This window comes from Parafilimonas sp. (assembly GCF_047606085.1).
In the GTDB taxonomy this organism is placed as follows: domain Bacteria; phylum Bacteroidota; class Bacteroidia; order Chitinophagales; family Chitinophagaceae; genus Parafilimonas.
This window is the reverse complement of the sequence record NZ_JASGEX010000120.1, coordinates 57672-110956: the sequence shown is the minus strand read 5'-3', so window position 1 is coordinate 110956 and position 53285 is coordinate 57672. Positions and strand designations below refer to the sequence as shown.

At 42.3% G+C, this 53285-nt stretch carries 44 protein-coding genes (1 of these 44 only partly in view); 16 read left to right on the top strand and 28 right to left on the bottom strand.

Annotation, left to right across the window (positions count from 1 at the left end):
- Nucleotides 1-106: 106 nt before the first annotated feature.
- The 5 genes from QM629_RS10865 to QM629_RS10845 form a co-directional block, all read right to left on the bottom strand.
- Nucleotides 107-859 (bottom strand): helix-turn-helix domain-containing protein, encoded by a 753-nt coding sequence (locus QM629_RS10865; protein WP_415159892.1) that lies wholly within the window; start codon nucleotides 857-859, stop codon nucleotides 107-109.
- A gap of 221 nt (nucleotides 860-1080) precedes the next feature.
- Nucleotides 1081-2169: a hypothetical protein gene (locus QM629_RS10860; protein ID WP_415159891.1), complete on the bottom strand. Its 1089-nt coding sequence runs from the start codon at nucleotides 2167-2169 to the stop codon at nucleotides 1081-1083.
- A gap of 6 nt (nucleotides 2170-2175) precedes the next feature.
- Nucleotides 2176-3108: a tetratricopeptide repeat protein gene (locus QM629_RS10855; protein WP_415159890.1), complete on the bottom strand. Its 933-nt coding sequence runs from the start codon at nucleotides 3106-3108 to the stop codon at nucleotides 2176-2178.
- Nucleotides 3109-3354: 246 nt separating this feature from the next.
- On the bottom strand, nucleotides 3355-3567 hold the full coding sequence (locus QM629_RS10850; protein ID WP_415159889.1) for a hypothetical protein: 213 nt from the start codon (nucleotides 3565-3567) through the stop codon (nucleotides 3355-3357).
- A 4-nt stretch (nucleotides 3568-3571) separates the two neighbouring features.
- The gene (locus tag QM629_RS10845; protein ID WP_415159888.1) at nucleotides 3572-4633 is read right to left on the bottom strand and encodes an SDH family Clp fold serine proteinase; all 1062 of its coding nucleotides are present in this window, start codon (nucleotides 4631-4633) and stop codon (nucleotides 3572-3574) included.
- A gap of 115 nt (nucleotides 4634-4748) precedes the next feature.
- On the opposite strand from QM629_RS10845, the gene QM629_RS10840 reads away from it, so the two are divergent.
- The gene (locus QM629_RS10840; protein WP_415159887.1) at nucleotides 4749-5291 is read left to right on the top strand and encodes a hypothetical protein; all 543 of its coding nucleotides are present in this window, start codon (nucleotides 4749-4751) and stop codon (nucleotides 5289-5291) included.
- A 101-nt stretch (nucleotides 5292-5392) separates the two neighbouring features.
- On the opposite strand, the gene QM629_RS10835 is transcribed toward QM629_RS10840, so the two are convergent.
- From QM629_RS10835 to QM629_RS10805, 7 genes are all read right to left on the bottom strand, one after another.
- Nucleotides 5393-6133 (bottom strand): SDR family NAD(P)-dependent oxidoreductase, encoded by a 741-nt coding sequence (locus QM629_RS10835; protein ID WP_415159886.1) that lies wholly within the window; start codon nucleotides 6131-6133, stop codon nucleotides 5393-5395.
- Nucleotides 6130-6942: an SDR family oxidoreductase gene (locus tag QM629_RS10830; protein WP_415159885.1), complete on the bottom strand. Its 813-nt coding sequence runs from the start codon at nucleotides 6940-6942 to the stop codon at nucleotides 6130-6132. Before QM629_RS10830 ends, QM629_RS10835 begins: the two co-directional genes overlap by 4 nt.
- A 318-nt stretch (nucleotides 6943-7260) precedes the next feature.
- The gene (locus QM629_RS10825) at nucleotides 7261-8262 is read right to left on the bottom strand and encodes a zinc-dependent alcohol dehydrogenase family protein (RefSeq protein ID WP_415159884.1); all 1002 of its coding nucleotides are present in this window, start codon (nucleotides 8260-8262) and stop codon (nucleotides 7261-7263) included.
- 76 nt (nucleotides 8263-8338) lie between these two features.
- Complete coding sequence (locus QM629_RS10820; protein WP_415159883.1) at nucleotides 8339-9331, bottom strand: MBL fold metallo-hydrolase; 993 nt, start codon at nucleotides 9329-9331, stop codon at nucleotides 8339-8341.
- 44 nt (nucleotides 9332-9375) lie between these two features.
- Nucleotides 9376-10383 carry an aldo/keto reductase gene (locus tag QM629_RS10815; RefSeq protein WP_415159882.1) on the bottom strand — a complete coding sequence of 336 codons (1008 nt, stop codon included), beginning with the start codon at nucleotides 10381-10383 and terminating at the stop codon, nucleotides 9376-9378.
- A 144-nt stretch (nucleotides 10384-10527) separates the two neighbouring features.
- The gene (locus QM629_RS10810) at nucleotides 10528-11427 is read right to left on the bottom strand and encodes a helix-turn-helix domain-containing protein (protein ID WP_415159881.1); all 900 of its coding nucleotides are present in this window, start codon (nucleotides 11425-11427) and stop codon (nucleotides 10528-10530) included.
- Nucleotides 11428-11467: 40 nt separating this feature from the next.
- Nucleotides 11468-12709 carry a TCR/Tet family MFS transporter gene (locus tag QM629_RS10805; protein WP_415159880.1) on the bottom strand — a complete coding sequence of 414 codons (1242 nt, stop codon included), beginning with the start codon at nucleotides 12707-12709 and terminating at the stop codon, nucleotides 11468-11470.
- Between the two features lie 149 nt (nucleotides 12710-12858).
- Between QM629_RS10805 and QM629_RS10800 the strand changes: the two genes are divergently transcribed.
- Nucleotides 12859-13647, top strand: a complete 789-nt coding sequence (locus QM629_RS10800; RefSeq protein ID WP_415159879.1) for an SDR family oxidoreductase — start codon at nucleotides 12859-12861, stop codon at nucleotides 13645-13647.
- 304 nt (nucleotides 13648-13951) lie between these two features.
- Here QM629_RS10800 and QM629_RS10795 read toward each other — a convergent pair whose 3' ends face one another.
- Nucleotides 13952-14716, bottom strand: coding sequence for an SDR family oxidoreductase (locus tag QM629_RS10795; protein ID WP_415159878.1), 765 nt, complete (start codon nucleotides 14714-14716; stop codon nucleotides 13952-13954).
- 251 nt (nucleotides 14717-14967) lie between these two features.
- On the opposite strand from QM629_RS10795, the gene QM629_RS10790 reads away from it, so the two are divergent.
- Nucleotides 14968-16221 carry a hypothetical protein gene (locus QM629_RS10790; RefSeq protein WP_415159877.1) on the top strand — a complete coding sequence of 418 codons (1254 nt, stop codon included), beginning with the start codon at nucleotides 14968-14970 and terminating at the stop codon, nucleotides 16219-16221.
- Between the two features lie 30 nt (nucleotides 16222-16251).
- On the opposite strand, the gene QM629_RS10785 is transcribed toward QM629_RS10790, so the two are convergent.
- Nucleotides 16252-17262, bottom strand: a complete 1011-nt coding sequence (locus QM629_RS10785) for a zinc-binding alcohol dehydrogenase family protein (protein ID WP_415159876.1) — start codon at nucleotides 17260-17262, stop codon at nucleotides 16252-16254.
- Nucleotides 17263-17466: 204 nt separating this feature from the next.
- Between QM629_RS10785 and QM629_RS10780 the strand changes: the two genes are divergently transcribed.
- Nucleotides 17467-17817: an L-rhamnose mutarotase gene (locus QM629_RS10780; protein WP_415159875.1), complete on the top strand. Its 351-nt coding sequence runs from the start codon at nucleotides 17467-17469 to the stop codon at nucleotides 17815-17817.
- Between the two features lie 169 nt (nucleotides 17818-17986).
- Here QM629_RS10780 and QM629_RS10775 read toward each other — a convergent pair whose 3' ends face one another.
- On the bottom strand, nucleotides 17987-19435 hold the full coding sequence (locus QM629_RS10775) for an alpha-L-fucosidase (protein WP_415159874.1): 1449 nt from the start codon (nucleotides 19433-19435) through the stop codon (nucleotides 17987-17989).
- A 158-nt stretch (nucleotides 19436-19593) separates the two neighbouring features.
- Here QM629_RS10775 and QM629_RS10770 point away from each other — a divergent pair, with 158 nt between their 5' ends.
- The 7 genes from QM629_RS10770 to QM629_RS10740 all read left to right on the top strand — a co-directional run bounded on the left by QM629_RS10770 (nucleotide 19594) and on the right by QM629_RS10740 (nucleotide 25088).
- Nucleotides 19594-20844 carry a proline dehydrogenase family protein gene (locus QM629_RS10770; protein WP_415159873.1) on the top strand — a complete coding sequence of 417 codons (1251 nt, stop codon included), beginning with the start codon at nucleotides 19594-19596 and terminating at the stop codon, nucleotides 20842-20844.
- A 102-nt stretch (nucleotides 20845-20946) separates the two neighbouring features.
- Nucleotides 20947-21594 carry a hypothetical protein gene (locus QM629_RS10765; RefSeq protein WP_415159872.1) on the top strand — a complete coding sequence of 216 codons (648 nt, stop codon included), beginning with the start codon at nucleotides 20947-20949 and terminating at the stop codon, nucleotides 21592-21594.
- Nucleotides 21595-21605: 11 nt separating this feature from the next.
- Nucleotides 21606-21905, top strand: coding sequence for a winged helix-turn-helix domain-containing protein (locus QM629_RS10760; protein WP_415159871.1), 300 nt, complete (start codon nucleotides 21606-21608; stop codon nucleotides 21903-21905).
- Nucleotides 21906-21948: 43 nt separating this feature from the next.
- Complete coding sequence (creD, locus tag QM629_RS10755; RefSeq protein WP_415159870.1) at nucleotides 21949-23736, top strand: cell envelope integrity protein CreD; 1788 nt, start codon at nucleotides 21949-21951, stop codon at nucleotides 23734-23736.
- Between the two features lie 98 nt (nucleotides 23737-23834).
- Nucleotides 23835-23996 (top strand): hypothetical protein, encoded by a 162-nt coding sequence (locus QM629_RS10750; RefSeq protein WP_415159869.1) that lies wholly within the window; start codon nucleotides 23835-23837, stop codon nucleotides 23994-23996.
- Nucleotides 23997-24014: 18 nt separating this feature from the next.
- Nucleotides 24015-24401 (top strand): diacylglycerol kinase family protein, encoded by a 387-nt coding sequence (locus tag QM629_RS10745; protein ID WP_415159868.1) that lies wholly within the window; start codon nucleotides 24015-24017, stop codon nucleotides 24399-24401.
- A gap of 30 nt (nucleotides 24402-24431) precedes the next feature.
- Nucleotides 24432-25088: a DUF1361 domain-containing protein gene (locus tag QM629_RS10740; RefSeq protein ID WP_415159867.1), complete on the top strand. Its 657-nt coding sequence runs from the start codon at nucleotides 24432-24434 to the stop codon at nucleotides 25086-25088.
- Nucleotides 25089-25102: 14 nt separating this feature from the next.
- Here QM629_RS10740 and QM629_RS10735 read toward each other — a convergent pair whose 3' ends face one another.
- On the bottom strand, nucleotides 25103-28531 hold the full coding sequence (locus QM629_RS10735) for a hypothetical protein (RefSeq protein ID WP_415159866.1): 3429 nt from the start codon (nucleotides 28529-28531) through the stop codon (nucleotides 25103-25105).
- A gap of 57 nt (nucleotides 28532-28588) precedes the next feature.
- Here QM629_RS10735 and QM629_RS10730 point away from each other — a divergent pair, with 57 nt between their 5' ends.
- Entirely contained in the window at nucleotides 28589-29230 is a 642-nt protein-coding gene (locus tag QM629_RS10730) for an MBL fold metallo-hydrolase (RefSeq protein WP_415159865.1), read from the top strand.
- Here the strand turns inward: QM629_RS10730 and QM629_RS10725 are convergent.
- Entirely contained in the window at nucleotides 29208-30794 is a 1587-nt protein-coding gene (locus tag QM629_RS10725) for a hypothetical protein (RefSeq protein WP_415159864.1), read from the bottom strand. The two genes, QM629_RS10730 and QM629_RS10725, sit on opposite strands and share 23 nt — an antisense overlap.
- Nucleotides 30795-30988: 194 nt before the next feature.
- Nucleotides 30989-31279 (bottom strand): hypothetical protein, encoded by a 291-nt coding sequence (locus tag QM629_RS10720; RefSeq protein WP_415159863.1) that lies wholly within the window; start codon nucleotides 31277-31279, stop codon nucleotides 30989-30991.
- A gap of 690 nt (nucleotides 31280-31969) precedes the next feature.
- On the opposite strand from QM629_RS10720, the gene murA reads away from it, so the two are divergent.
- Nucleotides 31970-33277: a UDP-N-acetylglucosamine 1-carboxyvinyltransferase gene (murA, locus tag QM629_RS10715; protein ID WP_415159862.1), complete on the top strand. Its 1308-nt coding sequence runs from the start codon at nucleotides 31970-31972 to the stop codon at nucleotides 33275-33277.
- 220 nt (nucleotides 33278-33497) lie between these two features.
- Here the strand turns inward: murA and QM629_RS10710 are convergent, their stop codons facing one another.
- The 7 genes from QM629_RS10710 to QM629_RS10680 form a co-directional block, all read right to left on the bottom strand.
- Nucleotides 33498-35045 carry a RagB/SusD family nutrient uptake outer membrane protein gene (locus tag QM629_RS10710; protein WP_415159861.1) on the bottom strand — a complete coding sequence of 516 codons (1548 nt, stop codon included), beginning with the start codon at nucleotides 35043-35045 and terminating at the stop codon, nucleotides 33498-33500.
- A 128-nt stretch (nucleotides 35046-35173) separates the two neighbouring features.
- Complete coding sequence (locus QM629_RS10705) at nucleotides 35174-38392, bottom strand: TonB-dependent receptor (protein WP_415159860.1); 3219 nt, start codon at nucleotides 38390-38392, stop codon at nucleotides 35174-35176.
- A gap of 191 nt (nucleotides 38393-38583) precedes the next feature.
- On the bottom strand, nucleotides 38584-39759 hold the full coding sequence (locus QM629_RS10700; protein WP_415159859.1) for a FecR family protein: 1176 nt from the start codon (nucleotides 39757-39759) through the stop codon (nucleotides 38584-38586).
- 91 nt (nucleotides 39760-39850) lie between these two features.
- On the bottom strand, nucleotides 39851-40438 hold the full coding sequence (locus tag QM629_RS10695; protein WP_415159858.1) for an RNA polymerase sigma factor: 588 nt from the start codon (nucleotides 40436-40438) through the stop codon (nucleotides 39851-39853).
- 63 nt (nucleotides 40439-40501) lie between these two features.
- Nucleotides 40502-41728, bottom strand: a complete 1227-nt coding sequence (locus QM629_RS10690) for an MFS transporter (RefSeq protein ID WP_415159857.1) — start codon at nucleotides 41726-41728, stop codon at nucleotides 40502-40504.
- 10 nt (nucleotides 41729-41738) lie between these two features.
- Nucleotides 41739-42410 (bottom strand): DedA family protein, encoded by a 672-nt coding sequence (locus tag QM629_RS10685; RefSeq protein WP_415159856.1) that lies wholly within the window; start codon nucleotides 42408-42410, stop codon nucleotides 41739-41741.
- 20 nt (nucleotides 42411-42430) lie between these two features.
- Nucleotides 42431-43663, bottom strand: a complete 1233-nt coding sequence (locus tag QM629_RS10680; protein ID WP_415159855.1) for a dicarboxylate/amino acid:cation symporter — start codon at nucleotides 43661-43663, stop codon at nucleotides 42431-42433.
- 133 nt (nucleotides 43664-43796) lie between these two features.
- Here QM629_RS10680 and QM629_RS10675 point away from each other — a divergent pair, with 133 nt between their 5' ends.
- The 3 genes from QM629_RS10675 (at nucleotide 43797) to QM629_RS10665 (ending at nucleotide 47482) form a co-directional block, all read left to right on the top strand.
- Nucleotides 43797-45254, top strand: coding sequence for an amino acid permease (locus QM629_RS10675; protein ID WP_415159854.1), 1458 nt, complete (start codon nucleotides 43797-43799; stop codon nucleotides 45252-45254).
- 250 nt (nucleotides 45255-45504) lie between these two features.
- The gene (locus tag QM629_RS10670) at nucleotides 45505-46368 is read left to right on the top strand and encodes a hypothetical protein (protein ID WP_415159853.1); all 864 of its coding nucleotides are present in this window, start codon (nucleotides 45505-45507) and stop codon (nucleotides 46366-46368) included.
- Between the two features lie 100 nt (nucleotides 46369-46468).
- Nucleotides 46469-47482 (top strand): pseudouridine synthase, encoded by a 1014-nt coding sequence (locus QM629_RS10665; RefSeq protein ID WP_415159852.1) that lies wholly within the window; start codon nucleotides 46469-46471, stop codon nucleotides 47480-47482.
- 175 nt (nucleotides 47483-47657) lie between these two features.
- Here the strand turns inward: QM629_RS10665 and QM629_RS10660 are convergent, their stop codons facing one another.
- From QM629_RS10660 to QM629_RS10650, 3 genes are all read right to left on the bottom strand, one after another.
- The gene (locus QM629_RS10660) at nucleotides 47658-48902 is read right to left on the bottom strand and encodes an NAD(P)/FAD-dependent oxidoreductase (protein ID WP_415159851.1); all 1245 of its coding nucleotides are present in this window, start codon (nucleotides 48900-48902) and stop codon (nucleotides 47658-47660) included.
- 255 nt (nucleotides 48903-49157) lie between these two features.
- The gene (locus QM629_RS10655) at nucleotides 49158-51728 is read right to left on the bottom strand and encodes an alpha-L-arabinofuranosidase C-terminal domain-containing protein (protein ID WP_415159850.1); all 2571 of its coding nucleotides are present in this window, start codon (nucleotides 51726-51728) and stop codon (nucleotides 49158-49160) included.
- Nucleotides 51729-51858: 130 nt separating this feature from the next.
- A protein-coding gene (locus QM629_RS10650; RefSeq protein ID WP_415159849.1) for a prolyl oligopeptidase family serine peptidase crosses the window boundary here: on the bottom strand, nucleotides 51859-53285 show its 3' portion. Its footprint extends 922 nt past the window's final position; 1427 of the gene's 2349 nt are visible here — the last part of the coding sequence; the start codon falls outside the window, past its right edge; it ends in the stop codon at nucleotides 51859-51861.

Genomic DNA, 53285 nt, shown 5'->3' with positions numbered 1-53285 from the left:
TACCAGTATTTTGAGGAGTTTCAATCGGCAATTGAGCAGTTCTTCTCTAATCTCGAATATCAATTGGATGAGCTGATATCTTTACTACAATTTAATTTCGGAATTATTAAAGCAACTTAGTATATATCCTGTCATCATACCGTTCGGTATTGTTGACCTTTACCAGCGCATCAATTTTATAATGCGATATAATCTGTTGTATAACCGCATCTTTGCCCAGCAATAAACATGCAGCCAGCGTAAAACCTTCCTGCCCGCTTAAATAATCTTTTTTCCATAAGCCGGATATTTCCATCATCTGCCTGTCATTCAATGCCAGCCAGGGATGCGCCGGGTTATTACTCCGGATAAGATTGCGCACTTTTTGAAAAAGTTCGTGTTTAAAATCCTCCATTTGTAAAGCCGGGTAAATAATCCCTTCAGTATAATGATTGCGTTTCCGGTTAGCGATTTCAGCAATCAGGTGCGGCTGTTCCACTTTAAAATCACCATCATTACTGCGGTCGTAAATAATCTTCGCTGTTTTATGTACCTGGGAACTGGCAGGCACCTGTATATGTATCAGCTTATAGCCGTTAATAGTATATACCTGCGGAAAAAGAATAAACGGAGGGTCAAGCTTTTGCGGGTTGTTGGAGAGATTTACCAGGTCTGTTATCATTTTGGAAACAGCGCTGTCACTTACTCCTGTAACGTTTCCATTATCATCAACACCTAAAAGAACACTGCCGCCTTCCCTGTTAAGCATAGCACATATAGTTTCAAAAAGATTACCGGGCAATGCCATGGCTGCCTCTTTAAATTCAAGGTGTATATTCTCTTTTTCCCTTAACAGCCGTTTAATTCGTGCTATATCCATACATGCCTGTTTATTGCGCCAGCCTTTGCTTCAATTTATAAGCTGAAATGTTAACTTGACGGTATTCCCGGGAATTTTTTTACGCTATATCTCTTTAAAGATAATGTTGTTGCGTAAGTTAAAATAGAAATGAATAATTAATTCAAATCGAAGATTTGATAACACTGCGACGTAGTTGGAAGACTACGCCGGGCGGGGATACCCTTGTTAGCAACTGTTTTTCATTTTTCATTTAATAACCTCTCAAGTATAATACAGAAAACGTCCGCATTTTGTGCCATCTGCAAAGTTGGGCTTTTACCTGTTTCTTTACCAATTTCTACACCGTCTGAATATGGCGTGAAGTTTAAGATTCTATCAATGCGTATGTTTGAATTCTTTTTATTTCCTGTAAAAATTATTCGTTTGTTGGTCAGATATAAAGTTCCTGTGTCAATAAGTTTCATCGTGTCCACACTGTAACTATGCGGTTTAAAACTGCCTGAACGAAGATAAAAGCCTTTAGCTATTTTAAAGCTTGTTGAGTATCCGCTATAACTCACTCTTTGTCTTATGCTTCGTAACTCATACCAATTCACATTCGATATTTTAATATGGCAGACTTCTGATTTTTGAATTACAATATCCGGCTGAATGATGGGCAAATTTAAATTTTCCAATGCCCAGTATAATTTCAGCTTTCTTAATTGTTCTTTAGTTTGACTATTGAGTTGTATGTTTACGTTTAAACTTTTTGCTATTGTTTGCAACTCTTGTTCTTCATCTGGTGATAATCGTTGGTCTGCGATGATTTGTGCAACATAATTTTCAATAAAACCTGTGCGTGTTTCAGAAGAAATTTTATCGGCAAGTTCTTTTGGCAAACGCAATGTATTTTCAAGTTTGCTTAAAAAGTCTTTTTCTTCTTTTGTTAGTCGCCCGTCTGCAATTGCTTCCTCAAACGATTTCTTATAAATAATTTCACCAAGTTTAGCATGTAGTTTATCAATAGTCTTGTCATCTAAATTTAAAATAATTTTTAAATGGCTTAGTTCAGTTAATTCCTGTTCGCTTAAAATCTTATCGTCAAGGCAATAGTTAAGATAAACAGCGTAAAACTCTTCAAGATTAAGCTTAAACTCCCTTACCAAATTGAGCTTATACTTACTTTCTATGTTTTGAATTTCTTGGCTGGAAATATCTTTTATTTGCTTTGTTGCCAATAAATTGTTTAATTCAATTACAGCATTTTCCTGTGGAAACTGCTTGAACAGCTTTTGAAAAAAACTGCTGTTCACCAAAGGACGTGTCTGATATAAATTTCCATTCATTGTTTATTAGTATTTTCTATATTCCTCATAAACAGGGTCATTCCAATTGCATACACCACCGTGATGCGAACAAGCTCCTCGCCCGGTAGCACTTGAAGTACTTCCATCACAACAGCGTGTTACATAATAAGCAACTCGTTTGCGAATGGGATTTATTTTGTCATGTAATTTTTCTGCCTCTGAATTTCCTGCTTGAATTAATGGCTTTAAGTCATCTACTGCTTCCTGAATTTTACCAGTCTTACTATAACAAATTGCTCTGTTATATAAAAGCTCAGAATTTGATGGGTCAGAATTTAAAAGGCTATTAATTTCAGGTAATGCAGCTTTATATTTTCCAGCTTTTACCAAATTAAATGTTTTGACAGCAGCTATGTCAATTTTTCCTTTCTCAATTTGGTCTTTGTCTGCTTGAGTACTCGCAAATGATAATGCATGTTGAAGTTGTTTATTTGCTTCATCAATTTTATGTGCCTTCTCAAACTGATAACTTTGCTGTATGTAAAAGGCTAAACTATCTTTTCGCTGTTGTTCTTTTTGTTCGGCAATAGCTTTTTCTTTGGCTGCTTTTTCATCAAGCAATTTTTGTTGATAGGTTTCCTGTTTATCAATTTCAGCGTAATGACTAAATACAGGAATTGAACCAAGAAACAATCCACCAACAGCAATAGTTTTAATTTTAGGAGTCAGCCTGAAATGCAATTTTTTTTCCAAAAATTTGTGTCCGGGTGGAACAAGAATAAAACCAATTAATCCGAACAACAAAAGCATTAAAGGATGTTTTATAAAAGCTAATGCAGAAAGAAAAAAGACTGCACCTAAAAGCCACATAATGACATCTCTTGCTGCATTCTTTTTTGTTACTTCATAAACGTCACCCTTAAAATAGTCTGGCAATACTTTAGAGTTGTCGGGAATAAGGTTTGGAACATATCTCATATTTCAGTCAATCTTTTATGATGTCACCCGAAAATGGCTGCTAACGGCTCAGCATTGCTGAAAGTTTGATATTACGATTTTGCCCAACCAATAACTGAGGCTAAATTGAAATACAAAGTTGAAGGTAAAAGTAAAGTTCCATAGCATACGTCAGCCAGACATTGGTTTAGTAAAATTAGTACAGATGCCTTCCGTCAAGTCTGCATTTTCAGTAAGTCTTTTGCTGGCTGTAATGATTCTTTTAAATCAAAGCTGTTTGACAATAATGTTGTGATTGTAATTGTCGCTTGCTTGATTAATTGTCATTTGCCCAGATGTATCAAGCATGTTTAAGTCAGTAACATTTTCTTCAAAAGGAACTTCGTAGTAAACATTAGGAACAGCCTTTTCAAATTCTTGTAAAGCTTGAAGAAACTTTTCAGAAAATCCTACTGATTTTAAAATTTCGTTTCTTTCCATGGTTTTATTTTTGATTAATTAAGCTCCTATCATTACGCATCAAACTGTAGTAATCGGAGACAAATGTCTTATAAATTGGCGTATTTTCAAATAACCAGTAAAACAGAGCCCAAAAACGCTTTATTGCTCTATCTAAGTTAATTGTTTCTGAATGCGTTATTTTTAACTGACAAACAGACCAAGCAGCTTCACGAGTTATTCCTCTACCATGAGACTTCCATAAGGAATGATTACATAACTGATTCGCAATTTGATTAGCTCTTTGTTTTCGTTCATCTGGTGTAACAGGATTGCCGTTAGAATGATTTGCCCATGTTTTAAATTTATAATCGTGAAGATAATTTTCAACTAATTCAACGGAATATTTACTTGCATTAATTGCGTTTCCAATTTCTTTTGGGTCAATTTGACGTAAGATTTGTAAGTCTGTCCAATCTGGATTTAACCCTTTCTTTATCGCAGCTTCACCTTTAGATTGAATGTGTTCAATCAAAGTCAAAATTGATTGTGCAGGGACGAACATTCCATCTTTATTTGGAACTTGTGGGTCAATTGGACCTATGTAAGAATTATTTGTCATAATAATTTCATCCCCAGACATAGCGAAAATTGTTCCTGCGCTCATAGCAATGTCGGGAAGAATGAATGAAACAGTATCAAATCTTGGTCTTAATTTATCCACAAATTTTGCTACTTGCGTCCCTGAACCACCAGGAGTAACCAATATTATGTCAATATGCTTTTCGTTTGCTGGTATTGTGTTCACTAATTCAGAAAAAGGTAAGTCGTCACTGTATTCAATTGACTTGCTTGCTTTAACATTGACATTAACAACATTTGCCAAGTACGCAATAACTGAATGACCTCTTATGTCGCCAATATCTTTTAATGCTCGTCGAATTTCTACGAGAACATTGACGTTTACATTTTTAAGTTGTAATAAACTTTCAAATTCACGCCCATCAATCATGGAGTCAAGCAATGAAACAGTTTGAGGTTGTGGCATTGAATGTTTCTGTTGATTTGGAATTTGAATTGTGGGTTTTTTATTTCTATTTTTACTCATAAGGTTTTGATGCTATTACAGCCAACGCAAAGATTTATGGTATTATACATAGTGCCAAATGTATTTTCAAAAAATTTACCTGCTAAAAAAATCAACAACTTAATGTTATAAATTTTTGATTGTTGTTACAACAATCTATCTTTTTCACTTCTTCCCCGTCACCAATAACTCACAAACTTCAATACCCAACACCTTAGCAATTTTTGCCAACTACCATCCCTGCGATTTTGTGGAAGACTTAAGGGAATGGCAAACGCTTGCCATGATTAATGAACAAAGCGTTTATAATGAAGCGAATGCCCGTGAAGACCTGCTTGATTTTACAGCCGCCCTTATGAAACTGGCAGAAGCTTTATGGATAGTGTGCGATGCCCGTTGCAGCACTGCCAAAATAAAAACCCCCTGGCCTGCCGGTGATGTACAACTGCAGGTGCTGAATGAAAAGGAAAGAGACCGCCCGCACAAGGTAATCCGGCATTGCTGCAGCACATTTACGCAACAGTACGCACAAACCGAACTGTTAGACCTGCTGGATGCTGTGGTAACCTATGAAGGCAGCAGAAAAATATATAAAGGCAGCCTTATATTAATGTACCTGCACCTGGAATACCTGGTTAAGGCGGCATATACCATTTGCCCGCTTCAAAGCCTGTTATAACCTGTGCCTGTGCATAGCCGGCAGTTGCTGCAAGACAAACCAATATTAGTTTCTAATCATAGTTTTAATGTTGACAGTAAGGCAACACAGCCGGCGATTTATTAAATCATTAATAACCCGCCATCAACAATGTAGGAACTGCCTGTAACATAGCTGGCCTCATCTGATAATAAAAAGGCAGCTACGGCAGCGGCTTCTTCAGGTTTTCCAATCCGTTTTAATAATACAGTTGCAGCAAGATTATCTTCAAATTGCTTACGCAACTCCGCAGGAAGGGAAGAACGAAGATTGCTGGTTATAGGGCCGGGAATAAGTGAATTTACCCTTATTTTTCTGGGGGCAAGTTCCGCAGCCCAGCTACGGGCTGCCGATAAAATGGCAGCTTTGGTTGCAGCATATAACGATATGGAAGGCTGGCCTTCATATACAGCGCTGGAAGATGTTACTAAAACGGAACCTCCGTCGTTGATATAAGGAGATAGCACACCCATTTGCAACATTGGCGTAATTACATTTACCTGAAACATCTGGTTCAATGTGTCTCTGTTCATCAGGCTTATATCTCCGCCTGTGGCAAAAGCCGCATTCAGCCAAAGCCCGTCAATTTTACCGGTTTCCTTTACAACAGCAACAAGCCTTTCAGAAGATTGTTCGCTTTCAGCATCATCTTTTATAATTATTGCGGCGCTTCCCAATTTTTCCGCTGCATTCTTTAAATGTTTTTCTGTTCGTCCGGTTATAATAACCTGTGCACCTTCGTTTATTAATCTTTCAGCGCCGGCCAATCCTATACCACTGCTTCCGCCCGTAACCAGGATTGTTTTATTTTCAAATCTTTTCATTTTTGTGCTGCATTCATAAAATTCAGTGTTATTGCTTTCAGCTTCTGTCTTGCTTCAGCATCATAAGCCTGCGCGTATGCCCTTGCTTCCCGCTTTACATTAAAATAGCTGCCGGTAATATTTTTTACATCTTCAGATGTGGCAAGGTAAACTTCAGCATCCGCACCACTTTTTGCTGTACCCAAAGGGCTTATGCCTGCTTCATTAACCATATTGGTGTCAAGATAAGTTCCCGGGTGCAGTGCATTTACAGTAACGTTATCATTTTTCAAATGTTCTGCAAGGTCGAAAGTAAACATGATTAATGCGAGTTTACTTTGCGTATAAGCGGCAGCACTATTAAAGTTTTTTCCCAGCATCACATCATTAAAATTTATAGCAGACTGCCCGGCTGAACTCACATTCACAATGCGGGACGGAGCGGCTTTTTTTATGGCCGGCAACAACAGGTTGGTTAATAAAAAGGGAGCAAGATAGTTTACAGTAAACCTTGTTTCCATACCATCTTTACCGTAACGTGGCGCTGCAAAACCGGCACCTGCATTATTGATAAGAATATTGATTGAATCGTGCCTGGCCAGCATATCGTTCGCCAACTGCCTTACTTCCTGCAAGGAAGAAAAATCTGCAACAAAACCTTCGATATGTTTATTACCGCTATCCTGTTTTATTGCTGCAATAACTTCATCAAGCTTTGTTTTATTTCTTCCGTGAACAATGATGGTCGCTTCCTTGTTTTTTGTTGCAAGCTCAATAGCTGCAAGTTTGCCAATGCCATCTGTTGAACCGGTTATAAATATCGTTTGCATAATTAATAGTTGTTTAATGCATTTACCATTCAATGCCGTTTGCTTAAGATTTATTTTTTAAAATAATCAATCAATGTTGTTTAGTCAGGCAAAAAATATTGAATATAGACATATCATTTTTTGATTTTATCACAGGAAAGAGATTTCTCCTGTCGCCGAAATGACAGTGTAAAACCCTGACTGAATTTAAGAACCAGGCGGTGGGGTTGGTTTTATTAATAATGTTTCCTGCCTGTCATGTCGGGGAACCCTGTCTGCCGCCAGGCAGGAAGACCTTTCCCAAAAATTTATGACAGATTGAATATGCTGAGGCAGCCTTTAACTAAACGATATTGACTTATTATTGATTGAATACAAACAAGGTTTTGCCCTTGCCGGAATCTTGCCCGTTTGATGCCAATGCCTGTCTGAAGCCGGAAGGCGCAAATGTTGCTGCAACCGGCACTCAAATGCACTGTTTGCCATGGCAGCAGTAAGGCTGGTTATCATTTTATTTTTTTCAGCAGCGGTTTGGCCATCCAGAAAATGCCTTATACCAAAACCCTTTAAGGTTAGTTGTTTATATACAAACTGCGCATTATGAAAAGAAACATTGTCTTTGTTTATGGCTGCATATAAAACGATGGTTGCATTGGCCGCCATAATATTTAAAAGCCTGGTTCCAGCTTCCCCGCCCAGTGTATCCAATGCTGCATTTACTCCCTTTTGTTGCGTAACGGACAATATCTGGCCGTCCCAATCATCTTTCGTTATATCAATTACTTCATCCGCACCAAGCTTTTTTAATGCACCGGCGTATTGCATATTGCGTATGGCAAGTATAACTCTTGCCTGCCTCCCTTTTGCCAGTTGTGTTACAATCTTTGCAACGGCCGAACTGCCTGCCGTTATCAGTAACCAATCGTTTTCTTTTACATGAGCAGCCTGTAACAAGCCGTAAGCAGTGAAAGGGTTCAGGCAGAACTGGGCAGCTTTTTCCCTGTTAAAATCTGCAGGCAATACAAATACCTGCGAACTATTGGCAACAACATATTCTGCCCATACATTCATCGAAAAGAAAGCAACGAGGCTTCCTCTTTGTATTCCGGTAACATCGTTTGAAACAGCTTCAACAATCCCGCAGCCTTCCATTCCCGCAGTTTGAGGAAATACCGGCTGAAAGCGGTATTTACCTGTAATGAACAATATATCTGCCGGGTTGATTGGGCTCATTAAAACCTTAATTAATACTTCACCGTTTTTAGGTACAGGTTTATCAGTTTCACATATTTTCAATACATCTTCAGGATTGCCTGTTTTATCAAAAGTTAGCGCCTGCATATATCATTTAATTGTTAAGAATGGTAATGTAGAAAATTTAAGTTTTATATGATTGCAGCCAAATTTATAAACGAGGTTAGGGCGTACTAAAAACTTCCGGAACCCATGCAAAGGCATTATCATGTACTGCGGTATATCCCAGCCCCGGCCAGGGCAGGTGATAAGCAAAGATTTTAATTTTTTCAGAAGCCAGTTGCTGCAAAACTTTCTTTCTTGTGGTAACCGCAAGATCAATGTCCGTATCGCCGGAAAACCCCCATTCGGGATGCGGAAATAATAATACATCTGAGTGTATAAGATCTGCTATATAAATCATCTTTTCATTGCCGGATGTTATAGTGGTTAATGTTAGGCCGGGCGTATGGCCAGGTGCTAATTCAAAGCTGAAAATATTGTATAACCCTTTATCGTAATCCAGGAAATTTATTTTGGGCTTAATAGTTTGCAACACCTGTTTAATACCGCCAAGTAATTGTTGAAGAAAAGCCTTTTCATTCCACAAACCACTTTTGGTAAAATCATTTAAGGTTGCCTGCACCCAGAAATCATATTCTGTTTTGCCGATGTGGATATTTGCATTCGGATATATTAATTGCTGCTGCTTATTAACTAACCCGCCGATATGATCCGGGTGCGCATGGGAAATTATAATATCTGTAAAATCTTCCGGCTTAAACCCTGCATCAGCAAGGCTTTTGGGTAACCATGCGCCATTGGCATCCCCAAAAACCCCAATGCCACAGTCAAGCAGTACCAGTTTATCTTTGCTGTGCACAATCATAACATTCATAGGCATATCTGCAAAATCTGTTGGGCGAAAATTTGCTTCCAATAATTTTCTTACCTCCTGCGCATTGCCTCTTGGCGCCAAAAAAGGCTGCACCGGTTGCTGTATTATATGCCCGTCTGTTACGATGGTAATTTCAAGATCGCCAAATGTAAACCGCCTGTATCCGTTTATATTCTGTACAATGGGTTTATTGTTTTGTGCAATAAAATTTTTGCGAAAAGGTGAAATTACCGCTACACCGGCAAGAGCTGTATTTTTTAATAATGCCCTTCTTTCCATAAATATTAAAAGATTGTGCTGAAAACAATTTACATTTTTGGGGATTAGTGATTCACCAGTTTCATAGCGCCTTCACTGTAACGTTCACCTGTATCAGGATGCTTTTCCAAAATTGTTTCAATAGCATCCAGGTCTCCCGGTGTCAGATCCACATCCACAGCCCCGGCGTTTTCTTCAAGATATTTGATACGTTTTGTTCCGGGAATCGGTATGATATCTTCACCCTGTGCCAATACCCAGGCCAGTGCGAGCTGTGATGGTGTGCAACCTTTTGCTTTGGCTATTGCAGCAAATTCATCTACCAACTGCTGGTTGTTTTGCCAGTGGGCATCATCAAATCGTGGCAATGTTCTGCGGAAATCATCCTGCGCCAGTTTGCTTATGTCTGTTACGGTTGCGGTAACCAATCCTCTCGCTAACGGTGAATACGGGACGAGTGCTATTCCAAGCTCCCGAACAGTATCCAATATTTCACCTTCGATATCTCTTGATAGTAAAGAATATTCACTTTGCAGCGCAGCAATAGGATGTACTGTATGCGCTTTGCGGATTGATTTGGCGGATGCTTCAGACAACCCGAGGTAACGTACTTTTCCTTCCTTTACCAGCTCAGCCATGGCGCCCACCATGTCCTCAACCGGAACGTTAGGATCAATGCGGTGCGCATAATATAAATCAATTGTATCAATTTTTAAACGCTTCAAACTTTTTTCAACGGCTTCTTTTACATATTCAGGGCGGCCATCTAAGTAAGTAGTGTCTGGCGTGCCTGCAAACCCGTTTGAATTTTCTTTTACACGGAAACCGAATTTGGTGGCTATAAAAATTTTATCCCGGTTGGGAACAAGTACCTTGGAAATAAGTTCTTCATTGTGTCCCTGGCCATACATATCGGCGGTATCCCAGAAGTTAATGCCCAGTTCCAGGGCTCTTTCCAGCACTTTTATGCTTTCATTGTCATTTTTGGGGCCGTAGGCAAAACTCATGCCCATGCAGCCTAAACCTATGGCGGAAAGTTTTTCACCGGTGTTTGATAGTTGTCTGTACTTCATAGTTAATAATTTTTATGATGCAAAACTAAACAAGTACTGTACCAGCAGGATTGGAGCATTCAAACCAAAACTTAAGAAATTCAAACAATGTTTGCTTGGACTGGTTCAGTCTTAAAAGACTGAACCAGTCTATAATAAAATAACTCAATCAACAAGTGACTGCCTGTAAGCCTTAGGGTTTGTATTGGTTTGTTTTTTAAAGAAATTATTGAAGTAGGCAGGATAATCAAAACCAAGACTGTAGGCAATTTCAGAAATGTTCCAGTCGGTATGCCTTAATAAAGCTTTGGCCTCTGTAATAATGCGTTCACTTATGTGCGTGGTGGTGGTTTTGCCGGTAACTTCTTTTACAGCGCGGTTTAAATGGTTTACATGAACCGACAAATGCAGGGCATAATCGTTGGCTGTTTTGAATTTGAAATTATGTGCCGGCGAATCAATGGGGAACTGCCGTTCGAGTAATTCCATAAATAAAGAAGCTATGCGGGCCGATGCATTGCTGGGTCTGAAATAAGCATCTGCGGGATGCATTTTCATGGCTTCATGAATAATCAGATACACATAATTGCGCAGCAGGTCGTGCTTGAAAGTATAATCGGTTTCAATTTCATCCAGCATTTTTTCAAACAGGCTGCTTATAAATTTTTGCTGTGTTTCACTGATGAAGAACAATGGTTCACCACCAATTTTAAACATAGGTATATGCGCCAGTTCTTCATGCCGTATAAAATCTTCCTTAAACAAACAGAAGTAACCACTTTGTTCTTCAGAACTTGCTTCCCAGGCGTATGGCACATTCGGATTAGAAAACAACAAAGCTGGTTTGTTTATTTCAATGCCTTTTTCAGCATAATACAAAATACCGGTGCCGATGATGAGTGATATTTTATAATAATCACGACGGCTGTAGGCAGAATGCGATCTGCATAAATAATCTTCCCGCCTATATACGTTGAATAATGATGTAGTGTGTTTGTTACCATTCAGGTCGGTAACGGTAACGTCAGCAGCCCGGTTATTTTTAGTGATCGTTGTTGTACTCATTATGGCTAAATTAAGAAATTCAAGCAAACCTCCTATGTAATTAATTTCCCGAAGCCCTTTCCCCCGCCGGCTTTTTTTCGCGGTTTAAAACCAGCCATATAATAATAAGGCTGAACAGCATAAACAATGCGCCCAGCAAAAACGATACGCCCGGAAACTGAAACGGCGCTTTTGGGCTGGTGAAGAAAGTAAACAGGTTATTCATGAGCAATGGGCCAAGAACGGTGGTGAGGCTCATCAAACTGGTTAATGCGCCCTGCAGTTCGCCCTGTTGGTTAAGCGCTACATGCCCTGCCAATGTTGATTGCAATGCCGGGCCTGCAACGCCTCCCATGCAATAAGGAATGAGAATGGCAAACATCATCCAGGTAGAAGAAGCAAAAGCAAACAATAGCAGCCCGATGGTATATAGGAACAATCCCAGGTAAATGCTTTTTTTATCGCCAATCTTCGGGTTCAGCACGCGGGTAAGCCCCACCTGCACGCCACCTACCAGCACGCCTACTACGGCAAGGGAAACACCCACCAGCCCGGGCGTCCAGTTAAAACGATAGATCGTAAAAAAGCTCCAGTTGCCCTGCACAGCCTGTGCAGCCATGTAAATAAGAAAAAAACCAACGGCGAGCCCGCTGATGGCCGGCGTTTTCCTTAAAAACTGCAATGAACCAAAAGGATTGGCCTTCTTCCAGTCAAAAGGCCGGCGATGGTCTTCGCTTAATGATTCGGGTAAAACAAAAAAACCATATAAGGCATTTAATAAGCATAAAATGGCCGCAGCATAAAAAGGCGCCCTTAATCCCCACCCTGCCAGTAAACCGCCTAATGCAGGGCCGATAATAAAACCCATGCCAAATGCGGCGCCAATCATCCCAAAATTTTTGGCTCTTGTTTCCGGTGTGCTTACATCAGCAATATAGGCAGATGCTGTGGTAAAGCTGGCGCCTGTAATGCCGGCTATAACCCGCCCGAGAAATAACCAGCCAAAGGTGGGCGCCAGGGCAAGAATAATATAGTCAATGCCAAAGCCAAGCAATGATGAAAGGAGCACCGGCCTGCGGCCATAGCGGTCGCTTAAATTGCCTATAACGGGCGCAAATAAAAACTGTGCAACGGCATACGTAGATAATAACAGGCCACCGTAAGCGCTTGCTTCGTTAATGGTAATATTCTTAAGCGCTGCTATCAGCTTAGGCAATACAGGAATGATAAGGCCCCAGCCCATTGTATCAATGAGCAGGGTAATAAAGATAAACCCCACTGCTGCTTTTCGTTCGTTAGCCATTATGTTTTGCGTTTTGCAGCGCAAAGGTGTAAGAAAATTTTTAAGTAAATATATCCTGTGAACAAGATGCCTGTTGCCGGCATATAATTCTGTTCATTTTTTAATGAAATACTTTAATTTCTTTGCATAACGCAACAAATCATAACAAAATGAATCTTGATCTTACCGGAAAAACAGCATTGGTATGCGGCGCATCACAGGGCCTTGGCCTGGCATGCGCCACTGAAATTGCATTGCTTGGCGCCAACGTTATTGCCGTAAGCCGCAGCAAGGAAAAATTGCAGCAGGCTATACAAGACCTTGATACGTCAAAAGGCCAGCAGCATCGTTTTCTTGCACTTGACCTTTCCAATACAGAAGAAGTGATGCATTCCGTTTCTGAACTCCTTCAGGCAGTTGGCACTATTCATATCCTCGTAAATAATGCAGGCGGGCCGCCGCCCGGCCCCATGATTGACACAGATGCTGCTGACATTGAAAAGGCTTTTCGCACACATGTTATCAGCAGCCACATAATGGCGCAGCTTCTTGTTCCGGGCATGAAGGCCGCGGGTTTTGGGCGCATCGTAAATATTATTTCAACTTCTGTTAAGCAGCCGATAAACGGCCTGGGCATCTCCAATCTTGTGCGGGCTGCAGTTGCCAACTGGGCGAAGACCCTGGCCAATGAGATAGCAGGCTTTGGCATTACCATCAACAATGTTTTACCAGGCTTTACCAATACGCAAAGGCTGGATTCCCTTTTAAGTAAACAAGCGGCAGAGCAAGGATTGAACAAAGAAGACTTTATAAAGAAAACAGCAGCAGCCATACCCGCAGGCCGCATTGGCGAGCCATCTGAATTTGGCGCAGCAGTGGCTTTTTTATGTTCGCCCGCAGCCGCCTACATCAACGGTATTAACCTGCCGGTTGATGGGGGAAGAACAGGTTGCTTGTAGAATGAAAATTATATCAACATGAATTGTAATTGCCGCAGATTTTTATCAGTATGTCCTGTAAAAACAGGATCGGGCGATTGATAATGAAAGAGGAGAAATAAGATTTTTCCTGAAAGTAAATTTTCCTGCTGCAAATTTTAGATCATTGCCTAAAGCTAGATTGGCTCAGTCTTTTGAGACTGAGCCAATCTATGTGGAACCCGCAAATTCCATCGGCACGGCAAAGCCGGTCTGATGGCAGATTGGAAGCGTGTATGTACAGGCCTTTATTCTTTCGGTCAGACCGCTGCCGCGGGCCGACCGGTTACAGCATCATTCCGCCGGAAGCTTCAATGCGCTGGCCATTGATCCATCCTGCTTCTTCTGTGCACAGGAAGGCAACAATGCCACCAATATCTTCCGGCTCGCCTACACGCCCTAAAGCGGTAACACTTGCAATTTGTTGATTCACTTCTTTATTATCCCGCGTACGGCCGCCGCCAAAATCGGTGGCAATAGCGCCGGGCGCAACCACGTTTGCGGCGATCCGTCTTGAACCTAATTCTTTTGCCAGGTAACGTGTAAGCGTTTCTATAGCACTTTTCATAGAACCATAAGCGGATGAACCCGGGAATGAAAATCTTGCCAGCCCGGATGAAATATTGATAATGCGGCCGCCATCATTAATAAACGGCAATGCTTTTTGAGTAAGAAAAAATACGCCTTTGAAATGGATATTCATCACAGCATCAAACTGCTCTTCTGTTGTTTCAGCAAAAGGCGCATACAGGGCCGTTCCTGCATTATTGATAAGAAAATCAAAATTGGGGCCTCCTGTTTCCTTGTTTAAGTATGTTGTAAGTTCATTGAAGAAGCCATCAAACTGTTTTATATTGCTGGTATCTAACTGAAAAGCTGCTGCCTTTTGCCCAAGCGATTGAATGGCCGCCACCACTTTACCGGCTTCCTCTTTATTGCTGTTATAGGTTACTACAACGCCCATACCTTTTTTCGCAATATTAATCGCCATGTTTCTTCCAAGGCCACGGCTGCCGCCTGTTACCAAAGCCACTTTGTTTTTTGTGCTCATTATGCTTTAAAATTTTTATACAGCAAAGTTACTGTATGCTGTAAGGGAACTGTTTGCACACATCAATCCAATATTTGCAAAATTCAAATATACAAAATACAGGGTTGTCGCACAGAGAATACACGGAGATAACAGAGGTATTTGTTATTTCTCTGTTTACTCATTTGGCTCTGTGCGAAAAACCTAAGCCCGCACACGCTGTTAACAACTTTAAGAAAATTACTGCAACGCAGTAATGTAGTTTCGCTTTTATGAAGTATTGCTTTTTAATCGCTGCATTATTATTTTCCGGCGCTGCATTCACACAGCCTATGCAGGATGACACAGTATTCAGCAGGGTTACCACAAAAGATGCCAAGGCTGCCCGTTACCGGTATCTCGCAGACACGGCCATAAAACAATACCTGCTGGATCCGTTGAATGAGGATAATGAAGGCGAGTGGAATGATGCTTTATGGGCAATGGAATTACTGCAATATAAAGACGCCTTTACCAGGCAAAAACTTGCAATTGCCTGGAGTAAAGCTGCACAGCAATCCGATTATTTTCAGAAGAATTTACTGGAAACAACTTTCTCTTTGTACAAAACAGAATTTAAAACGCAGGCATTGCAGCTAATGCAGCAAACAAAATCAACTGGCATTTTTATACGCTGTGCGGAATATGTTTTAAGGGCAGATTCCCTGAAAGGGAAAACGATAGTGGCGGCGTTAATTAAACAAAAATTTCCTTACGATAACAGCACGGGCATGCAATTATTAAGAAACCGTGTTTATGCAGGCAGGCCACAGCCACGGCCGCCCATGTATGATATTTTCGACAGCAGCTTTCTGCCCGGACAAACCGTTATTTACAGCCTGCAGCGCAGTAACCGCGATTATGCCGGGCTGGTGCTCATCCGCAAACCGGATGGAACGTTTTTAAAGGATTCTGCCGGCAATTTTTTTCATACATCGCAACTGGCGAGGGCTATAACAGATTATCCTTTTTACATAACCAACGGCAATACGCCGCAGGGCATATTACGTTTTAACGGGTTTGACGTATCCAGGCTTTTATACATCGGGCCAACACAAAATCTGCAGTTACAGTTGCCTTTTGAAATAACCGCTTCTTCTTTTTTTGCTGACAGCAATTATATTGATTCTTCCTGGAGCATAGGTTTATATGCTTCCTTATTGCCGGCATCATGGAAGAACTATAACAGCATATATGAAAGCTTTTATGCAGGCCAGATTGGAAGAAGTGCTATCATTATGCATGGCACCACCATTGATCCGCAGTTTTATAAAGATCAAACTTATTACCCGCAAACGCCATCGCTGGGTTGCTTATGCAGTTACGAAGACTGGGATGAAGATGGTTACAGAACTGTAAGCAACCAGCAAAAAATTGTAAACGCGCTCAACAGCATCGGCAGCAGCGAAGGATATGTTGTTGTGATTGATTTAGACAATAAAAGATCAAATGTTGATATAAGCGAAGTACAGCCGATGCTGAAATAATAAATGGTCTGCATCCCGTAGCCACTCTGTTTAAAATACAATCACTGTTTTGCCAATAGCCTTTCCGCTTTCCTGCAAACGGTGCGCTTCTTTAAGATTTGATGCACCCAGCCCGTGAAGTGTTTTATTCAGTGTTGTTTTTAATGTGCCGTTATCAAACAGGGCCGCTGCTTTATTCAGGATGTTATGTTGTTCTGTCATATCAGTGGTTTGAAAAGTAGAACGTGTGAACATTGATTCCCAGCTAAAGCTTACACTTTTACCTTTCAGTTTGTTTAATGCAACCGGCGTTGCAGCGCCCGTGATGGATGCAATATGCCCCTGCGGTTTTACCAGTTCAGCCATGGCATCCCAATACAGGCTGGTATCGGCAAAGTCAATAATAAAATCAACATATTTAAACCCTGTATTGCGCACTTCACTTATAAGGTTTTTATGATTTACCACAACATCAGCGCCTTGCTGTTTGCACCATTCAACCGTTTCAGGGCGTGAGGCCGTTGCAATAACCTGCAGGCCGGCAATCTTCTTCGCAATCTGTATGGCTATGGAACCCACACCGCCTGCGCCGCCAATGATCAGGATTGTTTTGCCTTTATCTTTTTCATTAATGCGCATACGGTCAAACAGGGTTTCCCATGCAGTAAGCGTTGTAAGCGGCATGGCGGCAGCTTCTGCATCGTTCAGTTTCACTGGTTTATTACCAGCAATCCTTTCGTCTATCAATTGATATTCTGCATTGCTGCCAGGCTTATTAATATCGCCTGCATAATACACTTCATCGCCTTCTTTAAATAGGGTAACTGCACCACCGGCGGCTTCTACAATACCGGCAGCATCCCATCCAATGATCCTTGGCATATCAAGTACTGTATCTTTTGCACTGTTCTGCCTTATTTTATAATCAACGGGATTTACACTGATGGCTTTTATTTTTACCAGCAGGTCATGGCCTGAAGGCTCTGGCGCAGGTATTTCAAAATCAATAAAACTATCTGCCGCTTCCACAGGCAACGATGTCTTAAAACCTACTGCTTTCATGTTTCTATATTTTAAGAATGGCTGTAATATTAACCTGGTAATGCATTAGGCCCAAATATAATTGTTGGCATAACAGATCCCCACATCATTCAGCAATAAAGAAAAAAAGCGCTGCTGTACCGGGCAGTTGAAGCATTCACGATAACCATCTTTTGCTGATAAGCCAACCGGCTGTAACTTTCGCTTTAAAAAAAATAAAACAACATGCAAAAAAAGGTTCGGCGTTATGCTTCCATAACAGGGCTTAAAACAGAAGAGATCGCTTATTACAAAGAGTTGCATATAGCCGTTTGGCCCGGTGTGCTGAAGCAAATAAAAGCAAGCCATATTGAAAATTATTCTATTTACCTGAAAGAGATAGATGGCAAATATTTTCTGTTTAGTTATTTTGAATATACAGGCGATGATTTTGATGCAGATATGAAACGGATGGCGGAAGACCCGGAAACGCAACGCTGGTGGAAAGAAACAGACCCCATGCAAATACCATTAACGGATGCTGCAGCCAAAGGGCAGATATGGAGTTTTATGGAAGAGGTTTTTCATACGGATTAGCGATGAACTTTTTATAAAGAAAAACCGGCTTATCGCCAGGTTGATAAACCGGTTTTGTATCTCTTGTATTAGCTTCATCGGCGCGGCGCAGCCGGTCTGATGGATGTTGAAAAGCATGTATTCCTGTTCTTTAATTCTTGCCAGGCAGCTGTCGCGGGCCGGGCGGGCTTTACAGCGTTATTTTAAACGCTACCGCATATTTGCCAACTGTTTTATCCTGAAGGGAAGAAGGAATGCTTAACGTGGTTGCACCGCCTTCCGTTTTGAATTTAATCTTTTCCTTTGGCTCATCAAGCAATACGATCCGGCTCTTTTTATTCAATGCGATGCCTTGCAGGCTAATATTTGCAGGCAGCACAACCTCATCGGCTTTATCATCACTCAGCACATATACATAAACCGTTTTTTTATCTTTTGATTGCAGGTATAAAACAGGGCCGTCTTCATACGGCGCTAATGGTTTTGTAGCATACACCGCCTCGCCATGCACTTTCATCCAGGCGCCTATTTTTTTTAAGCGGCTGTATGCCGTATCGCTGTAATCGCCCAATGGGGAAGGCCCTATGTTTAATAATAAATTGCCGCCCCTTGACACAATGCGCAGCAATAAATGTATGATGGTATTGGCTGATTTATAATGATCATTCGGCACATAGCTCCATGAATTGCCCATGGTGATACAGCTTTCCCAGGGATAAGGCAATGGCTCTTTCGGAACAGTTTGTTCAGGCGTAAGATAATTTTCAAATTCGCCGCTCACCGTTCTGTCAACCACCATCAGTCCGGGCTGATAACTGCGCGCCATTTTAGCAATATGCGCCATATCAATATCCTGGTTGTACTGAATACCCCGCTGCCATTCAACTGTTTTGTCAACAGTTGACAAAGGCCTTACCCAGCCGCCATCCAGCCAAAGCACATCCACTTTTCCATAACCGGTCATCAGTTCCTGTATCTGGTTATACGTGTAGTCTTTAAATGCATTCCATCTGTCAGGATATTGTGCAGGATCATAATTCACATTCCTGTCTTTTGGCGGAAAGTAAGGCCACCAATAATCCGGCGAATGCCAGTCAGGCTTTGAAAAATAAGCGCCTGTCATAAAGCCGTCTTTACGAAAAGCTTCAAATATTTCTTTTGTTACATTGGCTTTCGGGTTTGAGGAAAATGGCGTTTTGGGCGAAGTGATCTTATAATCGGTTTGCTTTGTATCAAACATACAAAACCCATCATGATGTTTGGTGGTGAATATAACATACTTCATGCCTGCCTCTTTGGCTGCAGCCGCCCATTTATCAGGATTGAAATTAACCGGGTTGAATGTTGTTTGCAGGTTCTGATATGCTTTTACATAATCATAATAGCTTGCAGAATAGGGCCCGCGCCTTTGCGTCCAGCCTTCGTCTTCGGGGCAAATGCTCCAGCTTTCCACCACGCCCCACTGGCTGTATGTGCCCCAGTGCATGAAGAGGCCAAACTTCAGGTCCTGCCATGCCTCTATCTTTTTTTCCACCAGCGTGTCTGCCGGCTTTATATAGGTTGTGTTGAAATTATGCTCCTGTGCATGAACAGCCAATGCAAACAGTAACATACCAATAAGCGGGCATGATCTTCTCATAATTATAGTTTTTACAGCGTGAAATTATGACCGGCCCGGCTTAAAACGTAATATATCGTGTTATAATTTTAACGCTTGTATTTATACGCAGGCAGGCTTAATATTTTTTACTTAGTTCAGACTTGCCGATATTCGCAATATAGAACCGGTTCTTCATTATGCATCTTTCTTTCAACAATACAGAAACAGCATTTGCTTACAAATCCAATAAAGAATTACAGGCCAGCCGCTTTCTTTACGGAACTATGAATTATCCCTGGTTTTCTGCCGTTGGCGTAAGGGTTACGCCTTTTCTAATGAAAACCGGCCTGCCCCTGCATGGCATTATACGCAAAACCATATTTAAACAGTTTGTTGGCGGTGAAACGCTGGAACAAACAGCCGATGTTGCACAACGGTTGGGCGAATACGGCGTACAGGTAATTCTTGATTATGGCGTGGAAGCAAAGGAAGGCGAAGAAAATTTTGATCAGGCAAGGGATCAGTTTATCCATGTGATCAATTATGCAGCCACGCAGCCGAATATTCCTTATATAAGCGTAAAAATAACCGGCATTGCCAGGTTTGGGTTACTGGAAACAATGAACTCTGCGCCGCGTTTGCGCAGCGGCGTTCATGACCATGAAGAAGAAGATGCAGAATGGGAAAGGGTGCGGGAGCGCATGTATGATATTTGCGAGGTGGCTGCAGAAAAGAATATTGGTGTTCTGATTGATGCCGAAGAAAGCTGGATACAAGATCCTATTGACCGCCTCTCTGTGGAAATGATGGAGATATTCAACCGCGAAAAATGTATTGTATATAATACCATCCAGCTTTACCGGCACGACAGGCTTAGCTTCCTGAAAATGTACCACAGCATTGCAAAGCAGAGAGGGTTTATACTGGGTGTAAAAATTGTGCGCGGTGCCTACATGGAAAAAGAAAGGGCAAGAGCGCAGCAATACGGTTACCCTTCGCCTGTGCAGCAGGATAAATCTTTTACCGACGGCGATTACAATACAGCCGTTGAATATTGCATTGACAATATAAACGACATTGCTACCATCGTTGCCACGCATAACGAATACAGCAACCTGCGCGCTGCTGAACTGCTTGATGAAAAAGGCATTCCGCATAATCATAAGCATATACATTTTTCGCAGTTGTACGGCATGAGCGACAATATAACTTTCAACCTGGCCAATGCCGGTTATTCCGTAAGCAAGTATTTGCCGTTTGGGCCCATACGCGATGTAATACCGTATTTAATGCGCCGCGCCCAGGAGAACAGCAGCATTAACGGCCAAACCAGCCGGGAAGTAATTTTAATACGCACCGAATTAAGGCGGAGGGCAAAAGTGGCCAAAGCTGACAAACATGCTAAAATGAAACCTGCGCTCACAGCCGGCCACTCACTTAAAGCATAACAATTTTAGTTAATGCAGCATTATTTCCCCGCGCCCAAAAAATTATGCCTTTTTTTTGAAGAATAACCAATTCGCATTTACTTTGTATTTCAAAGTGCTTTTATGAATGAATCTGAAAAGCTTTCCAGCGACCTGCGGGATATAAAACAAATGATGGAACGCAGCAGCCGTTTTATAAGTTTAAGCGGCCTGAGCGGCATTTCAGCCGGTGCATGCGCTTTAATTGGCGCAACTGTTTCAGCAGGCATCATAGAAAGAAATAAACTGGCCGTACATAATTTAAAGATATCGCTTGCCGGCGCAGATTCAATTCTTTATGGAGATTTTTTGCACAGCCGCTTATTCCAGGTGGCAATGCTAACCTTTATAGCGGCGCTGGCATCAGCTTTCCTCTTTACCTATCAGCGCAGCAAAAAAACAAATACGCCTGTATGGGGCGTTACGGCAAAGCGGCTTATTATTAACGTAACAGTGCCTGTTATAACGGGCGGCTTTTTTTTATTGGCTTTAATTAATAACGGCGTATTCGGTTTTGTTGCACCCGGGTGTTTAATATTTTACGGGCTTGGCGTATTAAATGCCAGTAAATACACGCTTCCCGAAACAAGGTACCTTGCCTATAGTGAAATTTTATTAGGGCTTATAAATTTGTGTTTCATGGGATATGGTTTATATTTCTGGGCAGCAGGTTTTGGGCTGCTTCACATTATTTATGGCAGTTTTATGTGGTGGAAATATGAGCGAAACTGAAGAAGCAAAGCATGAAGAATCCGATAGAAAACTTAAATAAAACGTTTGACAGCCGCATACGGTTAGGCATAATGAGCGCGCTTATGGTAAATGCTTCCATCAACTTTAACGATCTGAAGCAACTGATAAACGTTACCGATGGCAACCTGGCCAGCCACATAAAAGCATTGGAAGAAAGCGGCTATATTAAAGTGCAGAAAGGCTTTATCGGCCGCAAAACAAATACGCTGTATTCGGCAACAAAATCTGGGAAAAAAGCTTTTCGCAGCCATTTGTATGCATTGGAACAAATGATTAAAAACATAGAATAAATTTTTTTATCAATATACTTTGCAGTTCAAAGTGCTTTTGAAAATGTATAATAAAATATCAGCTTCTTCCGTTGCGCTTACATTATGGCTGCATTCAGCATCAGCCTTATCTGTCGGTATATGTATGTATTCACTTTTCAGAAGTATTTCTTTCAGCCCGATAGTGCTGGTTGTATCAGCCGGCGGAAGCATCCCGGCCTTTCTTGTTTTGCTGATATTTTTACCGGTTATAAATAAAATCACCTGCCGCTATGCAAACAAGGTAACATTTTTAATTGCCTTATTCATTGCAATCGCAGTGGCGTATGGCATTTCCTGCAGCTTTATTATTGCCAATCCCTTTAGGGAATATGGTTCTTTTCTGTCTTTTTCCAAAATGACAGGTTTATGTTCCGCCTGTGTTTTCGCCGCTATTCTCATTGCTTTCCTTATTAACCAGAAACACATCAAACAATATTTCTCATCAAACAAAAACATATATACTATGCAAGAAAATCCTGTGCAGGCTGTTGCACATACCACCGGCAATCCGGTGGCTAATAAAACCTGGATAAAAGCGCTTGTTACTGCAGGCCTTATTTTGATAATGCTCATACCAACTGTATTTGTTTACAACCTTGTTGAAGAAAGACAGGCGCGGCAGGAGGAAGTAAAAAAAGAAGTAAGCAGCAAGTGGGCAGGGCAACAAAATATTACTTTCGCTTACCTGTATATGCCTTACAGCGCAACAATGCAATCAAACGGCAAAGCCATTGCAGAAGAAAAATCTTTTTTAATTCTTCCTGAAAACCTGGATGTGAACGGCACTGTTACAGCAGAACAGAGAAAGCGCTCCATTTACAGCGTGCTTTTGTACAACAGCGCCTTGCAGGTAAAAGGCAATTTCAGCATAACGGTTCCTGAAGGCATTGATGCATCTGCCATTGACTGGGCAAACTCAAAACTATGCTTTGGCATTTCCGATTTTAAAGGTGTTCAGCAAAAAATTACCGCGACCATTGATAATATTCCCTGCGACCTTTCTGCCGGTTTGCCCACAAATGAAATAGATACCACAGGCTTATCAGCTTCCATACATTTAACGGCAGAAAATTTGGGCAGGGATGTAAGCTTTGAGCTTCCTTTAAAAATTAAGGGCAGCGATCAATTGCATTTTGCGCCGCTGGCCGGCAATAGCCGGTTTAACATCACATCAAACTGGGACAGCCCTTCATTCGACGGCAACGTTTTACCGGCAGAACGAATACTTGACAATAAGGGGTTTGAAGCAAGCTGGAACTTTAATAAAGCCAATCTTCCCTTCAATACAGTTTTAAAAAACTTCAATTTTAGGAAGAATGATTACGCATTCGGCGTAAGCCTTTTGCAGCCTGCCGGCCAATATGCAAAAACAATGCGCTGCGTTAAGTATGCCCTTTTATTTATCGGCTTAACGTTCTCCCTTTTTTTTATTGTTGAAATAATGCAGCAGAAACCTTTCCATCCGGTGCAGTATGTATTGGTGGGCCTGGCGCTTGTTGTTTTTTATACATTGCTGTTATCAATAAGCGAATTCCTGCAGTTTGATTTTGCCTATTTCATTGCATCCGTTTCAACTGTTTTATTAATAACATTATATGCAAAAGGACATTTTAAAAGCTGGAAAACGGCTGGTGTTTTTGCGGCTTCCATTGGCTCTATCTACGGGTTCATATTCGTGCTGATAAGGCTGGAAGATACCGCCCTGCTTGCAGGAAGCATCGGCTTGTTCTGCATACTGGCGCTGGCCATGTACACAAGCCGGAAAATTAACTGGTATGGTAATACCACACCGGCAAATACAGCGCTGTAAAATTTTCGCGCCGGATTCAAAGCTTTTGTTAATATACTTTGAAAAACAAAGTGCTTTTAAATTATTGGCTATTTTTGATATTCATAACAAAAAGATACATGAACATGCTACCGGTTAAAATAGCGCTCCGCTCTATGCTTTCCTTGCCCGTGTTAAGAGAAGCTGGTTCACATTATATGCTTACACTGGGCATTATAGCCTATTTAGGAGTTCTTTGGATAGTGCTGAAAATTTTTCAATATAATAAAGTAGAAGACTAAGCAATAAAAGAAAGATTCATGACACAGAATTCCCGGGCCATTGTTTACAGGCAGGCATTAAATAAAACTTTCACCACAGCGCTGAATGGTATATGTTATTTTTTTAAAACAGAGCGCAATGGTAAAATTCAGGCGGTGGTTGCATTATTTACCATACTTGCTGCTTGCGCCCTGCACATTTCTGCTATTGAATGGGTGCTGGTTTTATTTTGCATTGCATCAGTAATTGCGCTGGAAATGGTAAATACGGCGCTTGAGCATTTGTGCAATCATGTTCATGAAGATTATCATCCTTCCATTAAAATCATAAAAGATGTTGCAGCCGGCGCCGTGCTGTTTGCATCCATCATAAGTGTAATTACAGGGCTGATCATTTTTATACCGAAAATATTGCCAATGCTATAATACATAGCCGGGCATTCATTAAAACATTTTATGAAACTAAAAAAATTAAGCGATACAAAGAGGCTCATTCTTATTTCACTGGGCTTTACTTTATCATTGCTTTTCGTTCGCGTGTTTTATACAGGTGAGCTGGCTTATTTCTTCTATCCCTGGAATTTATTCCTGGCAACAGTACCGCTTTTTTTCAGCAGTTTATTAAAAAGGCAAACAACGCTTAATTATAAAAGCATTTTATACTTTGTTCTATGGCTTTTGTTTCTGCCTAACGCTCCATACCTGGTAACAGATATTTTTCATTATGAACAAAGGCCGCCAGTGCCTGTGTGGTTTGACCTGGTGCTGGTGGTTTCCGGCGCCTGGAACGGTATTTTATTGTGCATGCTTTCGCTATTCAGTGTTGAAAAATTTATAAGAAAAGTGTGCAGCAGAAAATATGTGGATTGTATAATGCTTTCCATTCTTGCAGCCTGTGGTTATGGCATTTATATCGGGCGCTTTCTCCGGTTTAACAGTTGGGATGTTATAACAGACCCGGCAGGGCTTTTAAAGGCTTCCACACACCATATACATCATCCCGTTCAGAGCCTGAATGTTTGGCTGTTTACTTTTTTGTTCGCCTCGTTTCTCAGCATTGTTTATTTCACCATAAAAAAACTGCCGCAGGCTTTGCCGCCGCGGCAGTTTTAGTACTATTTTAAATACTAAAAATCAAATCCCAGAGAGAAATAAAACATCGGGCTTCCCCTGAATATGCCCCGCATTTCCCAGGCCACATCTGCCCTTAAGAAATAGCCCAGCAATGTGCTTCTGGCTCCAAACCCGTACCCGCCTGCAAACGGGCCTATACCGCCGGCTTTAACCCGTACTGTTAAAGGGCTGGTTCCCTGAAATTCCATAGACTCGCCCTCGTAAATCATTGTGGGGCGTTTTATATTGCTGAGGCCGCCGCTCCAGGCCGTGCCCAGGTCAATGAACTGCACTAACTGGAAATTTCTTAAGAAAGCATTGTTGATAGGGCTGTTAAAAAATGTGGAAAACACGGGCAATCTCAGTTCGCTGTTCAGCACAAGGTTGTTGCTTCCGTTGGCAACATTCTGTTCAAAGCCGCGCAGGTTCAGCGCCAAAGTTTGGAAAGCATAATTCACTGTGGGGTCAGCTGTATTTTTTTCATTGAATTTCGGGAAAACCCATCCGTCTGCTCCGCCGAGATAATAAATGAGCTTCGACTGGCCCAGTGAAAAATCGCCGGCGCCTCTTACGGCCCATATAAAATTCCTGTAAATCTTTACGTAGTTGCGTGCATCAAACCCAATATTCATTACGGTCTTCATGGTCTCCGAGCTCTTATTGGCGGGCAAAAAGAATTCGGTATATATCTTCCAGCGCAAGCCGTTCCATATATTCTCTGTTGGGTTTATCGTATTGTCATATACATATTCCAGCCTTGCCTGCACTGTATTTGAAACAGAATCTTTTTCTTTCAAAGCATCGGGATAGCTGTAGCTGCCAAGGTATAGCGGGCGTAAAATACCAATATCTTTTCTAAGCCCAACCGTCATGGCTAATCGTTTTGTTTCATCAAAAGGATAAGAAACATTAGCCTGGTAAATATTGGTAATAACCATGTTGTCTATATAATTCCTGTCAAGGCCGCTTGAATCAGTGCCTTTAAAAAAACCATTGTAGTTGGTAACATTGCTGCGATAATAAGTTAAGCCCCAGTCTATCCGCCTCCTGTAATTCTGGTAAGAAACAAATACATCTTTATCGGTTAAGGAAGTGCCCAGCCTGATGCCGCCGATGAGCTTTACATCTTCCATAATATCGCTTACGCCTACGCGGAAAGTGAAACTTACCGCATCGCTGTTGTTTAAATAGATCGGGCCTGTCTGATCATAACCGCCATAAGGCTGGTAACGGTTTATCAATATATTATTGGTAACACCGGCCAGTACGTAATCTGCTTCAAATTTTTTGCGGTAATCAAACAGCTTTGACTTTTCCAGGTAATTAATACGGGGAACAACGGGCTCACCTGAAGCAGCATCCGCTTTACCAGTAGCAGAAGAATCTTTTTTCTCATCTTCAAATTCATTCTGAAACTGGTTTTTATTTTCGGGCTGTGGCGCTTCCTCCACCTGCACGTTTGCAGCGCCTGCCAGTTTTTCGGCGGTTATCATCCTGCGTATATAATCCGTGGGCCTTGCATTTATATTGCGTTTGCGCAGCGCAATAGAATCAACGCGCAGCTTGTATAAAAATTTGTATTCGCCTTCCTGCCTCACTTCGCTTACCTGGTCGTTGTTGCCGGCTACCTTTGTTTCCTGCAGGCTGCTTTGATAATTGGTTATAGGAAAGGTGTAAGTGCTGTCCTGGTACACTTTAAAATAGCTAATGCTGTCCGGCCCGGCTTTTTGCCATGCATGCAGTGCTGAATCCATTTCTTTCGCGTCGGGATTGCGCAACACATCATCGCCAATATAATACAGGGTATCCAAACCGCCCGTTTGCGTGGTAAAGAAACCTGCCCACCGGTTGTTGATACCGTTTTCATCGCTTACAAACGTAAAATGATTCTGATTGTATTGCATAGGATAACGGGCGTCGCCATATTTCATATTGGTGAGCTGGGTTATTTGCCTGAACTCGCTGTTGTTATTAATATCAGCAAGGAAGATGTTGAAATGATTGCGGCTTGGCAACACGGTATCTGTATTGGGCGCATTTATGCCCGGCCTGTTGGAAGCGAAAATAATACCCAGCCTTCCCGGGAAGGCAACGAATGTGGGATCGAGATCGTCATACACATCGTTTGTTATCTGCTTTATTTTACCGTTATCAATCCTGTAGGTATAAATATCGCTGTGGCCATTATTAACGGCGCTTAATAAAAGTGTATTGGCATCGAAAATAAAGCCCGCATCCAGCACCTGGTTAAAACCTTCAATTTCTTGCTGAAAACGTTTAATGTTGGCAATCACATCATATACAAACATGTAGGTTTTGCCTTCTTTGGTGTAAATGCACAGCAGGCGTGAGCCTTTTCCATCCCAGGCCAGTATGGGCATATTTGGGTTCATGTCGCCCACTATGGTGCGCACACCATAATCCAGCAATGTTTTTTCTTCATAAAAATTATTGAAGTATTTAACTCTGTACTTGCCTTTTGTAAACTGCACTACGGCGTATGAATTATTTTTTGGGTTGGGATTGGCGGCAAAATGATAGAAATCGCTTTTGTACAGATCCTCCACTACAGCAAGTTTGCCGCGCGGGGCATTGCGGCGTTGCTTAATGTCTTCCACATAGCGCTGCTGCTCTTCTTCCATAAAGTCTGCCAGTACATATTTGAACTTCTTTTTAGCAATGCGTGTTGATGCAGCGTTTAAGCTTTTATACAGCCTTGCGAGGTATAAGAAGTAAGTAACATTCTGCGGTTTATACTTCCGGGCTATATAGTACCAGAATGCATGGCCTGCCAGCAGCGGCTTGTCAAAGGCAAACTGGTAAAAATTGTTGTAATCGCCGCTTAATATCACATTCTTTAATTCATCATCCCTTTCTATGCTCCAGTGTTCGGCTACATAATCCACATAGCCATCGGTTAACCATTTGGGCAGATCGAGCAAGGCCTGATTACTGGCAAACTCGCCCACAGAGGCGCCAAACAAAATATTATCGGTCAGTATCCTGGCAATGGCCTGCCTTACTTTAAGGCGGAATGTATTATGGTTGCCGTCAAAATACAGGGGGATTTTATTGTTCACAAGCGTTGTTAAGCCGCCGGCATTCTGCCAGTCAATACCAAGGCCAATATTACTGGTTTTGTAGTCGTCGTAATTGTTATAAATCACAATGGTTGCCCGGCGCTGCAAAGAGTAATCCACTTCGTTCTCTATAGAATCCAGTTCTTCTTCGGCAAGCTGCACTACAAATTTGGCAAGTTCCAGGCCGCCTTCATTATAGTAAATATTAAAATTGGGGCTTTGATAAAACTTCCACGAAAATTTTTTGTATTGAATCCTGTTCTTTCCAAATTCAACCGTATTAACCTGTGCTGAAAGAAAAATTGGCAAAAGCAGCAGCGATACACTTAATGCGAAACCGTTTCTTAACCCTTTATTTTGCATATCTATCTTTGAAATCTTAAAATTAGCATAATAACTTGTAAAGCATTTGCAAACAACATGATAAAAGTAGAGCATTTTACATTTAATCCCCTTGCTGAAAATACCTACGTTTTGAGCAACGAAAAACAGGAAGCACTTATTATTGATCCCGGCTGTTATTTTACAGAGGAAGAAAGAATACTTCAGCATTATATAATAACCAGAAAATTAAAACCGTTGCTGTTGCTGAATACACATTGTCATTTGGATCATGTTTTTGGCAATGACTGGGTATATAAAACATACGGGCTTGAACTGCATCTTCATGAAGGCGAGGTGATGGTGCTGCAAACAGCCCCGGCATCAGGCAACTTGTACGGGCTTGGGTTTACAAATTATAAAGGGCCATTGCATTTTTTAAAGGAAGATGATGAGATTGCTTTTGGAAATGATAAGCTCAAAGTTTTGCTCACGCCCGGCCATTCGCCTGCCAGTATTTGCTTTTGTTGCCAGGCGCAAAACTTTATTATTGGCGGCGATGTTTTATTCCGGGAAAGCATAGGCCGGTTTGACCTGCCGGGCGGCGGCGAGGAAACGCTTTACAAAAGCATAAGAGAAAAACTGTATGTTTTGCCGGATAAGACCATTGTTTACCCTGGCCATGGGGAGCCCACAACAATCGGCCATGAGAAAAAATTTAATCCATTTGTGCGGCCATAAAAGGTTTTGCCTGGCGATGGTGTTTACTTTGCAGGTATTTTGCATGAATAATTTCGCTCATGGGTTTCCGGTACACTTTACTTTCAATCCATGATATTACATCCAGGTACGAGAAGGCCCTTGTTTCAAAACGGTTTTTCTCAAGGTGCTTAATTCTTGATAAAAATATTTCCAGTTGCGGCTTCATTTGCCTGGTTGAAACCTTGAGGGAATTTCGTATAAACCGGAATATTTCTTCTTCCACCACAGATAAATTTTTCATCTTGGCCATAAACCGGTACACAGATCTTGTGAGCGATTCAATGATGGTATCATTGCCCAATTCATAATGCGCCATTAAATGCAGCAGCCGGGCATAACATTGCAGATCAATGCGCAGGTTACCGTGATCGTTAATAACACGCTGCAGGTAATCTATACAGGTATCATAATTGCCGCTGCCGAAATACAATACCGCAAATTTGTAATTAAAAACAAGAATGCGGTGCAGGTCAACATACGCAGCATATTCTTCCAGGCCGGCTTCTATGCCTGACACCAGTTCAAGCCCTTTGGAAAAAGTTCCGGATATTAAATGCCAGTTTATTTCTGCAGCGCTTATATAAATAAAGGTATGCACACGAAAATTATCGTGGGTGCTGGAGGATGGCGTGGCGGCAAACTTTTCAAAACGCCTGAGCATTTGCTGGAACATTTCATAATGACGGAGATTAAACAAGGCATTCAGCAGTGTATGCATGCCTTTAATATAATGGCCTGTTTCAACAGTAATCATTTCAGGCTCTTCATAAAACAGGTCAACCCATTTTTTGCTATAACGATAGTACATTAAAAAGTCCTGCCGTATGAAGGCGTACCAGCAATAGCTTTGATAGAGGTAGAGCCGTTCATAAAAATCTGTAATGCTGTCAATGTTAGGGGGAAGCATTTGTTTAAAGAAAGAGCGCACGCCTTTTTCATCTTCAATATTTCTTGCATAACCGTTTTGCACGTACCAGCGGTATAAAAGCAAGGCAAGGTTTGACAGCTTAATTACATTATTGATGTGCTCCCCAATATCCAAAGCTTCGTGCGCAAGTAATTCTGTTTTTTCAAGTGTGCTTCTTGTTATATGAAGCGTTTCAATTTTCTTTTCAAGCGATATTACCTGGGCCAGGAAATTATACTTATGGTTTGTTTTTGCCAGTTCTTTTGCTTTTTCGAGCATTTTAAAACTTTGAATCTTCAGGCCTTTATAATACAGCACCCTGGCATTGTCAAGCAATTCGCTTAACTGCAGATCAATATTTACGGTGGTTTTAAGAAGCCTTAAGCTTGCCAGCAATTGTTTGTATAAATGCGCTTTTAAATTGGCGAGCTGCGGCTTGGTAACAGGCTTTAAACGCTTCATTAAAAGCTTCTCGTCGTAATCATCCATTTTATCAAGCGCATCAAATAGCTGTATTATTTTAAGGTTCTCATTAGAGGAACTTCGTTTTATATATAACTTAAAATGCCGCTTTTCAGCCTTCTCGAGGCTTTTAACCAGCTGAAAAAGTGCATCTGTAAATCGGTTGGACATCATAATGAAAATTCTTATAAAACCCTTGTCCATCAAAGGTTTCAAGTTTTTTTTAACGCTTTTGCCGTAATCAAATTACACTAAATTTTGTTTTACCCGAAATAACCGGCGAATTAATTTCATACCGATTTAGTATTTCAAAGGCAAACAAGCGGTAGAGAAGCAATGAAAGAGGCCTGAAACTAAATCAAAAAAAATTATTCAAACTTTTTCATATGGCAAGCAATCGTTAGAGGCCAGTCCGTTTCTACGGAAGGGCCGTTTTTTTTGATGGCTGCTAAGGTAACTGATAGTTTTGGTTTTTTATTCTTCTTATATCTATTTCTTATATCTTTCTTTCCGGCAATTATTGTACCCGCAGTAAAAATACTATTAAAAACAGGTTGGGCATCATAATGTAAACTATCCTGAAATGCTTTACCAGCAAGGGTTTCAGCGGATTTATACTTGTTTTGCGATAAGCAAATAGCCTGAATCTTTGTTTTCACACAATAAACCGGGGGGCTAATTTTACACCGGTTTAGTAATAAAAAGGCAAGCAACCGTTAGAGAAGCAACCGAAGAGGCCTGAAAACTAAATTATAACAAAGGAATTTTTGAACTTTTTCATATGGCAAGCAATCGTTAGAGGCCAGTCCGTTTCCACGGAAGGGCCATTTTTTTTGGCGGGTGCTAAATTAACAGTTAATCTTATTACTCCAAATATTTTTTAATATTTTTTTATTGTATCCTTAAATAAGGCTTAACATGACTGTAAAAACAAGTTGGGCATCATAATACAAACGCTTCTGAAACGCTTTAGCAATAAGGGTTTTGGCCAATTCACACGCATTTTGCGGTAATCAAATTGTTTCAATCTTTGTTTTTGCCCAATAAACCGGCGGGCTAATTTTACACCAGTTTAGTAATAAAAAAGGCAGGCAACCGTTAGAGAAGCAACCGAAGGGGCCTGAAAACTAAATTATAACAAAGGAATTTTTGAACTTTTTCATATGGCAAGCAATCGTTAGAGGCCAGTCCGTTTCCACGGAAGGGCCATTTTTTTTGGCGTAAGCCAACTAACGGCTCATTTAATTGTGTTGCTTACCCCGCTTTTTTTTCCAAATATCAAAAATTCCCGGGAAGCAGAGTCGCTGAATTGAAGCAATTCACACTATCTTTCGCCTTCAACTACAATTATGTCAGCATTTGAAGTTATTGGAGGAAAAAGATTAAAAGGAGGCATTACGCCGCAGGGCGCAAAAAACGAAGCTTTGCAGGTTATTTCTGCTGTTTTACTTACTGCAGAAAAGGTAACGATAAAAAATGTTCCTGATATACTGGATGTAAACCGGCTGATTGAATTACTGCAATTGCTTAATGTAAAGGTGGAACGCCTTTCTAAAAACACTTATACTTTCCTGGCAGATGATGTAAACCCTGATTATTTCGGTACCAGCAATTTCAGGGACAAGAGCAGCAAAATGCGCGGTTCTGTTATGGTAGCAGGCCCCATGCTTGCCCGTTTTAAAAAAGCCTATATCCCAAAACCCGGTGGCGACAAAATTGGCCGCAGAAGGCTTGACACCCATATAATAGGGTTTGAAAAGCTGGGTGCAAAATTTGAATACGACGAAAAGCTGGATGAATTTGTATTAAAAGCGCCTGAGCTTACCGGTACGTATATGCTGCTGGATGAGCCCTCCGTAACCGGAACGGCAAATATTGTAATGGCCGCAGTTATGGCAAAAGGCACCACCACCATTTACCACGCAGCCTGTGAGCCCTACCTGCAGCAACTGTGCAAAATGCTTAACGGCATGGGTGCTAAAATAAAAGGTATTGGCAGTAATTTGCTGGAAATTGAAGGCGTTGAAAAATTACATGGCACTCAACATACCATGTTGCCGGATATGATTGAAGTAGGAAGTTTTATCGGGCTTGCCGCCATGACGCAGAGCGAGATAACCATTAAAAATGCAGGTATCAGGCACCTTGGCATGATACCCGATAAATTTCAGCAGCTTGGTATAAAGATGGATTTCCGCGGAGACGACATTTACATTCCGCAGCAGGATTTGTATGAAGTGCAGCGCTATTTTGACGGCAGCACTGTAACTTTTTCCGATCACCCGTGGCCGGGGCTTACACCCGATTTGCTGAGCATTATTCTCGTTACTGCCATTCATGCAAAAGGCAGCGTGCTGATACACCAGAAAATGTTTGAAAGCCGGTTGTTTTTTGTTGATAAGCTGATTGATATGGGCGCTCAAATAATCCTTTGCGATCCGCACAGAGCCATTGTATTAGGACTGGAAAGAAAGCAGCAGTTGCGTGGTGTAGTAATGTCAAGCCCTGATATTCGTGCTGGCGTTTCACTGCTGTTCACGGCTCTAAGCGCAAAAGGAAAAAGCGTTATACAAAATATAGAACAAATACATCGGGGATACCAGGATATCGAAGCACGTTTAAGAAGCCTGGGCGCTGACATAAAAACGGTACATTAACCTCGTGTTACCAAAAACAAGCTGCTAAAGCTTTCGTAAACCAGGCAGAGAAGAAAATAATAACGGCGGGCTATGATTTTAAAACCTGTCAGCTAAAGAGATTTGAATAACTGCATAAAAAATGTGCCACGAAAAGCAGGAGGAAGCCAATAATGCCACACATTAAAAAGCCCCGCAAAAAGCGAAGGCTTGTAATGTATTGTTTTAACGGAAACAAATTTTAGTAACCATCATTCTGCACCAGGTTAGGATTGGCGCCCATCTCAATCAGCGGAATGGGGTTTATCCAATGGTCTTCCGTGCAGTTTGAATAATCCATTTTGATGGCGCTGCTTTGCGTACCGTCGGCACAGGTGTAATAATATTCGCTGAGCGACTGCATAACGGTCGAGGCAACGCCGGCGCGCACCAATGCATCCCACCGGTCTGCCTCAAAAGCCATTTCCAGCCTTCTTTCATTCAAAATATAATCCCTCGCTTCTGCCTGTGTTATGCTGGTGCTGATGGCCTTTAAATTTACCCTTGCCCGTATAAGGTTTAATGTTTCAATCGCATCCTCCGTGCTGCCCAGTTCGTTCTGCGCTTCGGCCTTCAGCAGTATAATGTCGGCCAGGCGCAGCAAATAATAGTGGTCGCCGCTGGCCCAGTCATCAGGATGCTTTTGTTTATAGTTGAAGGGAATGGGCGTGTCTTCGTCCTGGCAGGGGTTCCAGTTCTCGTCGGCCCAGCTTATCGGGTCGCCATTAGCATCCCTGTCCATAAAAATGATGCTGGCATTTTCGCGTATGGTATCTCCTTCCGCTTCGTACGCGCTCACCAGGTTTTTGGAAGGCACACAGTATTTCTGCCAGCCATCTTCAGGCGCCAGATACAATTCCACACCCCAGTTACCGGCGGTGGAGCTACCGCTTTCAAACGGCACTTCCAAAATGGATTCGTCATTAAAATAATGATCTCCATCAAATAACTCGGCAAAGCTGCCCTGCAGGGCATAACCGGCCGCGCTGTTGATCACTTCATTGCAATAATCCAGCACTTTGCTGTAATCGCGGTCGCTGCGCTGCGCCCACACCTTTGCCAGCAAAGCATTGACTGCGCCTTTGGTGGCGCGGCTTTTATTGGTGGCTGCCGTGTTGGCGGTGTATGTGTCGTCGGCAGCGCCGGAATAAGTATCGGGCAAATCGTCTGCGGCCGTTTGCAGGTCGGCCACAATCTGGTCATATACTTCCGTTTCCGTAGCCCTGGCCTTTCTTGTTACGGCAGGATCGGCCGTATTTGACTCCAGCTCCAATGGCACGCCGCCAAACAGTTTTACCAACTGATAATAATGAAAAGCCCTTAAAAAACTGGCTTCGCCAATTATCTGCTGGCGGCGCTCATCGGTAAGCGCCGTATCAGAAATGCCGCCTATTTTATTCAGCAAAATATTGCACCGGGCAATGCCATTGTACAAAGCCGTCCAGTTGGCATAATTGTGGGTATTGCTGGCAGGCAGGATAAAGCGGTCGTAATCGTAAAAAGTTTCTTCATTATAGCCGCCGGGATAAGCATTGTCTGACCGCACATCGCTCAGCATCACATTTTCCCACTGGTAATAGTCGCTTGAATAAAAAGTGTTATAGCAGCCCAGCAAGGCTTTCTCCGCATCATCGGCCGTGCTGTAGGCATTGCCTGTTGTTTCAGATGTTTTTGGCGTATCGTTCAAAAACTTATTGCAGCTGGTAAGCGTTAGTATGAATGCAGGTATATAGATGAGATATTGTTTCATTCGTACAAGTTTTATTTTTTAATGGTCTCATGAAACCTCGCTATGCACATTCCCTCCCGAAACTGGTTCGGGACAGGCTGTGTGAAAAAAATTATCATGCTCGGTTTCATTATGCAGTTTTTTTACAATTAGAAAGTCACATTTAAGCCAATGATGAAATCCCTTGATTGCGGGTAGGTGCCAAAGTCAACACCGGGCGCCGTGTTTTGGTCTGTGGTTGACTGGCTTGCGCCGCTGAAGGCGCTTACATCAGGATCGTAGCCTGAGTATTTGGTAAACGTGAGCAGGTTCTCGCAGGTAAGGTACAATTTGCACTGGCTCACTTTCACTTTTGCCAGTGAAAATGCCGGAACCGAATAGCCCAGCGTAAGCGCTTTCAGCCGTACATAAGAACCGTTCTCTATGAACCTTGTGGAAGGATAAGCATTTGTCCAGTCGTTGGCCGTAGCCCTTGGCACATTCGTTACATCGCCTTCTTTTTCCCATCTTTTTAAAACTGTTGCGCTCTGGTTCATGGCCAGTGCCATAGATTCAGACAGGATGCGGGTGGCATTGAACAGGTGGCTGCCCTGTACGCCCTGGAAGAAAACTTCCAGCGTGAAATTTTTATAGCGGAAATTATTGGTAAAGCCAAATACATATTTCGGGTTGGCGTTGCCAATGATGCCAATGCTGTCTTCGCTGCCATCGGCGGTTTGCAGAAAGTTTATATCGCCGGTTTCAGGATCCACGCCCAGGGAGGTTTTACCGTAAAACATTCCCAAAGCATGGCCTTCCGTTACAATGGCGGTATAAAAATCATCGCCCGAAGCATTAACGGCGCCGGCAGGAATGGTGTTGCCTATAATGTTCAGCACCTTGTTATGGTTAAAGGAAATATTGAAATCTGTGTTCCAGGTAAAATTGTTGTGCACTATATTTTTCGAGCTGACGGAGAACTCAAAACCTTTATTGAGCAGGCTGCCTGCGTTCTGCAGGGCCGTGGTAAAACCGGTACTGGCAGGCTGCGGCACATCCAGCAGCATATCGGTGGTTTTTTTATAGTAATAGTCTGCAGTAATGCTTACGCGGCTGTTTAAAATGGCAAGGTCAATGCCTATGTCGGTTTGGGAAGTTTTTTCCCATTTCAAATCTGTGTTCTCCAGTGTAGTGGGGGTGTAGGCCGTTAGCGTATTGCCATTGATGAGGTACCTTGACATGGTGTCTATCAAACCATACCAGGCATAAGGCGTTGCCCTGTCATTACCCACCAGGCCCCAGCCGGCGCGTATCTTTAGGTCGTTTACGAAAGGCAATGCATTCTGGAAGAATTTTTCCTGCGAAATTCTCCAGCCAACAGAGAAGGATGGAAAATAGCCCCAGCGGTTTTGCTGCGGGAACTGCCCCGAGCCATCTGCCCTGAAATTGGAGGTGAACATGTATTTGTCTTTGTAGGAATAGTTCACCCTGCCAATGAATGAGGCGTGCGATTTACGTACATAATAAGGCGAAGGCAGCGCCTGCACATTGCCCGATCTCACATTGGTATTTGCGGCGCCGGTAAAATCGTAGGAAGACAGGTAGAGATTATCGGTTATTTCTCTTGATACAATAAAACCGCCCAGTGCATCGAAGCTGTGATTATTTATTTTGGTGGAATACGTGGCGGTGTTCTCTGAGATCCAGTAATTGTATTTATAATCATTTTCAGCAGCAATGCCCGAAAGCGATTTGCCGTAACGGGTTTGAACAGAATCCTGGTAAGAGTTATATATGCCTTTATTGTGCTCAAAGCCAAACAGGCTCTTTACTTTCAGACCTTTTACAACCGTTGCTTCGGCATATACATTGCCCTGCCACCGGTTGGTTTTGTATAAATGATCGGGCTGATAAACCGTTGAAACGGGGTTTTCCAGGTCGTTTAAAAACGGGCTGCGGGCATACATTTCCGGGTCGTCGGCATCGCGTATGCCAATGTTTGGGATGGTGGTAATCAGCCGGGTAATTACACCGTTGCGGCTGTTTTCAGGTACATCTTTATCATTCCAGTGATCATAAGAAATACTTGTTCCGACTTTTATAAATTTGGTAAGCTGATGATCAAGATTGAGCTTTAAAGTTCCGCGGTTAAGGTTATTATTAATAACAATACCCTGCTGGTTAATGATGGCGCCGGAAACATAATAGCTTGTTTTGGCGGTGCCGCCGGTGGCAGACAACTGGTAATTGCCGGTAACCGCAGTACGGAACACCTCATCCTGCCAGTTGGTATTTTTATTATACGTATCCCAGTCTGTTGTATAACCCATTTCGGTGGCCAGCGCCTTAAACTGTTCGCCGTTCAGCACATCCAGTTTTTTCCAGGGGGTGGAGAACATGGCCGAAGTGCTGAGGGCTAATTTCAGCTTTTGGTTTTTACCGCGTTTTGTAGTGATCAGCACCACGCCGTTGGCGCCGCTCGTACCGTAAATAGCGGCAGAAGCAGCGTCTTTTAAAATGGTAATGCTTTCAATATCTGAAGGATTAATTTCATTGGTATTGTAGGTAGGTACGCCATCCACAATATATAGTGGATCACTTGCCGAAGTGATGGAAGCCGTGCCGCGAACCCTGATGCTGAAGCCCGCCTGCGGCTGGCCGGATGAACGTATAATCTGCACACCGGCTGCCTTTCCTTCAATGGCATAGCCAAACTGCGTATTGGGCCGGTCTTCCAGGTCTTTCGATGATAACGTGGAAACGGCGCCCGTAACATCTTTCTTTTTCTGGGAGCCGTAGCCAACAATTACAATCTGGTTCAATTCGTTATCCTGCCTGAGCAATGTTATGGTTATGGGTTTATTTGTTTCTGCTTCAACCTCCTTCGCTTCATAACCCACAAAACTCACAACCAGCACCACATTGCCCTTTGCCGTACTTATTGTGAATTCGCCTTTTTCATTTGTAACAACCGCTTTATTGCTGCCTTTTATTTTTACGGTGGCGCCCGCCAGCGGCGCATCATTGGCGCCCAGCACAACGCCCGTAATTGTTACGGTGGCTGCACTTTCTGCCTTGTTATTTGTTTCAGGCCGGTCAGTAAGCTCTACTACTACCGTTTTTTCAAAAATATTATAGCGAAGCGGCTGGTTGGAAAAACAAATATCCAGCGCTTTCTGAAAGGGCATATTCTTTACATTAACTGAAATGTTATTGGCGGCCAGCAACTGCGTTTCCGTATAAATAAAGGCATATCCTGTTTGCTTCTGCAGCTCGCCCAGCACCGTTGCAAAAGGCGCATCGCGCATATTAAGCGTTACCTTTTGGGTAATGCCTTTGGCGCTTACGCTGAGCGTGGCACACAGGATGAGAACAGTGGTTAATTTCATTACTAAAAAAGCTTTGGTGTGTTGTTGTAGCCGCTTCGTTATATAGCGGCAGCATAAAGCACAATAGTTCATACTTTTGTTAAGTTTCGGATTAGATAATTTAAGTCGCAGCCAGATTTAATTTTACCGGTCTGAAATCATCGCCGCTTCGTGTACCAGACGAGGCGGTTTTTTTAACCGGAAAAAATGCTTTATTTATTTACTTCAATATTGTTCCCGTTTATGGTAAAATGAACGGCGCCTGTAGCCTGCAGCATGTTCAGCAGTTTTGAAACATTTTCCTGCCGGCTTATATCCCCATAAAATTTTTCGTTGATGTTGTTTGCATAATGCACTTCTATGCCGTACCATCTTGTCACCTGTCTCATAATCGTATTTATGTCAGCGCCTTTAAAGCTGAAAAAGCCATTCTTCCAGGCCATTACCATTGCCGTATCAACACTGCTGATAATTTTCACCCCGTTTTGCACCACAGCCTGCTGGCCGGGATGCAGCAAACCTTCGCCGTTTTGCTGCGAAACCAGCAGGGCGCCTTCCAGTAAGGTAACCTCTGTTGCAGGCTCGTCTTTATATGCATTAATATTAAAATGCGTTCCCAAAACCTTTGATACCGTGTTTACTGTTTTTACATAGAATGGCTTTGCAGCATTTTTAGCTACTTCAAAATAAGCTTCGCCGGTAATTTCTACGGTGCGGTTATCGCCATTGAACGCCACCGGATAATGCAGGGAACTGGCGGCATTCAGCCATACTTTGGTGCCATCGCTTAACGTGAGATGCACAACCTGGCTGCCCGCAGGGTTTTCAAGCGTGTTATAAACAGTTGCCTCATTATCTTCAGTATCAGCACGGTTGTAAACAATATTGCCTTCGGCTGTTTTTACAATAGAAGCATTGTTTTCCCGGGCCATATTGCCGGAACGAACGCTGTCAATTGCCAAACTGTTCCCGTTGTTCAGGATTATTCTTGCTTTTGCGCCAGGCGCTTTTATATCGTATGCTTCAGACGGCTTTTGTGTGATTTGTTTTTCTTGTTCCGACGGAGAAAAAAAGAGCAATGCAGAAGTTATCAATACAATCAAAACGGCTGCAGCCCAAAACAGGCTGCGGTATTTAAAACGGTTACTGATAATGGTTGCTGGTGAATATCGTTTAGAAAATTGTTGCCATGCAGCACTCGCATCATAACTATCCATTTTTTCCAGCTCCTGTGCTACAAAATCTTTATTGATTACCCGGTTGAATAAAGTTTTATGATCTTCAGATTCATCAAGCCAGGCATCTAACTCCTGCTGCTCAACATTGGTAATACTTCCGTTTAAATGTTTGGAAATAAGTTCAGAAATCCGGCTGATGAAATCCTGCATAAACATTGCTTTTGGCTACTTACATTACATAAGCATATACCTATAACACGAACAACACCTGCATTTTCCCACGCAAAAAGAAATATTTTTTTTAGCGGAAGATTTTTATCAGCGACAGCAACACAAGCAACTCGTTTTTTAAGAGCGCTGCCTTTAAAATTTTAATGGCTTTGGCTTTTTGGTTAAGCACTGTTTTGGGTGTAATGTTCAGCATGCCGGCTACCTGCTGCGTTGAATATTTTTTAAAATAGATAAGCTTAAACACCTCACCGCATTTTTGGGGCAATTTTTCTATTTGCCGGTGCAAGGCTTCCATCACTTCGGCCGTGATTAAATTTTCAGAATCAAATGCATCTGTGTTTTGGCTGATGTACAGCATTTCGCGGTGCGAACCTTCGTGCCGTTTAAGGGCGCGCAAATGATCAATGCAACTGTTTCTTGCGGCGGTGTATAAAAACGATTTTATATCACGGAGCGAAGCAAAATCTTCTTTCTTTTTTAATAGCTTTATAAAGCAGTCCACTGCTATATCCTGAGCCGTTTGCCTGTCGGCTATAAGTTTTTCAGCGTAGTAACAAAGGCCCCGGTAATAACTTTCAAAAAGGAACTTTGCAGCCGCAGCGTCGCCGTTACTGAATTGTTTAACCAGATCATCATCATCTTCCCAAAAACCATGCATGTTTGTTATGCGGCGCTGATTTAAAAAAATACCCGCACGCTAAATTAAGCAATGCGGCTGCCATTATCCTTCAATATAATCAAGGTCTTTATGGTAAGTTTCATCAGTAAAAACTACAGATAGTATGCCTGTGATGAAAACAACAAGACCGGTTATCCAGCCTGCCGTTAAATAATTGCCGGTTGAGCCCTGCAGCCATACGAACAGCATAGACACAAGGTTAAGCGAGCCGCGAACCATGTTTGGAACAGTGGTGGCTACCGTGGCGCGGATGTTTGTACCGAATTGTTCCGCAGCCATGGTTACAAATATGGCCCAGAAACCGGTGCCAAAACCAAGCAGGGCGCATACCAGGTATAACTGTGTTGCAGCGGTATTGTGCAGGTTAAAAAACCAAACAATGGCAATAGCTGTTATAGCATAAAAAATATATAAAGCTTTCTTCCTGCTCATCAGCCATTTGCTCACAAAGCCAATAAGGATATCGCCGATTGATATGGCTGCATACGCAAACATTACGCTTTTTCCGGGGTCTATAACGCCCTGTATATGCATGTGGGCGCCAAATTCTTTTGAGAAGGTAATAAGAATGCCAATTACATACCAGGTTGGCAGGCCTATAAAAATGGCCGTAATGTATTTTCTTATGCGTGTTTTACTGGCAAACAGCATAAAGAAATTGCCTTTGGGCACATGCCTGTTCTCCATGCTTTTAAACATGCCTGATTCGAGCACGCTTACCCGCAACAATAATAAAATAAAGCCCAAACCGCCGCCGATGAAGTAGCAGGTCCTCCAGGGAAACATCTCTTTAATAAAAAAGGCAACCACGGCGCCGGTTAAGCCAATGCCTGCCACAAAGGAAGTGGCAATGCCCCGTTTTTCTCTCGGTAATAATTCTGATACTAAAGTAATGCCTGCGCCCAGCTCCCCGGCAAGGCCAATGCCCGAAATAAACCGTACCAGCGCATATTGGTTTACCGTTTGCACAAAACCATTGGCAATATTGCCGAGAGAATATAAAATGATGGAAGCAAACAGCACTTTCAGGCGGCCTTTTTTATCGCCCAGAACACCCCATAAAATGCCGCCTATGAGCAGGCCCAGCATTTGGATATTGATGATGAACAGGCCGTCTGATGCGATCTGTTCATCGTTCAGCCCAAGCGATTTTAACGATGGCACGCGGATGATGCTGAACAAAAGCAGGTCGTAGATGTCAACAAAATATCCCAGGGCTGCAACCAGCACGGCAAAGCTCAGCACCGATTGCTGCTTGTTATTTTTCATATTGCTTTTCTTACTCGTTTTTATTTCTGGAAAAAAAGAATTTATAAATAATCGGAAGGGTGGAAACCGCAACGATAATGATCACGATCATTTCGAGATGTTCTTTTAAATCAATCCCGAAATTTTTCATAACCCATTTATTCAGAAAGTGACCGGCAAAAAGCATAACGCCCACCCAGGCCACACAGCCAATAATATTAAAATAGGTGAATTTTTTCCTGTCCATTTGCACCACACCGGCCACAATGGGCGCAAAGGTTCTTATAATGGGCACAAAACGTGCCGCTACAATAGCCCATCCGCCATATTGGTTATAAAAATCTGTGGCGCGCACCAGGTATTTTTTCTTGAAGAAGAAACTGTCTTTTCGCTCATACAGGAAGGGGCCGCTTTTGCGCCCAAACCAATAGCCGGCAAAGTTTCCAAGCACGCCTGCTATGGCAATTATTACCCATAAGAAAAGCAGGTCAACAAACTCATTGGAGGAAGGAATAACGTAGGAAGCAAGGTCGCGGCTGTAAATGCCGGCCACAAACAGCAGGCTGTCGCCGGGCAGAAAGAAGCCGGCAAATAATCCTGTTTCGGCAAATATGATAAAGAGCAAAAGCCATAAACCGCCTATCTGGATATAAAATTCCGGGTTAATGAGGTCGTGCCATTGAAAATCTAATAAATGAATCATTGTGTGTTTTTAATATTTAATCAATCCAAAGCTTTCTCCCATTTGCTTACAGCGCTTGTGGCCAGTGCATTGCCAAGCACATTGGTTGCTGTACGGAACATATCGCAAAAATGATCTATCGGCAATATTAAAGCAACGCCCTCCGGCGGAATTTTAAACATGGCGCAGGTGGCTGTTACCACCACCAGCGACGCCCTTGGCACACCGGCAATACCTTTGCTTGTAAGCATTAATACGAGCAGCATGGTTAGCTGCGCCCCATAATCGAGATGAATTCCATAAGCCTGGGCAATAGCCATGCTTGCAAAGGTCATATACATCATGCTGCCATCGAGGTTAAAAGAATAACCCAGTGGCAAAACAAAAGAAACTATTTTTTCATCACAGCCAAAATCTTCCAGCTCGCTGGTGAGCTTTGGAAAAACTGCTTCGCTGCTGGTGGTGCTGAATGCAATAATCAAAGGCTGGATAATGTGTTTTAGAAGGCGGGGCAGCCGCTTGTTTAAAATAATAAACCCTGCTATGAGCAGCAGCAGCCACAATAATATTATGCCAATGATGAAATACAAAAAGTAGTGCGCATAGAAAATAAAGATCTTTGGCCCCTGCGTGGCCATAACGCCCGCAATAGCGCCAAACACACCCAGGGGGGCAGCCAGCATTACATAATTCACTATGGTAAGAATAACATGTGCAACGGCATCGAGGCCTTTGATGATGATCTTTCCCTTTTCGCCCAAAGCGGCTGTGGCCACGCCAAACATTACCGAAAACACTACAATTTGCAGTATCTGGTTTTCAGCCATTGACTGAATTACGCTTACCGAAAAAACATGCTCTACAAAATTTTGCAGGCCGAATTGCTGCGTTTTGCCCATAAGGTCTTTTGCGCCTGCTGCATCCGCATTGCTTAATTCAATAGCGGCGCCTGGCTGAAAAAGATTTACCAGCAGCATGCCCAAAAGCAAACTGGCCAGCGATGCGGAAATAAACCAAAGCAGGGCTTTGCCGCCTACGCGCCCTACGGTTTTCATATTGCCCAGTTTGGCTATGCCCACCACAAGCGTTGAAAAAACGAGTGGGGCAATCACCATTTGCACCAGCCGCAAAAAAATGGCGGAAAGGAGCTTTATATTTTGGGAAAACCCGGTTTTGGTTTCGGGGGTGCAAAACACAAATACAATATAGCCGGCCAGCATGCCCAAAACCATCGCCCCTAAAATATAAAGTGTAAGATTACTGCGTTTTCTCATCAGCGTAAATTCGCTTGCAATATAATATTAATAAGGCCAATCCGCTATTGGTAAAACAAAGCACTGTAAAACATTTTACCTGCAAAGAGAATAAATCGTTATTTTTCCGGCTATTAACATTAAAAAACCACTTATGAGTTTGTTTGTAAAAAAACCAATTACCGGGCTTTTGGCAGAGTCGCAGGATACAAGCTCCCATTCCCTTAAAAAAACATTAGGTGCGGGGGGCCTGGTTGCGTTGGGCATTGGCGCCATTATTGGCGCAGGCCTTTTCTCTATTACAGGAGGCGCTGCGGCTAACCAGGCCGGGCCTGCTATTGTAATTTCATTTATTGTAGCAGCGCTCGGTTGTGCATTTGCCGGTTTGTGCTATGCAGAATTTGCTTCCATGATCCCTGTTGCGGGAAGTGCCTATACATACTCTTATGCAACAATGGGAGAATTTATTGCCTGGATAATTGGCTGGGACCTTGTGCTGGAATATGCGGTTGGCGCCGCTACGGTATCTATAAGCTGGAGCAGGTATCTTGTAAAATTTCTTGATTATTTCAACATACATCTTTCTACCGCAATAACAGCAGGTCCCTGGGATGGCGGAATGATGAACCTGCCTGCCGTTTTCATTGTGGTATGCATGAGCTTATTGCTCATAAAAGGCACTAAAGAATCTGCTACGGTAAATGCGCTGATAGTAGCCCTGAAAGTGTTGGTTGTTTTAATATTCATTTTTTTGGGATGGCATTATATAGAGCCGGATAATTATAAACCTTTTATACCGCCAAATACCGGCACCTTTGGAGAATTTGGGTTCAGCGGTGTTATTCGGGCGGCAGCTATTGTATTTTTTGCTTACATAGGTTTTGATGCCGTGAGCACGGCTGCGCAGGAGGCCAAAAACCCTAAACGGGATATGCCCATCGGTATTTTGGGGTCTTTGGTAATATGCACCATACTCTATATCCTGTTTGCACACGTTATGACGGGCGTAACCCATTATACCAGCTTTGAAGGCCAGGACGGCATTGCGCCGGTAGCCGTAGCAATAGACCACATGGGAACAACCAATGCAAACGGGCAGATGGTGCCGGATTATCCCTGGCTGAACAAAGCCATTATAATTGCTATTCTTGCAGGTTATTCTTCCGTTATACTGGTAATGCTGATGGGGCAAAGCCGCGTATTCTTTTCCATGAGTAAAGATGGCTTATTACCACCTGTATTTTCAAAAGTGCATGAGAAATTCAGAACACCGGCAAAATCAAATTTATTGTTCATGGTATTTGTAAGCCTCTTTGCTGCGTTTGTGCCGGCACGGGTTGTGGGCGAAATGACAAGCATCGGTACTTTGTTTGCTTTTATACTGGTATGCATAGGCGTGTGGGTATTGCGTGTGAAACATCCCGAATTACAACGGGCCTTTAAAACCCCGCTGGTACCCATTGTGCCCATCCTGGGCGTAGGAACCTGTTTGTTTATGATGGCGTTTTTGCCCTGGGATACCTGGCTGCGTTTGATAGTCTGGCTGCTTATTGGCCTTATAATATATTTCAGATATGGCTCTAAGCACAGTAAATTAAGAAACAGCAAATGAATTTTTTGACTGAATATCTCCTACTTAAGGAGAGGCTGTCCCAAACTATGGGGCAGCCTCTTTTTATCTGGCATACGAAAACTTGAAATATACCCTGTAAATGAAGCAGGGCCTTCAATCCCTCCATTAAATGTTATCCTTACATTTATTTTATTCTGTTCCTTTTCGTGGCATAAAATTTGATTTGCTGTTAACGCTTTAGACTGCTTACCCTCCATTTTTAATTGCTTAATTCTTAAAATTATTTTCAATGAGAAAATTGTACTACGCTGCATTGTTTGCAATGCTTGGCATTATTTCCTGTAAAAAAGAAACGATTCAGGAAAGCAGTGCCGTTTCCGCAAGTGAAGAATCGGATGCTTCCCGATATTCAGGCACAGTGATAGGGGGGCAACAGGTATTAACGATTGCCACCGGCGACTACACCTATCCCACATCCCAGGCTTTATTATGGTTGCCTTACGGTTACATATACCCGGCAAATGCAGAAAAAAAATATCCTTTGTTCATTGCTTTGGACGGGATGAGTGAGCAAGGCACTGATATTACTGCCTTACTGCATTCCGGCACCATTGCATACCATATAGCCAATGGATGGAACCCGGTTTCTGTAAACGCTGCAAACAATAAGAAGTATGCATTCATTGTGTTCACACCACAATGCCCGGTTGCATGGGGCTGGAGCGCTCCGCATATAAAAACAATGCTGGCTTCTTTAAAAGCAGACTACAGGATAGATACTACCCGTATTTATATTACCGGTTACAGCGCCGGCGGCTGGGGGTTATGGAGCTGTATTACCGACGATGTAAGCCTCTGCAAGCAGTTTGCCGCCATTGGGCCGGTGAGCTCAGCGCCCGGCAGCTATCCTGATAAAATAACCAATGTTGCCACATATGGCATTGCCTGCTGGAATATTTGCGGCACCGCCGATGCGTTTTACCCAACGGCTGTTACGTATAACACCATCATAAATGCGGCTGGCCCAACCAAAACCGTAAAATTAACGAGCCTGACAGGCGTGGGCCACAGCGCCTGGAACCAGGCTTACGATACAAGCTGGCGGGTAAATAATAAAAACTTTTTTGAATGGGCTCTGCAATATCATAGATAACCGGACAATTTTAATCCGTTCTGCTGAAAATGCTTTAAGCTTAAGTTTTAAAGCATTTTTTTGTTTTATTAATTTGACATTTGCTGTTTAAAGCACATACATGAAGCAGCATTCGTTTGAAAAATTCATCAATAAAGAAAAAAACTCCCGTAAGAAAGAAGCAATAAAACAGGAGAAGCGCAAATGGAAGGAAGAAAAAAAGAAACGGCATGAAGAACGGGCAAGGGATATGAATTATGAAATGCAGGTTTCAAAATTCATATCTTCAAAAAAAGAAAATACGCAACCGGGCCGCAGGCCGTTAAAGCAGGCTTCAAAAGCCAAAGCAGCAAATGCAGATAAGCCCGCTTCGACCGAAATGCCGCTTAATAAATTTATTGCATACGCAGGCGTTTGCGGCAGGAGGGAAGCTGCTGAACTGGTTAAAGAAGGCAAGGTTAAAGTAAACGGCAATATTATTTATGAGCCGGGCTTTAAAGTTACTGCTGCTGATATAATTGTATTCAACAATAAAAAGCTTCACCTGCAAAAAAACCTTGTTTACATCCTGCTGAACAAACCGAAAGATTATATTACTACTGCAAAAGATACACACGGCCGGAAAACGGTTTTTGAGCTGGTGCAGCAGGCAACGGATGAAAGGATTTACCCGGTTGGCAGGTTAGACAGAAATACAACCGGTGTTTTATTGCTTACCAATGATGGGGAACTTACACAAAAATTAACCCATCCCTCTTTCGAAATAAAAAAGATATACGAAGCAAAGCTTGACAAGCCTTTACTGAAAAAAGATATGGAAGCCCTTCTTAAAGGCTTTGAACTGGAAGATGGCTTTATTGCCGCCGATGCAGTTGGCTATGCCGGTGAAAAAGATAAATCGCTCATTGGCATTGAAATTCACAGTGGCAGGAACCGCATTGTGCGCCGCTTGTTTGAACATTTGGGTTATGAAGTAAAAGGCCTCGACAGGGTATTATTTGCTAACCTCACCAAAAAAAACCTGGAACGGGGCAAGTGGCGTTTTCTACATGAAAAAGAAGTGCGGCTGTTAAAATATATGAACCAAAGCTTTGTAAGAAAGAAATCCAAAGCGGCGCCTGAAAAAAGCGGGTAAGCCAGCATTGTGCCGGGGAGACGTTTAAGAAGGAGAATCCATCCTGCCATCGGGTACTTGCATGCATCAGATCACATGCCTGTTGTAGCCGTATTGCAGTTGATGTAATGAATGATGTCCAACAAATCCGCTAAGCACCTGTTGCCATAACAAATGCCAGTTTTTTCATCATCCTTCAAAAATTAAACCGTTCAACCTCAAAAGCTTTCAAGTCAACACCTGGTGTTTGCCCATTAATTAATTCAGAAACCAGCTTGCCTGTGCCTGCTCCTAAACTCAGGCCCAACATTGAATGCCCGGTTGCCACCGTTACATTTTTATATTTTTTTATCCTGCCGATATATGGCAAACCATCTGCTGATGTGGGGCGATAGCCAAACCATATTTTATCTTGCGATGGCATATCAATTTTAAATTCAGGCAAAAAATCTTTTATGGCATCTATAATACCTTCCACACGATGATAGCGTGGTGGTGCTTTTGTGCCCACCACTTCCATGGTGCCGCCATAACGCATCTTTTTGCCATTTTCAAAAGGAGTGATCGCTACACGGCCTTCTGTAAGAATGGCCGGATGGTTCAGCTTATATTCAGGGTTTTCTAAAGTAAATGAATAACCCCTGCCTGGCATTAACGGAATTTTTGTATCAAGCATAGCAGCTACTTCGCGGCTCCATGAGCCAGTGGCTACAATAACTTCATCTGCATCATAAGCGTTGCTGCCGCATAACACTTTTGTTATTTTGCCATTGGCTTTTTCAAAGCCGGTTACTTCGCCATGTATTAATTCAACACCTTGTTTTGGTAAATAATTTTTTAAAGATGCCATTAGTTTATCCGGATATAAATGAGCATCGCATTTAAAGTTAATAGCGCCCAATGCATTAATTTTCGTTTGCGGTTCCAGGGCCTGTAACCCTTCTGCATTTAACAGCTCAACATCAAGGCCAAGCTGCTTGCCGGTTTTCACCGTATGTGCAGCATGCTGCGCCACTTTTCCGGTCTTAAAAATTTCCAGCATACCTTTCTGCTCAAAAGCCATATCAAAGCCTTCAATCTTTTCCCATTGCTTATATTCATCCTGGCTAAATACAGCTATATTTTTCAAAGGGGTTGCTGCACTTTCAACATTCTTTTGCGTAGCGCTGCGCATGAATTTCAGGCCCCAGTCAATCAAAGAAACGTTTAGTGAGGGCTGAACATAAAAAGGGCTTCGGCTGTTGAACATCCATTTAATACCCTGCCACACAATACCCGGCGCGGCCAAAGGTATAAAATGGCTTGGGCATACATAACCCAGGTTGCCATAAGAACAATTGTCTGTAAAATTGCCCTTGTCAATAACAGTAACTTTGTGCCCCGAACGCTGTAAGTATAATGCGCTGCTAAGGCCAATTATTCCTCCACCTATTACAACCATATCTTTCATTTTACATTACTGTTTGAAAGTTTAAAGCTATTGCAATAACAAATTTTCAAATTGCGAAATTAGAAATGGTTGGGCAACCAGAGTTGTCAATTATTAACTGCTTGTTGGCAGTAATTAACAGCATGGCCGAAACAGGTTGGGGTTAAGTATCGTTGCCTCATTGTTGAATGTAAGCATTTTAAGCCATAGTTTATTTGCGTTCACAGGTGAATCAATCGCATTGCTTTACAAACAATTGACAGTCTGTTACCGGAGATTTGAGCCTTTCAGCCGTATAATATTGATTGAATAAGGCTTTGCCTGCAAAGCAAAATTATTATTTACAATGCCCTGCAATGCCGTTGTAACAGGAATAAATTTTTGGGGCGTGTCAAACGAATTTTCATCTGTTAATTGGGGTGCAGCAAGCGTTGTTATTGTTGCTGAAGGCTTGTTTGCTGAAGTGTTTTCAATATTAATATTCACCGGCACTTCATTGCTATATGCATTTACAACTTTTACAATTATATCGCCTGTTAATGAATCTTTTCCTGATATGGCAAAAAGCTTCTCCGGTTCAGTATAAACCATCAACAATTTGCCGTCAAGAAAACATTTTACGGTATCAATGCCCACCTGCAATTCAATATCGTACCAGCGGTGAGGCTGAATGGTATCAGTAAGTTTTACGGCAGATGAAATATTGCTTACATCATAACCATTGCTCACTTTCTCAAATACACCAATTTGATTTACCCACGCACCAATATGCGCACGGTAAAAAGTATTGGTATCCTTTACCGAAAACGGAATGATAAATGCATTATAGCCTTCCAGTTTTTTTGCTTTAAGTTTTAAAGTATAGGTATCAAAACTTTTATCTTTCAGTATGGCAAATGTTTGTGCGCCGTAAGCTGTTTGCGCCAGCGCGCTGTCCTGCGTTTTCCAGTCGCCACGCAGCAGCATCCAGTTATTTAAATCATTAATAAAACCGCTTTTATAAACTGTTTTCCCATCCTTAATTATTTCAATGTCTTTGTAGGCAGTTTTCGTGTCCCACGTTGCCAAACCAATGCTGCCGCTGAACTGCGGTTGTTTGGTTTGCCGCTGAATGGTTTTTACATCAGTTGCAAGATTATAAGTTGGCTTATTTTCATTGAACATTTTCATTGCATAATAAGAAATGCGGGCAAAGCTTTTTGCATTATCGAAGCTGATAAGGTTAACCGGCCAGTCAACATCATTCACATTTACCAGCAACGGCGCGTAGCTGCTCATCTTTACCAGGTCGCTGTTCTTTTCCATTGCCATAATATACACTGCATCGCTTAACGATGCTTCCATATTACCGGCGCCAACGCCTGCATTGGCAGCGTATTCGCCCACATACATTTTCCATTTGCCACGCGGGTATTTATCAAAATGATCATACTGTGCAAACGCCCAGCCTGCCGCTTTGTAGGCATGTTCATCCACATAATCTATGTGCTGCATTTTTTGGGTGGTGTATTCATTCACATCGCCAATACCCATGCTTGCCATTATTTCTATCTGCGGATATTTTGCTTTAATGGCCTCATAAAATTTATTGTAGCGTTCCGCATAACGCGGCCCGCTTTGCTCATTGCCTATCTCAACATATTTTAAAGGAAATGGTTTGGGGTGCCCGTTTGCTGCACGCACCCTGCCCCATTTGCTGGTAGCCGGGCCAACGGCATATTCAATGGCATCCAATGCGCTTTGAATATAAGGCCGTAAACTATCGTCATCCACAAAAGTGCCGCTGCGGTATTCGCAGGAAACGCCTGCATTAAAAACATATAAAGCAGCAGCGCCAATGTCTTCGCAAAACTGCAAATATTCGTGATAGCCAAAACCATTGCTGGTATAATAACCCCAGGGGCTGTAGGTTTCAATCCTTTGTTCAACAGGCCCGATGGTATGCTTCCAATCTGGTGCAGATTGAATAGTAATGCCTTCTGCAAAACAACCGCCCGGCCAGCGTATGAACGCCGGTTTCAGGTCAGCCATGTATTGTGCAAGATCAATGCGCAAACCATTTGGCCTGTCCTTAAATGTTTTTGCAGGAAATAAAGAAACATAATCAAGCCAAACGGCGCCTGTATTATTGAACGATATAACAAACCTTGCTTTATCATCTGCTTTTGTTGCGGTTAATACGGCACTGTATTTTTTCCAGTTTTTATTTGTTGCCGATGGAAATGTATAAGATGCCAGCACCGTTCCATCAGCGCTTTGCAGGCTTGCTGTTACACTGCCTTTATAGTTATTGCTGCGCAGAAAAAAGTTCAACTTGTAACTATCGCCCTTCACTGCATTAATGCCCCAAAAACCTTCGTTTATTACGTCTGCTTTATTGTTATTATCTGCTTTGGCAATAGCAACCTGCAATGAATGCGGTGTTGCATTGTTTAAAGGGTTTACAGAAGTTCTTGTAACCCCCAAGGCCGCGCTGCCATTGGCTTTGTAGCTCCATGCGGGAAAATCGCTTTTAATTTCCCAGGGCATTTTCCAGTTGCTTATTTCGTTGTTGGGCAAGGTAAAACCCGGTGTTTGCGGCGGCACAATAAAATCATTCACCAGCTTCATGCCCGGCGGAATATTCGCCTCTTCAAAGCCGCGGTTTTGTATCAGTTCAGCATATAAACCACCTTCGCCTGCATGGCTTATTTCTTCAAAAAATATTCCATGCAATGTTGGTGAAACAGCCGCTTCTTTTTTAGCTGCATCAATGGTTATAGTTGCTGATTGCTGCGCCTGTAATGCAGTTATTATAAGAAGAAGAAATACTGTTAATAATTGTTTGATATTGTTCATTATTATTAATGCGAGTTAAGAGTTAATCAGATAAGCTCCGAGAAAAGCCGCAGCCATTTTTCCAAACACATGCACCAGCAGCTCTTTCATTGAACGAACTTTTGAGGCTCTTTGAATAAGTAGTATAAACCTATTTTTTCAAAAGCGTTTCATCAAACAGTTTCAAAATACGTTTATACTCATCCGCCCAGCTGCCGGGCTCCACAAAGCCATGATCTTCTACCGGGTAAGGCGCTATCTGCCAGTTATGTTTTCCCAATTCAATCAGCCGTTGTGTTAAGCGCACCGCATCCTGGAAATTTACATTCATATCAACCATACCATGGCAAATAAGCAGGTGGTTTTTTAAACCGCTGGCGAAGTTGATGGGGGAAGAACGTGCATACGCGATGCTGTCGGTAAAAGGCTCATTCAAAATAGCCGATGTGTATTCATGATTATAATGCGCCCAGTCTGTTACAGGCCGCAGCGCGGCGCCAGCTTTAAAAATATCCGGCCGGGTAAACATGGCCATCAGCGTCATAAAACCGCCATAGCTGCCGCCATACATGCCAATGCGGGTGGAATCAATGCCAAAATGCTGAACAAGGTAACGGGCCGCATCTACTTCATCATCCAAATCTTTTCCGCCCATATAACGGTAAATGCCCGTGCGCCAGTTGCGGCCGTAACCGGCACTGGCGCGGTAATCAATGTCCAAAACCGTATAACCCTTATCAGCCAATAAATTGTTGAACATCATTTCGCGGAAATAATAGCTCCACCAGTAGTCAACATTTTGCAAATAGCCTGCGCCATGCACAAAAATTATAGCTGCATTGTTTTTGGCGCCGGGCCCGGGTTCATATACACGGGCATAAACAGTAGCGCCATCGCGGGCCGCGAAAGTAAAAATCCTGGTATCGCGCCAGGGATATAGTTTAAAAGAATCGCTCATGGCTTTATCTGTAACCTGCTGTGGTTTGGCATTGGGCTTTATTTCCTGCACATACAATTCCCAGGGTTTGGTTTGATAAGAATAGCGGTAAGCCAGGTAATTATTATCAGGCGATAAAAACATTTCATAACCGCCGGTGCGTGAAGTGAGCTTTATTTTATCACGGCCGTTAATATTTATACGGTAAATATTTTGCTTGCCGGGATGTTCTTCATTGGTTATGATGTAAAAATATTTTTTATCTCCGCTTAAAACCGCTTTTTGAATTTCATAGCTGCCACTCGTAACTGCACTGCGCTGATGCATATTAAAATTATACGTGTATAAATGTGAATAGCCGGTCGCTTCGCTCTGAAAGTAAAAGGAAGTATTATTTATCCAGCCCATATTGGCCGGTTCAAGCCAGGCAATGCCGGGGCCGGCAATCCAGGCGTCATCATGCTGGTGATCTATTAAACTAAGCTTGCCGGTGGCTGCATCCAGCTGCATTATCCATCGGTCTTTCTGGTCGAGCGAAAAAATATCAACAATGCATAAGCTGCCTTCATCATTCCATAAAATACTTTCCATGCGCAGCTTTCTTTTGTTATTGGCGGAATCTTTTGCTTCGCCCGGATAAT

Excerpts from the sequence above, each read along its gene's own strand:
- QM629_RS10865 (WP_415159892.1), bottom strand. The coding sequence starts at position 859 with ATGGATATAGCACGAATTAAACGGCTGTTAAGGGAAAAAGAGAATATA.
- QM629_RS10860 (WP_415159891.1), bottom strand. The coding sequence starts at position 2,169 with ATGAATGGAAATTTATATCAGACACGTCCTTTGGTGAACAGCAGTTTT.
- QM629_RS10855 (WP_415159890.1), bottom strand. The coding sequence starts at position 3,108 with ATGAGATATGTTCCAAACCTTATTCCCGACAACTCTAAAGTATTGCCA.
- QM629_RS10850 (WP_415159889.1), bottom strand. The coding sequence starts at position 3,567 with ATGGAAAGAAACGAAATTTTAAAATCAGTAGGATTTTCTGAAAAGTTT.
- QM629_RS10845 (WP_415159888.1), bottom strand. The coding sequence starts at position 4,633 with ATGAGTAAAAATAGAAATAAAAAACCCACAATTCAAATTCCAAATCAA.
- QM629_RS10835 (WP_415159886.1), bottom strand. The coding sequence starts at position 6,133 with ATGAAAAGATTTGAAAATAAAACAATCCTGGTTACGGGCGGAAGCAGT.
- QM629_RS10830 (WP_415159885.1), bottom strand. The coding sequence starts at position 6,942 with ATGCAAACGATATTTATAACCGGTTCAACAGATGGCATTGGCAAACTT.
- QM629_RS10825 (WP_415159884.1), bottom strand. The coding sequence starts at position 8,262 with ATGCAGGCGCTAACTTTTGATAAAACAGGCAATCCTGAAGATGTATTG.
- QM629_RS10820 (WP_415159883.1), bottom strand. The coding sequence starts at position 9,331 with ATGGAAAGAAGGGCATTATTAAAAAATACAGCTCTTGCCGGTGTAGCG.
- QM629_RS10815 (WP_415159882.1), bottom strand. The coding sequence starts at position 10,383 with ATGAAGTACAGACAACTATCAAACACCGGTGAAAAACTTTCCGCCATA.
- QM629_RS10810 (WP_415159881.1), bottom strand. The coding sequence starts at position 11,427 with ATGAGTACAACAACGATCACTAAAAATAACCGGGCTGCTGACGTTACC.
- QM629_RS10805 (WP_415159880.1), bottom strand. The coding sequence starts at position 12,709 with ATGGCTAACGAACGAAAAGCAGCAGTGGGGTTTATCTTTATTACCCTG.
- QM629_RS10800 (WP_415159879.1), top strand. The coding sequence starts at position 12,859 with ATGAATCTTGATCTTACCGGAAAAACAGCATTGGTATGCGGCGCATCA.
- QM629_RS10795 (WP_415159878.1), bottom strand. The coding sequence starts at position 14,716 with ATGAGCACAAAAAACAAAGTGGCTTTGGTAACAGGCGGCAGCCGTGGC.
- QM629_RS10790 (WP_415159877.1), top strand. The coding sequence starts at position 14,968 with ATGAAGTATTGCTTTTTAATCGCTGCATTATTATTTTCCGGCGCTGCA.
- QM629_RS10785 (WP_415159876.1), bottom strand. The coding sequence starts at position 17,262 with ATGAAAGCAGTAGGTTTTAAGACATCGTTGCCTGTGGAAGCGGCAGAT.
- QM629_RS10780 (WP_415159875.1), top strand. The coding sequence starts at position 17,467 with ATGCAAAAAAAGGTTCGGCGTTATGCTTCCATAACAGGGCTTAAAACA.
- QM629_RS10775 (WP_415159874.1), bottom strand. The coding sequence starts at position 19,435 with ATGAGAAGATCATGCCCGCTTATTGGTATGTTACTGTTTGCATTGGCT.
- QM629_RS10770 (WP_415159873.1), top strand. The coding sequence starts at position 19,594 with ATGCATCTTTCTTTCAACAATACAGAAACAGCATTTGCTTACAAATCC.
- QM629_RS10765 (WP_415159872.1), top strand. The coding sequence starts at position 20,947 with ATGAATGAATCTGAAAAGCTTTCCAGCGACCTGCGGGATATAAAACAA.
- QM629_RS10760 (WP_415159871.1), top strand. The coding sequence starts at position 21,606 with ATGAAGAATCCGATAGAAAACTTAAATAAAACGTTTGACAGCCGCATA.
- creD (WP_415159870.1), top strand. The coding sequence starts at position 21,949 with ATGTATAATAAAATATCAGCTTCTTCCGTTGCGCTTACATTATGGCTG.
- QM629_RS10750 (WP_415159869.1), top strand. The coding sequence starts at position 23,835 with ATGAACATGCTACCGGTTAAAATAGCGCTCCGCTCTATGCTTTCCTTG.
- QM629_RS10745 (WP_415159868.1), top strand. The coding sequence starts at position 24,015 with ATGACACAGAATTCCCGGGCCATTGTTTACAGGCAGGCATTAAATAAA.
- QM629_RS10740 (WP_415159867.1), top strand. The coding sequence starts at position 24,432 with ATGAAACTAAAAAAATTAAGCGATACAAAGAGGCTCATTCTTATTTCA.
- QM629_RS10735 (WP_415159866.1), bottom strand. The coding sequence starts at position 28,531 with ATGCAAAATAAAGGGTTAAGAAACGGTTTCGCATTAAGTGTATCGCTG.
- QM629_RS10730 (WP_415159865.1), top strand. The coding sequence starts at position 28,589 with ATGATAAAAGTAGAGCATTTTACATTTAATCCCCTTGCTGAAAATACC.
- QM629_RS10725 (WP_415159864.1), bottom strand. The coding sequence starts at position 30,794 with ATGATGTCCAACCGATTTACAGATGCACTTTTTCAGCTGGTTAAAAGC.
- murA (WP_415159862.1), top strand. The coding sequence starts at position 31,970 with ATGTCAGCATTTGAAGTTATTGGAGGAAAAAGATTAAAAGGAGGCATT.
- QM629_RS10710 (WP_415159861.1), bottom strand. The coding sequence starts at position 35,045 with ATGAAACAATATCTCATCTATATACCTGCATTCATACTAACGCTTACC.
- QM629_RS10705 (WP_415159860.1), bottom strand. The coding sequence starts at position 38,392 with ATGAAATTAACCACTGTTCTCATCCTGTGTGCCACGCTCAGCGTAAGC.
- QM629_RS10700 (WP_415159859.1), bottom strand. The coding sequence starts at position 39,759 with ATGCAGGATTTCATCAGCCGGATTTCTGAACTTATTTCCAAACATTTA.
- QM629_RS10695 (WP_415159858.1), bottom strand. The coding sequence starts at position 40,438 with ATGCATGGTTTTTGGGAAGATGATGATGATCTGGTTAAACAATTCAGT.
- QM629_RS10690 (WP_415159857.1), bottom strand. The coding sequence starts at position 41,728 with ATGAAAAATAACAAGCAGCAATCGGTGCTGAGCTTTGCCGTGCTGGTT.
- QM629_RS10685 (WP_415159856.1), bottom strand. The coding sequence starts at position 42,410 with ATGATTCATTTATTAGATTTTCAATGGCACGACCTCATTAACCCGGAA.
- QM629_RS10680 (WP_415159855.1), bottom strand. The coding sequence starts at position 43,663 with ATGAGAAAACGCAGTAATCTTACACTTTATATTTTAGGGGCGATGGTT.
- QM629_RS10675 (WP_415159854.1), top strand. The coding sequence starts at position 43,797 with ATGAGTTTGTTTGTAAAAAAACCAATTACCGGGCTTTTGGCAGAGTCG.
- QM629_RS10670 (WP_415159853.1), top strand. The coding sequence starts at position 45,505 with ATGAGAAAATTGTACTACGCTGCATTGTTTGCAATGCTTGGCATTATT.
- QM629_RS10665 (WP_415159852.1), top strand. The coding sequence starts at position 46,469 with ATGAAGCAGCATTCGTTTGAAAAATTCATCAATAAAGAAAAAAACTCC.
- QM629_RS10660 (WP_415159851.1), bottom strand. The coding sequence starts at position 48,902 with ATGGTTGTAATAGGTGGAGGAATAATTGGCCTTAGCAGCGCATTATAC.
- QM629_RS10655 (WP_415159850.1), bottom strand. The coding sequence starts at position 51,728 with ATGAACAATATCAAACAATTATTAACAGTATTTCTTCTTCTTATAATA.